The organism is Megasphaera sp. An286, from assembly GCF_002163455.1.
Classification (GTDB): domain Bacteria; phylum Bacillota; class Negativicutes; order Veillonellales; family Megasphaeraceae; genus Megasphaera; species Megasphaera stantonii.
Window position 1 is genome coordinate 1 of sequence record NZ_NFIY01000010.1, and the last position, 55,819, is coordinate 55,819.

Sequence of the window (55,819 nt, forward strand, 5' to 3'; positions counted from 1 at the left end):
TGATACGAGAGTTCGCTTGTTAAGTAAGACTCTACCACAGAAAGCTTTTCTTCGAAAGAGTATTCTTTCCGGGATCGAGATCGTTTTAACCCATTATCCCCCAATTTTTGTAGGCAGCAACCCACGTTTTTAACTGGCAACTGCTCGACAGGCCATGTTTTTGTGAAATGGAAGCGTAGCTTCCCTGATTGTCCAGGTATTCTGATACCAGTTGCTTCTTAAATTCGTAACTGTATTTTGCCATAAAAAAACTGACCTCCAATCGTTAGATTTTTTGGTCTAACATTTGGGGGTCAGTTCACTGCCGGAAATCGCGGTACCGTCTTTTTTTAGCATAGAATAAATCAGTTGTGTTCCGTTGCTAGGGCCTGCTTCAGGGCTTTGGCGAACTGGTCGGGACAGGACGTGGGCTTGCCGCCGCACTGGATGCCTTCGAGGCGCTGGATTACGTCAGACGCGTCCATGCCTTCGACGAGGCGGCTGATGCCCTGCAAGTTGCCGGGACAGCCGCCGATAAAGCGGACGTTTTTGACGACGCCGCCGTCCAGATCAAAAAAGATTTGCTGGGAGCATACTCCCGCAGGGGTATAGCTGTACATGACCGAGGCCTCCTTATTTCTTCACTAATGCCAGGATGCTTTCCTTGGGATGGACGCCGACGAGGCGGCCTATTTCCGCGCCGTCCTTAAAGGCGACGAGGGTCGGGATGAGTTCGATTTGAAACTGCGACGCCAGTTCCCGCTGTTCGTCTACGTTTACCTTGCCGACCTTGATTTGGGGCTGTTCTTCGGCGATTTCATCGACGACGGGCGAAAGCATTTGGCACGGCCCGCACCAGGCGGCCCAGAAATCGACGAGGACGACGCCCTGGGCCGAGAGGATTTCCTGCTGAAAATTCGCTGCTGTAATCGTAGTTACTGCCATATATATCACTCCTTGGGATAGATTTTTCAAAGACATCTATAGTATACCAAAAAAGGATGGATTTGACAAATATATATCTGTTCAGGCTGGTAAAAGTAAGTTATAATAAGGGCAGTTACACTTGATATTCAGATAAGGAGATACCTATGAGAACTGGAACGGGAGTTGTCGACACCGTATTTGACAACGGCATGGTCAAGCTGCGGACGAACCGCAATAATTTGTATACGCCGTGCAGCGGCATGATTTGCAAAAACAACGCCCTGATCGACGCGAAGAACCCTATTGGAGCGATTAAAGGGCAATATGTACGATTTAATATTCCTGACGGAAAGATGGGCGTCGGCGGAGCTATGTGCTTCGGTATGCCCCTTCTGATGGTCCTCATCTGGGGTGCTTTCGGCTACGTAAACGGCGAAACCCTCGGCTGGGCTAAGGAACTGTCGGCCTTCGCCGGCATGATTTTCGGCGGCGTCGTCGGCGCCGTGCTGCTCAAACGCTACGAGAAAAAGGTCCGTGAAGCCAACACGATGGCGGAAATTACGGAAATCATCGTAGAACAGACTATTGAAATGGACGATTGGCCGGGAAAATCACAGCAAAATAATTCATAATAGGACTGCCAGGCGTGGGACCGGCATTCGTGGGACCGGCATTCGGAGGGCCGGTTCATGGCTTGCGGCTGAAACCGCAGCTTGTGGATGCTTTCTTGTATATTACGAGGAGCATCCATTTTGCATTTCCTGGCTGCATCGGGCAAAGGCTGCTCTCGTGATCCATACGGGCGTGACCGTGCCTTTGTAGAAGGGGACGGGATCTCCTGCGACGGTTCCGCCCATCTTGCCGACGATGGCGACAGTCGTGTCGCGGGCTTCCATAAAAATAGAATCGATTCCCTGGGCGAAGAGTTCTGCAAAGGTAAAGGCCGCTAATTTCGTACCGATGTGCCTGCCCCGCAGGGCGTTTGTCACGAGGAACCGGCCCCAGTGAAGCTGTCCGCCTTCATGCCAGGCGGCGGCCGTGCCGACGATGACGCCGTCCAGCTCGGCGACCCAGCACTGGGGCTCCATGGCTAGAAAGGCTTCAACGGCGTCCAGAGGGATGAGCTGCTCGCCGTGAAAGACGGCGGTCTGCAGGGCCATGACGGCTTCCATATCCTCGGTCCGGGCTTTTCTGTATCGTAATGATTCCATCAGTATCCTCCTGCTCTATACGTGAAGGCCGGCCTGGTAGGCTGCTTCCATGACCGGCTGGGTGCGGACGGCTCCGGCTTCCATGACGTTGGACGCGTACAGGCGGCCTTTGATTTCATACTGCTCGAAGTGCTCGACAAATCCGTCCAGGTCGCCGAGGGAGCGGGCAATGATGTCTTCGCCCAGGCCGGCGGAGACGATGTAGTATACTTCCTTGCGGCCGAGATGCTGCCAAATGGGATAGGTGCGGTCGATACATGCCTTCATCTGAGCGCTGACGCCGTAAAAATAGACGGGCGTCGCCAGTACGACGACGTCGGCCTGCTGGAAGGCGCCGAGGATGTCTGCCATGTCGTCCTTCTGGATGCAGGCTCCGCCATTGCGCATGCAGGCGTCGCAGGCCCGGCAGAAGCCGATGCGTTTTTCCGCCAGGGGGATAAAGCGTACGCTGTGGCCCGCCGCCTCGGCTCCTTGCTGAAATTGGCGGCACAAGAGGTTCGTGTTTCCGTTTTTTCTGGGGCTGCCCGATAGGATTACGATGTGTTTCATCAGCTGTCATCTCCTTAACGCGTAGTTTCCTTTTACTATTTCATTATACTATATTATTTCCTGCAGCGTATAAGCGTATAACTAAAAACGGCATAGCCGCGAGGGGCTATGCCGTGGTGGCTCGATGTCCGTTTCTCTTAGAATGCCGGGAGAATCGTGCCTTGGAAGTGTTCGTTGATGAATTTTTTAATCGGTTCAGACTGGTAGATAGCCAGGACTTTTTTATACGTTTCGTTATTGGCTTCATCTTCGCGGACGACCATGATGTTAGCGTACGGCGAATCCTTGTCTTCTACGAGGAGGGAATCCTTCTGCGGGTTTAAGCCGGCCGGGATGGCGTAGTTCGTGTTGACGCAGGCCAAGTCCGTATCGTCGAGGGAACGGGGAATCTGGGCGGCGTCGAGCTCGATGAATTCGAGGTGCTTCGGATTGTTTACGACATCCGGTACGGAGGCGTCGACGGAGGTGCCGTTTTTAAGGGTGATGAGGCCGACTTGCTGCAGGAGCAGGAGGGCGCGGCCGCCGTTGGTCGGGTCGTTCGGAATGGTAACCTTAGCGCCGTCGGCGACTTCGCTGATGTTTTTATATTTGTGGGAATATACGGCCATGGGCAGGATAATGGTCTTGCCGATAGAGGTCAGCTTCATGCCCTGGTTTTTGACGACGTTGTCGAGGTAGGGCTGATGCTGCATGGAGTTCATATCCAAATCGCCTTCGGCCAAGGCTTTGTTGGGCTGTACAAAATCGTTGAATTCGACGACCTTGATGGTCAGGCCTTGTTTTTCTGCTTCTTTAGCTACTTGTTCCATGACTTCCGCATGGGGGCCGGCCGTTACGCCGATGGCGATTTCCTTTTTGTCGGCCGAGCCGCTGTCGGAGCTGCCGCAGCCGGCGGCAAATACGCAGGTCGCGGCGATGAGGGCCGCAGCAAGGAGTTTTTTGATAGAAGAGTTCATGAGTTGTTCATCCTTTCTGATACTGAATCAATCACATGGCAAGAGGCAGGATGGCCTGCCATAGGATGGGCCGGCGATGATACGGGTAAAAAGAAAAGCCGTCGACAGATGACGGCTTTGGTTACGTATGTGTTCATCTGTCGGATGTATCCGCTGGACTTGGCACCTATCCCATTTGGGGGTTGCCGCAGCGTCATAGGGCCATTCCCTCGGCTGCTCTTGATGAAATCAATATATGATTGTTGATAAAAATCATACCATCTCTTGTGCCGAATGTCAATGTTTTGGCAGCAGAATTTTTCCGACGACAAAAGACGGAGGCAGGATTCCTGCCTCCGCTTTTGGATGTGTGATGGTGTCTCGTTATATATGGTGGTTTAGTAGTTATCGTTTTTCAATTCAAAGAAAGCTTGCGGATGGGCACAGACCGGGCATACTTCCGGAGCTTCTTCGCCTTCGACGATAAATCCGCAGTTGCGGCATACCCATGTTTTCGTCGCCGGTTTCTTGAAGACCGTGCCGTTTTCGATGTTGGCCAAGAGGGCCAGGTAGCGTTCTTCATGGTGTTTTTCGATTTCCGCTACTTTTTCAAACAGGTAGGCGATGTGTTCGAAGCCTTCTTCTCTGGCTTCTTTTGCGAAGGTCGGATACATTTCCGTCCATTCGTAATGTTCGCCTGCGGCGGCATCTTTCAGCGCGTCGATGTCGTTCGGCATGCCGTCGTTGAGCAGTTTGAACCAGATTTTAGCGTGTTCTTTTTCGTTGTTGGCTGTTTCTTCAAAGAAGGCTTTGATCTGTTCGTAGCCGGCTTTTTTCGCTACGCTTGCATAATAGGTGTATTTATTTCTTGCTTGGGATTCGCCGGCAAATGCTGCCATTAAGTTTTTTTCAGTTTTGCTTCCTTTTAATTCCATATCGATACCTCCATAATTTCATACGTAAACTCGCAGCCTGTGCTGCCTCTTGTCAGGTCTCTTTCCTGACCTCTGAGTACATTATACTCTATTTGCAAAATAAAATCAATGGATAATAATTATTTTTTAATAAAATATGAAAAAAATTATTCTTTCACTGTGTCCGACTCAGAGCGCCGCGGCTCTTTGGCATCGTCAGTGTGTTTCGATTCCGTGTCCTTGCTGCTTTCGCGGGATACGGAACGCTTCGGCTCGGAAACGGCCTGTTCGGCATCTTCGGCCTTAGAGGAAAGCCTGCTTTCGGCTTCCTTTTTTATGGCGTCGATGTCGGCGTGGGACGAGGAGAACGTTTCGAGGGTGTCGTTCAGCGTGTCGGACAAGGTGCTCTGCGTATCTTTCGCCGTGTCGGTCAGGTCGCCGTACTTTTCCTTGAGATGGGTTTCCAGCTCGCTGACTTGGCCGGGATACATCGTTTTCAGCCGTTCGAAGAGCTCGGCCTTTGAGGCGTTTCCCCGCTTGACCGCTTCTTCGAAGACCTTGTATTCCTGATAATAGGCAAGCCAGCGCTGGAGGCGGGCGTAGTCGTTGCTCAGGAACGACTGGACGCTGAGAAAGGAAAAGACCAGCGTCAGGACGAGGCATATGACGACTTTTCCCATTATCCGTCCCTCCTTTGCGGGTTTCTGGCATTGCGGGCCGTGCGGTGGCAGGCCTGGCTGGCGTACGACGCGGTCAGGGCCGCGAACAGCAGGGCCAGGACGGCGAAGGCCATCGTCGAGACGGACAGCGTCGGCAGGGGCAGCAGATCCGAGAAGATATACGGCGGCAGGCTGTATACGGCGATGGAGGCGAGGAGCGCCAGGGCAAAGGCGAAGAACAATATAGTGCTGACGATATTGAATAAGGCCCCGAATATGTCTAGAAAGGGGCTGGCAATGGCCTTTGCTGCCTGGGGAATGGCGGCCTTGTCATTCCACTGCAGCTCGTCTTCATCGGCTGTCCGTTCCGCAGGCCGTTTCGCCTTAGGACGCTGGGGCCCTTCGGCGTAAGCATCGTAGTTTCGGGGCGGCTCGGGCTGCGGCATGGGGTAGTAGGCTTTCCGGATTTTGGGGCGGCGATGGGCCGGGTCTTTTTCCCAATCGTAGAATTGGGACGCCTTGGCAGGGGCAGCCTCGGGCGCCTCCTGCGCCGGCGCGTCGGCGGAGCCGGTCATGCTGAGATTGTCTTCCGGCACGATGGGTTTGCCGATATAGTAGCGGTATATGTTTTTAGGATGGCCCAGTTTGGCGCATACTTCTTCTTCCGTCAGGCCCTTTTTCGCGCCCAGGCGGAACTGTTCTTCGCAGTCTTCCAAGATCCCTTTCAAATCGGTCTTGTCGCTGCGGCGGAAGTAATACTTCAAGAGGTCCATGAATTCCGTCTTTCTCATGGTTTTTTACCTTTCCGTGCGGCGCTGCTTCAGGGCCGCTTCGTACTGCTGGTGGTATTTGGCGCCGTACTGCCAGGCGGCGATGGAAATGGCCATGACGGCGATGATGATAACGAAGCGCAGGGGCGTCGGTAAGTGGGATAAGAAGGAAATAGCCGCCAACGGCTCGGCTTCCAGGGCGATACAAACGGCGACCCAGATCAGCAGGGCCAGGGTCATGAGCGTGCAGACGCCGCCGAGGGTATAGAGAAGCAAATACGTATAGCGCAGTTTTTGTAAGTTCGGTGTCAAGTCGGTGCCTCCTTGCAGAAAATAAAAAAAAGATAGGGGCTCGATAGGCCGGCTATTATCCAATATACTACCACAGGGAGGGCGAAAAGGGAATAGAAGGGCTGCCGGGCCTCTTTTTCTCTATCCTTTTCGGGCGTTACCCTATATACTATATATACTATCGTTTTTTATCAGAAAAGGAGAATGTATATGGCAAATTTTATTCGGTATCATATCGGCGACGTCGTGCAGATGAAAAAGCCCCATCCCTGCGGCTCAAACGAATGGGAGGTCATGCGTATCGGCGTCGATTTCGTCATCCGCTGCTGCGGCTGCGGCCATCGGGTCATGATTCCCCGGCCGAAGTTTGAAAAGGCCGTGAAGAAAATTTTAAAACAAGCCGAAGAAGACGTGTAAAAAAAGTAAAATTTTTAAGAAAAGGTATTTTTATTTCGCCTCCAGTGTGTTACAATTTATGTCAGCCATTACTTTATCGATTTACCTTGATAAAGTAATAAAGCAAAATAGACAGACGTAAAAGGAGGTCATGCGATGAAACCGAATACGCTTGATGGGGTGAAAATGCTTCATCATGACGAAATGCGCAATTATGACCGAATTCAGGGAAAGATTATTTCCGTAATCATGAACCACGGCTGCAAGATCGTCGAGACGCCGAGCTTTGAAGATTACGACGTATATCAGCATTTTTTTCCGCACCTGCGCCGGCAGATGGTAAAGACCGTCGATACGGACGGACGGGTCCTCGTCCTGCGTCCCGACGTGACGCTGCCCCTCGTAGAGTCGGCGGCCCGGGAGTTTCCCCGGCCGAACCAGCTGCTGAAGTTCGGTTACGTGAGCACCGTCTTTCGGGAATATTTCGGCCGCAGCACCTACGGCAAGGATTTCCTGCAGGGCGGCATTGAAATCCTCGGCGATCCGAGCCCCGAGTGCGACGGCGAGGTCATCGTCATGGCCGCGGAAATCCTCAAGGCCGTCGGCGTCGAAAACATCCGCATCGACATCGGCACCGCAGCGTATACGCAGGCCTTGTTCGACGCCCTGCCCTTGCAGGAAGCGGAGAAGGACCGGCTGCGGGCCTATCTGGCCGACCGCAATCTCGTCGCCCTGCGCCGCTATCTGAGCGGCTTGTCCCTGCCGGGAAACGCCCGCTGCGCCCTGGAAGCGCTGCCGGTCCTGTTCGGACCGTACGCCCAGACCCTGGGCAAGGCGAAGGACTATTGCCTGAACAGCGGCATGCTCAACGCCCTGGCGCGGCTGGAAAAAATCTACGATTATATTTTATACGCCGGCTTTGCCGACAAGGTGCAGCTCGACTTTGGCTTTGCCAGCCGGCTGGGCTATTATACGGACATGGTGTTCAAGGTATATGTCGACGGCGCGCTGTACGACGTCATCGACGGCGGCCGCTACGATACGCTGTCGGCCCAGTTCGGCATCGACCGGCCGGCCTGCGGCTTCGGCATGAACATCAACTTATTGTACGAATTCATGAACGACGCCGGCCTGCTGGCGCAAACAGAGCCGTCGTTCCAGCTGGCCGTTTCCTACGCGGCGTCGGATCAGGTCATGGTCCGCGATTTGATGCGCTGGCGCAGCCAGGGATTCCGCGTGGCGGCCTATCCCGAATCGTCCTTTATCGACAGCCGCGATTACAGCATTCACGCCGTATACCGCGGCGGCTCGTATTACAAGGACGGCCGGGCCGTGACGGCGGCAGACCTGGAAGACGCGATGAGGGGGCTTTAAGATGGCAATTCACATTGCCCTGGCTAAGGGGCGCATACACAAGGCGGTCATGGCCTATTTGCAGGAAAGCGGCTATGCCTTTCCGACCTATACCGCCGACAGCCGTAAGCTGATTTTTGAAGACAGTACGGGAACGCTCAAGGTGACCCTCGTCAAATCGCCGGACGTAGCCGTCTACGTCGAACGGGGAGCGGCTGACGTGGGCATCGTCGGCGAAGACGTCCTGCTGGAAGAAGCGCCGGGAGCCGGCGTGTACGAAATCTTCGATTTGGGCATCGGCCGCTGCCGCATGGCCGTCGCGGCCATTGCCGGCAAGCCCGTGGATATGACGAAGCGCATTACCGTCGGCACGAAGTATCCCCGCATCGCCCGCCGCCATTTCGAGCAGAATCACCGCAGCGTCGATATTATCAAGCTGAACGGGTCCGTCGAGCTGGCGCCTATCGTGGGGCTGGCCGACGTCATCGTCGATATCGTCGAGACGGGAAATACGCTGAAAGCCAACGGCCTGGAGGTCGTCGAGTATTTCATGGATTTCAGCGCCCGCATGATCTGCAATCCCGTGTCGTTTAAGATGAAATACGAAGACATACGGCGTCTCGTCGACGTCGTCAAAGAGAAGGATTTGGAAGCATAAGCGAGGGGGCATGGACAGTGGAATGGATAGAAGTTCCTGAAGAAGGGCTGACGCTGCGGCAGGTCCGGGCGATTACGGCGCGGAACCAGTCGGAAAGCGAGGCCATTCGCCAGAGAGTAGAACATATTTTGCAGGCTGTGCAGGAACGGGGCGACGAAGCCCTGAAGGAATTTACGGCCATATTTGACGGGCCCTTTCTCGATTCGTTTCTCGTAACGGAAGAAGAAATCGACGCGGCCGTCGCGGCTGTTGGATCCGACTTCATGGCTGTGTTGGAAGAGGCGGCGGCCAATATCCGGACGTATCACGAACGGCAGGTCGAGACGACGTGGATGGATACGTTCCGCCCCGGCGTGCGCTTAGGGGCGAAGTTTACGCCGATACAGCGCGTCGGCGTGTACGTTCCCGGCGGCACGGCGGCCTATCCGTCGACGGTGCTCATGGATATCATCCCGGCTCACGTCGCCGGCGTGCCGTCTATTGCCGTCTTTACGCCGCCCAAGAAGGACGGCTCCGTCAATCCCTATATTTTGGCGGCGGCCCGCGTCGCCGGCGCGACGGAAATCTACAAAGCCGGCGGAGCCCAGGGCGTTGCCGCGGCAGCCTTTGGCACCGAATCCATCCCGCCGGTCTTTAAAATCGTCGGGCCGGGCAACGCCTACGTAGCCATGGCCAAGCGCCTCGTCTTCGGTACCGTCGGCATCGACATGATCGCCGGGCCGAGCGAGGTCGGCGTGCTGGCCGACGATACGGCCAATCCCGTCTGGGTGGCGGCGGACCTGCTGGCCCAGGCAGAACACGACGCGCGGGCGGCGGTTTTCCTCGTCACGCCGAGCCGAGCCTTGGCGGAAAAAGTAGAAGCAGAGGTCCGTCGGCAGCTCGACGAATTGCCGCGGCGGGATATTGCCGCGCCGTCGGTAGAACAGTACGGAAAGATTTTTGTGACGAAGGATATGAACCAGGCCGTCGAGGTCATGAACCTCATTGCGCCGGAGCATTTGGAGCTGGATACGGCCGACGCTGAAACTCTGGCTGGAGATATCGTCAACGCCGGCGCGATTTTCATCGGCCCCTATACGCCGGAGCCCATCGGCGACTACTTCGCCGGGCCGAACCATACCTTGCCGACGATGGGGACGGCGGCCTTTTCGTCGCCTCTGGGCGTGTACGATTTCGTCAAGCGCAGCAGCCTGCTGCAGTACGATAAGGAAGCCTTTGAAGCCGTCGCGGAAAAAGTCATGGCCTTTGCCAATGTCGAAGGCCTGCAAGCTCACGGGCTGGCTGTAAAGAGGAGGATGGACCATGAATAAAGAATGGCTACGCCGGACGATACGTTCCTTCGAGCCCTACGTCGTCCCGGAAATCAAGGAGCGCACCGTCATCAACGCCAACGAAAGTCCTTATAATATATTTGATTTTCCCGAAGTGAAGGCGGAATTTTTGGCCCGCCTGAGCCAAACGCCGTCGTATCACTATCCCGATCCTTTCGCCGAGGAGCTGCGGGCGGCCTTGGCCGAATACGTGTCGTGCCGGCCTGAGGAAGTCCTCGTCGGCTGCGGCGGCGATGAAATCATCAGCATCATTGCCAATACCTTTTTGAACGAAGGCGATACGGTCCTCGTCCACGGGCCGACCTTCGACATATACGGCATCGACGCCCAAATCGTCGGGGCCAAGGTCGTAGAGATTCCCGACTTGCCGGGCTTTTCGCGCGACAGGAAGTCCTTGCTGCAGGCTGTACAGGAGCTGCAGCCGAAGCTGACGGTACTCTGCAATCCCAATAACCCGACAGGCGAGCTCCTGCCTCTGTCGTTCTTGGAAGAGGTCTTACAGGCCTCGCCGAATCCTGTCGTCGTCGACGAAGCGTATATCGAATTTGCCGGCAGCGACAGCATCATTACCAAGCTGGCCGATTACGACAACCTCATCGTCATCCGCACCTTGTCCAAGGCCTTTGGGTTGGCCGGTGTCCGCGTCGGCTACGCCGTGGCGCAGAAGGATGTCATCGACGCCTTGTCGCTGGTCAAGCTGGTCTACAATGTAGGTAATTTAGCGCAGATTGCGGCGCTGGCGGCCATGAAATACCGCGATGTGATATTGGCCCATAACATCCCGCCGACCATTGCCGCCCGCGAGTATCTGGCGGCGGAGCTGAAGCAGATAGACGGCGTCACCGTATACGACAGCGTGACCAACTTCGTCCTCATCCGGGTGCCCGACGGGCCGGCCGTCGTCAATGCCTTGAAGAAGGCCGACATCTGCGTCCGCTTTTACAAGGCCGCGGCCCTGCAGAACTGCCTGCGCATTACCGTTACGACGAGGGACGTCGTACAAAGAGTTGTCGAAGTGATTCGAAAGGAGGTCGGCCATGCGTAGCGCCCAGATAGAACGGGAAACGGCGGAAACGCAGATTGCCCTTTCTCTCAATATAGACGGTACGGGAACCTTTGCCGGTACGACGGGCATCGGCTTTCTCGACCACATGATGAATTTGCTGGCCTGCCACGGTGGCATGGATATTACCCTCCACGTCCACGGCGATTTGGATGTAGACACCCATCACACCGTGGAGGATCTGGCTATTGTATTGGGCGGCGCGCTGGCTCAGGCCTTGGGCGACAAAAAGGGCATCCGCCGCTACGGCATGTTTTACTGCCCCATGGACGAAGCCCTGACCCGCGTCGTCGTCGACCTGAGCGGACGGCCCTATCTGGTATACGACGTGAAGCTGAATGTCGAGCGCATCGGCGCCTTCGAGACGGAAATGCTGAAGGAATTTCTCTACGCCTTATCCGTCCACGGCCGCATGAACCTGCACGTGACGAATCTCTACGGCGAAAACGCCCACCACATCGTCGAATCGGTTTTCAAGGCCCTCGGCCACGCCCTGCGCGAAGCCGTGTCGCTCAGCGGCGACGAGTCGGCCGTCTTGTCTACGAAGGGGGTGCTGTAGCGTGAAGGTAGCTGTTATTGATTACGAAGTTGGCAATTTGGCCAACGTGTACAACGCCTGGAAGCGCCTGGGCGTGGCCGTCGACATTACCCGCGACCCGGCGGTCATCCGGCAGGCCGATTTCATCGAGCTGCCCGGCGTCGGGGCCATTCGCGACGCCATGGCGAACCTGAAGAAATTCGAGCTCATTCCCGTACTGGAAGAACAGGTCCGGGCGGGCAAGTTTTTCATGGGCGTATGCCTGGGCATGCAGGCGTTGTTTGAAAAGGATTACGAAGGCGGCGAATACGACTGCCTCGGCTTTCTGCCCGGCGACATCGTGCCATTCCGCACGGCGCTGAAGGTGCCGCATATGGGCTGGAACGAGCTGGAATTCCGCGGCAGCCACTGGCTGCAGAAGGGGCTTCCGGCCCATCCCTACGTGTATTTTGTCCATTCCTATCATAAGTCGCCTGCCGATTCGCCTGACGTCATCGCTACGGCCGATTACGGACAGGCCGTGCCGGCTATCTGCGGCAGGGACAACGTCCTGGGATTTCAGTTCCATCCCGAAAAGAGCGGCCCCGTAGGGGCGCGGCTCCTGCAGAATGTCATTGCGTACGTACAAGAGAAAGGATGAGACTATGATCGTATTTCCGGCGATAGATATACAAGGCGGCAAGGTCGTCCGCCTGCGCCAGGGCGTGAAGGAAGACAGCACGACTTACTTTGACGACCCCGTAAAGACGGCCGTCAAGTGGCGCGATGAAGGGGCTATGTTCCTGCATGTCGTCGATTTGGACGGCGCTTTTTCCGGCAATCGCCGCAATGCCGACGTCATTGGCCGCATCTGCGACACCGTCGACATTCCCGTCCAGGTAGGCGGCGGCATCCGCAGCGAAGAAGCGATTGCAACGTATTTGGAAGAAGGGGTCAACCGGGTCATCATCGGCTCCAAGGCCGTAGAAGACGCCGCCTTTATTACGGACATGGCCAAGAAATACGGCTCGGCCCTGGCTGTTTCCATCGACGCCAAGGGCGACATGGTGGCGACGCGGGGCTGGGTAGACGGCAGCGATAAGGAAGTCCTGCCCTTTGCCCATTTCCTCTTGTCCATCGGCGTCAACACCATCGTGTACACCGACATCAGCCGCGACGGCATGCTGACGGGGCCGAACATGGAAATGCTGTCCCTGCTGCAGCAGCTGCCCTTCATCCGCCTCATCGCCTCAGGCGGCGTGAGCGGCATCGACGATTTGAAGCAGCTCCAGGCCATGAAGGTCTACGGGGCTATTACGGGGAAGGCCTTGTACGAGGGGAAAGTCACAATAGCTCAAATCCGGGCGTTAGGGGGAATGTAGGATGCTGGCCAAACGAATCGTACCGTGCCTGGACGTGCGCGACGGCCGCGTCGTCAAGGGCAAGCAGTTTAAAAATATACGCGACGTAGACGACCCGGTGAAATTAGGGAAATTTTACTCGGAGCAGGGTGCCGATGAGCTCGTTTTCTACGATATTACGGCGACCCATGAAAAGCGGAATATCTTCATCGACGTCGTCCGGGCCGTAGCTGAAGCTATCGACATTCCCTTTACGATCGGCGGCGGCATCGCCAGTATCGACGATTTCCATCAGGTACTGCGGGCCGGGGCCGACAAGGTGTCGGTCAATTCGGCGGCAGTGATGCGGCCCGACCTCATCCGCGAGGCGGCGCTGCGCTTCGGCAGCCAGTGCGTCGTCTTGTCCATCGACGCCAAGCGCGACGGCCGCGGCGGCTGGCAGGTCTACGTCGAAGGCGGCCGGAAAAATACGGGCATCGATGCCATTGCCTGGGCAAAGCAGGGCGTGGCCCTGGGAGCTGGGGAAATCTGCATGAATTCCATGGATGCCGACGGCGAAAAGGCCGGCTTTGATTTAGAGCTGAACCGCCGTCTGGCGACGGAGCTGCCCGTGCCGATTATCGCTTCCGGCGGAGCCGGCACGATGGAAGATTTCAAGCGCGTCTTTGACGTCGGCGTCGATGCCGCCTTGGCGGCGTCGGTCTTTCATTTCGGGCAGATTCCGATTCCCGAGCTGAAAAAATACCTGAGCGAACAGGGCGTCGCCATGAGAGGAGCAGAATAGTGGAAACAGTACGTTTGACGGATATAAAATTTGACGACAAGGGCCTCGTGCCGGCCGTTGTGCAGGAAGGGCGGAGCGGCAAGGTCCTCATGGTCGCTTATATGAACGCCGAATCGCTGCGAAAGACCGTCGAAAGCGGCGAAACGTGGTTTTACAGCCGCAGCCGGCAGGAGCTGTGGCATAAGGGCGAAACGTCGGGCCATTTCCAGAAGGTACGGGATATCTTTGTCGACTGCGACGCCGACACGCTTCTGGTCGTCGTAGACCAGATCGGCGCGGCCTGCCATACGGGCAGCAAGTCGTGCTTCTTCCGCCGCCTCGACGGCTGGGACGGGACGTATGCGGGCAGCCTGTCTATGCTGTCCGATTTGCGCGACGAAATTGAAGAAAAGAAGATTCATCCGACGGAAAAATCGTATACGGCCTATTTGCTCCAGACCGGCATGGATAAGATCTGCAAGAAAATCGGCGAAGAATCGGCGGAGGTCATCATTGCCGCCAAAAACGCCGACGCCGGCGACGGCGCCGACCTGCGCCTGGAAGTATGCAAGGAATCGGCCGATTTGCTCTATCACCTATCTGTATTGTGGGAAGCGGCCGGCGTCAGCGTCAACGACGTCATGGCCGTATTGGAAGAACGGTCCCACGTCAAGGGAAATAAGAAAACGGTCGGGCATTTAGATAAGACCTTTTAAGGAGTCATCATGAAAACTGTTATTTTTGACGTAGACGGCGTGCTTCTCAGCGAAAAACGCTATTTCGACGTGTCGGCCCTGACGGTATGGGAATGGTACTACAGCCCGTCGTTTATGAATCTGGGCCATGAAACGGTCAGGGCGGAGCTGACAGACGAAGAAATCGACGCCCTGCGAGCCCGCTTTTGGCTCGACGACGCCATCCTGATCTGGCTCAAGAAACACGGCGTCAACAGCAACTGGGACATGACCCACGCCCATATCGCGGCGACGTTGTGGATGCTGCTGGAGCAATACAAGGCCGACGGCCATTCGCTGGACGATATTGTCATAGAATCGATGGCCGACGTCTGCGCCCTGGGCCGGCGGCTGCAAGGGTACGCCGTTCCCGACGCCGCAGCGGTCATGGAGCGCCTTGCCGGAGCCGTGCCGGACGATGCCGGCAAGGATGACGTGTTCGCGTATTTGACGAAAGCCATCGAAGCCTCCTTGGGGATTGTCGCGCCATGGTCGGCTCTCGATTCCCCCTTATGGCAGCGGCACTTTGAAGCCTTTCAGGAATGGTATTTCGGCGACGAATTGTATGAACAGACCTACGGCAAAACGCCCTATGCGCCAGGGAAGGAGGGATTTCTGCGCCGTGAAGTCCCCTTGGGAACGGCCGAGGGCATACGGCGTATGTTTCAGGAGCTGAAGCGGCGCGGCTATGCCCTGGCCATTGCTACAGGCCGGTCGTACATGGAAATGGCCGTGCCCTTTGCGGCCTATCATTGGGACGAAGAATTCGATCCCCGTCACGTGGCGACCTATACGGACGTAGAGGAAGCGTCGAAGATGCTGGGCCTGTCCCTTGACAAGCCGAATCCCTTCGCCTATTATGCCGGGGCCTTCGGTACCTATCCTGAGCGGTATGCCGAGTATGTCAGCCGCCCTGATGAGTTCAAGGACGGCGAGTACTACATCGTCGGTGATTCCATGGCTGACATCTGGTGCGCCAAGGCCATGGGAGCCGTCATGATCGGAACGCTTACGGGACTGGACGGCCCGGCGGCGCGGGCTATGTTCGAAGCGGAGAAGGCCGATTACATTGTCGATTCTGTTGAAGATATATTGAATATATTAAAATAATACCCTATTTAAGAATAATAGAGTTGATCATTTTTCTAATGCATTTTCTATGTATTTATATCTGGCCATTGATAGTGAGGTGAGAGACGATGGTGAAAAGAATCGTTTTTCTTTGTTGCGCTTTTTTTCTAATGGTAAGTGGAATTTGTTTTGCTAGAACTTCTGTAACAATAAATAAAAATGAAGGATACTCTCCATATAACGGTTGGGTCATGGCTGATATGACTTTAGAAAACGGACTGGTTTCTAAAAATGCTGCATACTCTATGCGTGTATTTAAAGATTTTGGGTTAATTCCTGTAGCTTATTGTAGTTCGGGAGGTTCTCATTTAGGATCTTATGTGATTTTTTATGTAAATCCCTGTAACAATTGCTTAATTGTTGGAAAAGGAGGGATGGCTTCGCATGGAGATATTTATTCTTCTGATTTAAATCCATTTAAATATACGGGAAATTTTGTTTATGGAACAGATCTTGTAGAATATAAGGACCTGTATAGAAAGGTAATTGATACAGCAAAACAAGAATTTTATAAATATCAAAAACAAAATTCACGTTTAGAAGAAACTAAGTAAAAACAGGGACTGGCACGTGTTTATGTGTGCCAGTCCTTGCTTGCTGAGAGAGAGAAAATATATAAAGGAATGTGGTATCGGAATTATTGACGAGCTGCTTTGACGGAAGCGATGAACTTTTTAGCCGCTTCGGTGATTTCAGCCGGCGTTTTTCCGCCGCCTGTCAGCGCTCCGCCTGCGCCGACAGCTACGCAGCCAGCTTTGATCCATTCGCCGGCGTTTTCGGCGTTGACGCCGCCTGTCGGCATGAGAGGAGCCTGAGGAATGGGGCCGTGGATGGCTTTGATCGCTTTCATGCCCAAAATTTCGCCCGGGAAGATCTTGATGACGTCGGCGCCGGCTTCGAGAGCGGCGATGACGCCGTTGAGGGTCGTCGTGCCGGGCATGACTGCGATGCGGTAGCGGTTGCACAGCTTGACCGTTTCCAAATCGAAGGACGGCGAAACGATGAACTGCGCGCCGTTTAAGATGGCGATGCGGGCCGTGACGGCGTCGAGGACGGTGCCGGCGCCGATGACGACGTCGGGGTTATCGGCATATTTCTTGGACAACGCGGCGATGACTTCATGAGCCTGAGGCGTCGTGAAGGCCAATTCGATAATCGTGACGCCGCCGGCGATGCAAGCGTCGGACATAGCCATGGCTTCTTCCGCGTCTTTGCCGCGAATGACGGCGCAAACGCCGACTTCCTGAATTTTCTTTACTACGTCGATCTTATCCATCATGTGAGTTCCTCCTATACATTCTGCTTGATCTTTTCAATCATGTCTGCGTATTCTTCGTCGGTCAGGAAGACGCGCTGCGGGTTCATCTCGAAGGTCGTGTTCCATTCGAACTGGTCCTTGTACTTCGGCACGAGGTGGACGTGCAGGTGACAGCCCGTGTCGGCGTAGGAGCCGTAGTTGACCTTGTCAGGATGAAAGGCCGCGTGAATGGCCTTGGCGGCGCGGGCTACGTCGTCATAAAAGGCATGGCGTTCTTCGGCGCTCATGTCGGTCATTTCGCTGATGTGGCCCTTATAGGCGACGATGCAGCGGCCGGGATGGCTCTGTTCCTTGAATAAGATGAGCATGCTGACGGACAAGTCGCAGATGTAGATGCCGAACTTCGCCAGCGGCTCGCCTTTTACGCAATATCCGCAGTGGGTGTCGATCATAACCAATCTCCTCCTATGGATACAAAGAATACGGGAAGGCCGGCGAATGCGGCGTCGGCCCTTCCTGTATAAACTTGTATACTAGTATTATATCAGATAGTTCCCAATAATTTCAATCTATTTTCCAAGATTATTCGATGGTGCCGTGTTCCCATTTGCCGTTGTTCAGGTCTTCGGCAATCTGTTTGAATTTGTCGTCTGTCAAACCGTAGAAGAAGTACAGGATGATGGCGGCAATGCCGAGGGCGACGCCGGGGTACAAGGTCATGGCGGCCTTGATGCCCGTCAGGGTCATTTCGCTCTGTACGGCGTTGGCTACATAGCCCGTGAGGACCAGGATGCCCGAGCTTACGATGGCGGCGATGGCCTGGGCGATTTTGCGGGAGAAGTTGAAGGCCGCGTAGGTAATGCCTTCTTTACGGATGCCGTTGTGCCATTCGCTGTAGTCGATGACGTCGGAGACGAAGGCCCACGTAATGCCGTTCGGAATCGCAAGGGCGACATAGCCGATAGTGACGAGGATGATGAAGGAATAGAGGTTCGTCGGGATGACGAAGTTCAGAATGTCTGCCGCGCAGCCGATGAGCAGGCCGCCGATGGCTGTCTTTTTCTTGCCGAACATCTTTACCAGCTTCGGAATGAGCAGGATGCCGATGACCGAGCAGCCCATCATGATGCCGTTGACGACAGGCTGCAGGCCCATGTGGCCCAGGTTATACTGGCAGAAGAAGATCATCATCTGGTTGTTCGTATTCATGGCGGAAATCGTGAATAAGGTCATCAAGATAATGCACAATAACGGCTTGTTGGTAAATACGATTTTGATGTAGTCCGAGAATTTCGCTTTCTGTTCCTTCGCCGTATTTCTCTTGACGGGAACGTGTTCGTGACAGTTGAAGTAGCAGATGGCAAAGCCGAGGACACCGACGACAGCCATGACGATGGAAGCTACGAAGAAGCCGTGATGGGGCTGGTCAAAGAGCAGTACGATGGGGACGAAGGCGATGCCCGTAATGAGCTGGGCCCCGATGGAGCCGGCCTGACGGGTCGTAGCCATCTGGCTTCGTTCTTCGACGTCGCGGGTCATGACGCTGGCTAACGATGCGTAGGGGATATTCGTGAAAGAATAAACCAGGCCCCAGGCCATGTAAGCGCCGTAGGCGAAGAGGATTTTGCCGGCTGTGGAAATTTCCGGCATCGTAAAGGTAATGACCGTGAGGATAGCGAGGATGATGCTGGAAATCATCATGACCGGGCGGAATTTGCCGCGGGGGCCGATGTTTTTGCGGCTGTCGATAGCCGAACCGGCGATAGGATCCATGAAGGCGTCGAAGATCTTCGTGAAGGCGAAGATCCCGGCTACGGCGCCGGCGGGGATAGTGCAGACGTCGATCCAGTATTTCGTCAAATAGGCCTGGCCCAAGTCGAACATGAAGCCGTTCCCAAAATCGCCGAAGCCGTAACAGATTTTTTCACGCCACGACAGTTTGACGTGGCCCGTTTTGGCGGCGTCCGTTCCGACGGCCGCCGTTGCTTGTTCGCTCATAATAGTTCCTCCTTATAAGGTAACGCCGTTCTTAAAGATAGCCAATTCGTGCTTGTCCAGTTTTTCCGACTTGGCGTGGATCTTGCCTGAGGCGACGTCGAGGATGTACTGGAAAAAACGGTCTGCTATACTATCCTTTGCTTCGCCTTCCGCTATCGTTCCGGCGTTGAAGTCTATCCAATTCGTTTTAAATCCGGCCAATTTGCTGTTGCTGGAAATCTTAATGGTCGGTACGGGGCAGGCGAAGGGCGTGCCCCGGCCTGTCGTGAACAGGACCATGTGGGCTCCCGCCGCGGCAAGGGCGTTGGACGCGACTAAGTCGTTGCCCGGTGCCTGCAGAAGGTTCAGCCCTTTTTTGACGGCCCTGTCGCCATAGGACAAGACGTCTTCGACGATGGCCCGGCCGCCTTTCTGGACGCAGCCCAGGGATTTGTCTTCCAGCGTCGTAATGCCGCCTGCCTTGTTGCCTGGCGACGGGTTTTCGTTTACCTTTTCGCCGTAGCTCATGAAGTATTCTTTGAAATCGTTGATCAAGGAGACGGTCTTATCGAATACTTCCTCGTCGCGGGCCCGGTTCATGAGCAGCGTTTCGGCGCCGAACATTTCCGGCACTTCCGTCAGGATCGACGTGCCGCCGGCCGCGACGAGGCGGTTGGAAATTTCTCCGACCAGGGGATTGGCCGTAATGCCGGACAACCCGTCGGAGCCGCCGCATTTCAAGCCGATGGTCAGGAGCGACGCGTCGCAGGGCTGGCGGTAAAACTGGTCGGCATAGGCGCACAATTCCTTGACAATAGCGGTTCCGGCGGCGATTTCGTCTTCTACGTCCTGGCAGACGAGGAATTTGACCCGATCGGGGTCGTACTCGCCGATGACCTCTTTCATGAGGTCGACCTGGTTGTTTTCGCAGCCCAGGCTCAGGAGGAGGACGGCGCCGGCGTTGGGGTTGTGGACGAGGCCGCTCAGCACCTTCTGCGTATGGAGCTGGTCGTCGCCGAGCTGGGAGCAGCCGTGGGGATGGCTGTAGGCGTAAATGCCGTCGATGCGTTCCGTTTTAAACGGCTGGGACGCCTCCTCGACGGCCCGGGCGATGCCGTTGACGCAGCCTACTGTCGGGATAATCCACACTTCGTTGCGGATGCCTGCCGTGCCGTCAGGACGCTTGTAGCCGAGAAATTCGTAGGTCTTGTCCGTCGTCAGTTCCCGGCGGTCGGCTTTTTCCGGCTCGTAGGTGTAATGGAGCAGGTCGCCGAGCTTGCTCTGCACGTTGTGCGTGTGGACCCAGGCTCCGGCGGGAATGTCTTCCTTGGCCGTGCCGATGGGAAAACCGTATTTGACGACGTCCTGCCCCTTGGCGATGGGGACGACGGCGATTTTATGGCCGGCGGGAATGTCAGCTAAGACGGTGAAGGTCTTAGCTCCGACCGTAACGGTTTCGCCCTTGGCGACAGGGCTTACGGCAACGGCTACGTTGTCTTTTTCATGTATTTGGAATACTGCCATAGTCTGTCTCCTCATGCGTCCCGGCCCAGCTCTTCGATGTGGGCCTTCACTCCGACTTCGGCCATGCGGTCGATGTGGGCCGCTACGGCGTCGGCAAATCCGGCGATGGCCGTTAAGTCTTCGCCCCAGAAATCGCTGCGGCTCATGACGGCCTGTACGTATTCAGCCGTTGGCTTGGCGGCGTTTTCCTTGATGAAGGCCAGTTTAGCGGCGTCATCGTGGATTTCATAGGTGTTGCCGGCGGCGCGGGAGCCGATGAGGCAGCCGTCGCCTTCTTCCGTCGAGCGATAGAAGGCCAGCAGGGCCGCTAAGGAGTAGGTCAGCCATTTCGGCAGCTTGCCCGTGGCGGCGACGCTGTCCTTGAAGGTCGGCAGGACGCGGCCCTTCCATTTGGAAATGGAGTTGAGGGAAATGGCCAGCAGGGCGTGGTTGACGAAGGGGTTTTCAAACCGTTCGTATACGGCCTTGGCGAAGGCTTCTGCCTTTTCCCGCGGCAAGTCGACAGTCGGCACGATTTCCCCGAACACCGTCTGATCCAGGGAACGGCGGACGACGGGGTCGGCCATGCACTGGCCGACGTAATCGAGGCCCGACAGGTAGGCGCCGAGGACCATAGACGTATGAGCGCCGTTCAGGATGCGGACTTTCTGTTCTTTAAAGGCTTGGATATTATCGGTAAATTCGACGTGGAATTTGTCGGAGCCGATGGTAAATTTATCAGCTAAGGACGGGTCGCCGATGACCCAGAGGGAGAACGGCTCGGCCTGGTCGAGGAGGGCGTCTTCATAGCCCAGCTCTTCCTGAATGGCGTCGATATTGCCGGCAGGGTAGCCTGCGACGATGCGGTCGACGAGAGTGTCGACGAAGCGGCAGGCCGAAGCGAGCCAGGCGGTAAAGGCGTCGTCTAAGTTCCACAGGGCGGCGTATTGGAGGACGCAGCTTTTGAGGAGCTGGCCGTTGTCGTCGTTTAATTCTGTCGGCACCATGACCAGGCCCTTCTGCATGTCGCCTTGGTAATAGGTATACCGTTCGTAGAGGAACTTCGTCAGCTTGGCCGGGAAGGTCGACGGCGGGCAGTCGGAGAACTGGTCGGCTTCGTTGTATGCGATGCCGGCGTCGGTCGTATTGGAAATGACGAATTCCAGGGCGTCTTCATGAGCCAGGGCCATGAAGGCGTCGTATTCGTCGCGGGCGCTGATGACCGAATCGATAGAGGTTATGACGCGGTTTTCCTTATATACCTGGCCGTCCTGCTGGCCGCGCAGGCAGACGGTGTAGATGTTGTTCTGTTTGGCAAAGCGGTCCGTCTTGCCCGAGCGGGGCAGGATGACGGCGATGTTGCCGTTAAAGTTGTTTTCTTCGTTGGCGATGTCGACGGCGTAGTCGGCAAAGGCCCGGAGGAACACGCCTTCGCCGAACTGCAGTATCTTAACCGGGCGGGACGGGCGCGTATAGAGTTCGCTTACATTTTTCATAGGTCTGTCCTTCTCCTGTGCTGAAATTTACATCTTAAAGCCGAAGTAGGCCGCTACGTTGTTGTAGCAAATATCTTCGACGAGCTGGCGGAGAGCGTCTTCGTCGTTAGGATATTCGCCGTTTTCTACGAGATTGCCGATCCAGTTGCAGAGGATGCGGCGATAGTATTCGTGGCGGGCGTAGGACAGGAAGGAACGGGAGTCGGTCAGCATGCCGAGGATGTTGCCGAAGACGGACAGGTTGGCGATGCTGGTCATCTGGTCGATCATGCCCTGTTTCGTATCGTTGAACCACCAGGCTGCGCCCTGCTGGATTTTGCCGCGGGCTTCCGGTCCCTGGAAGCAGCCGATAATCGTGCCGATCATGGCGTTGTCCGACGGCGTGCCCGAGTAGAGGATCGTTTTCGGCAGGATGCCCAGTTCATGCAGATGGTCGAGGAAGGCTGCCAGGCCCTTGCCGCAGTTGCCGGCGGCGATGCTGTCGAAGCCCGTGTCGGGGCCGAGCTTTTTGTACATTTCCGTGTTCAGGTCGCGGAGCGTCGCGAAGTGGAGCTGCATAACCCAGCCGCGTTTGTAGTATTCGCCGGCTAAATAGGTGAGGACAGCCGTTTTGTAGGCTTCCGTTTCTTCAACTGTTACGGCTTCGCCGCTGAATGCCTTGGTCATGATGGCATCGACTTCGTCTTCGCTGGCCGGGCGGCAGAATACGTATTCGAGAGCGTGGTCCGTAGCGCGGCAGCCCATGTCTTCGAAGAAGGCGATGCGCTTGTCCATGGCCGTGCGGATGTCGGCGAAGGTCTTGATTTCCACGCCGGCAGCTTCGCCGAGGCGGGCCATGTATTCAGCGTAGCCGGCCTTATCGATGTTCAGCAGTTTGTCCGGGCGCATAGCCGGGTATACCTTGGCGCTGCAGGTCTGTTCTTCTTTCAGCTTCTGATGCCATTTCAAGTCGTCAGCCGGGTCGTCGGTCGTGCAGATGACCTTGACGTTGGACTGTTTGATGAGGCCCTGGACACCCATGTCGGCGTCTTTCAGCTTGGCATTGCACTTTTTGAAGACTTCTTCGGCGTTCTTTTCATTGAGCGGTTCGGTAATGCCGAAGTAGCGCTGCAGCTCTAAATGGCTCCAATGATAGAGGGGATTGCCAATGGCTCTTGGAAGCGCTTTCGCGTATTCGACGAATTTTTCCAAATCCGTCGATTCCTTGCCGGTAATCTTTTCTTCCGGCGTGCCGTTGGAGCGGATGAGACGCCATTTGTAATGGTCGCCGCCGAGCCATACCTCCGTAATGCTGTTAAAATGGCGGTCTTCTGCGATTTCCTGAGGGGAAATGTGGCAGTGGTAATCGATGATCGGCATCGTTTCAGCGTAGTTGTGGAACAGGCGGCGAGCCGTTTCCGTTTCTAATAAAAAGTCTTTGTCCATGAATTGTTTCATAATGTAATGCGTCTCCTTTCATGTTTTCGACGGTATCTCCGCTTACTTTATTGTAAGCACTTACATTTGTTACTGTAAATGTACTACGGAAGAACATGGTTGTCAACGCAATATGCCGCAATTGTATAGGAATAGAAAAAATAAGGCGTTTTCATGCGTTTATCTCATTGGAAATTATGTGAAAAAAACTATCAAAGTCTGAAAAATAGATTCCTCTTCGCTATATATCCTGGAAAAACAGGGGATTTTTTCTCTGGACAGCGTAAAAAATAGCTCTCGCATAAAGCGCTTACAATGAATAAGTTATTCCATTTCCATTTTTATGCTATAATATGATAAAGCGCCGCGGCAGAGGCTGCGGCAGCGAGATTTTACGAGCAATACAAGAGGAATGATACGTTCATGAATATAACGATTTACGATATTGCCCAGAAGTGCGGCGTGTCTATCGCTACGGTATCGCGGGTGCTCAACGGCAGCAGCCGCGTCAGCGAAAAGACCCGGGCCCGCATTCTGGAAGTCATGAAGGACATGGGGTACAAGCCCAATCCCTTTGCCCGCGGCTTGGGCCTTGATTCCATGAAAATCGTCGGCGTAATTTGTACGGATGTAGCCGATATTTTTTATGCCCGCGCCGTGTCGCTGCTGGAAGAGGGCCTGCGCCGCCACAACCTGGACGTCATGCTGTCCAATACGGGCGAGGACCGGGGCCGCAACAGCAAGTACATCACGGATATGACGGCCAAGCACGTCGACGCCATCATCACGATCGGCACGCCCTTTTCGTCGGAAAAGGATATACGGCAGCTGCAGCAGGTCGCGGAATCTGTCCCGGTCATTACGATCAACTGCGACTATCATCTGCCGAACATGTACAGCGTCGTCTGCAATGAAAAGGAAGGCATGCGCAAGCTCGTCCATTCGCTGGCGGAAAAGGGATGCCGCAAGCCGGCGTATTTATACGATTTCCTGACCTACAGCGGCCGCCATAAGCTCGACGGATTTTATCAGGGCTGCCGGGAATTGAAACTGGACGTGTCGGACGAGCGGATCTGCCAGATCGAGCGGACTCTCGAGGCGGCGGAAGCCAGCGTCGACCGCCTCGTCGCATCGCAGTGCGAATTCGACGCCATTCTGACGTCGGAAGACGTGCTGGCCGTCGGCGCCCAGCGGGCTATGCTGCGCAGCGGCATGAACGTGCCCGTCGTCGGCTGGAACAATTCGATTCTGGCCCAGTGCGCTACGCCGACCTTGTCGAGCGTAGACAATAAGCTGGCCAGTCTCTGCGCCGCCGCCGTCAATTTGGTGATTACCTTGACGGAAAACGGCGGAGACGCCGTGCCGGTGCGGACGGAATTCAGCGCCGATCTGGTAGAACGAGAAAGCTTCCGCCTGTAAGGGATAGGGGCGGAGAAACGAGGACAGGATATATGAAAATTCAGGATATACGCGTTGGGAAGGTGAGCATTCCCTTGAAGACGCCCTTTAAAACGGCCCTGCGGCGCGTCGATACGGCAGAGGATTTGATCGTGCAGGTGCGGGCTGACGATGGTTCCGTCGGCTACGGCAATGCGCCGGCGACGGTCGTCATTACCGGCGACAGCCACGAGTCCGTCGCGGCGGCGATCCTTCATACGATCGGGCCGAAGCTCGTCGGCCGGGATATCGACGACAGGGAAGAGATATTGCAGGCTATCCAGTCGGCTATGGTCCACAATACGTCGGCTAAGGCCGCTCTGGATATAGCCGTCCACGACTTGTTCGGCCAGCGGTACGGCATGCCGCTGCACCGCTTTTTCGGCGGGGCGAGATGCCGCGTCGTGTCGGATTTGACGGTCAGCGTCAACGAGCCCGCCGTGATGGCCGCCGACGCGCGCCGTGCCGTCGCCGCCGGGTATCGCCATATCAAGGTCAAAGTCGGCCTCGACGGAGCCGAAGATTTCCGGCGCGTCCAAGCTGTGCGGCAGGCTGTCGGGCCGGATATTTCCATCCGCCTCGACGCCAATCAGGGCTGGAAGCCGAAGGAAGCCGTGCGGCTCATCCGCCGTATGGAGGATGCGGGACTGGACATCGAATTGGTCGAGCAGCCCGTGGCGGCCTGGGATTTCGAAGGGCTGAAGCAGGTGACGGATCATGTCGATACGGACGTCATGGCCGACGAGAGCGCTTTCAGCCTCCGCGACGTCTTCCGCTTGTTGTCCATACGGGCCTGCGACCTCATCAACGTCAAGCTCATGAAAGCCGGCGGCCTGGGCCCGGCGGCAAAGATAGCGGCCCTGGCCGAAAGCGCCGGCGTCGGCTGCATGATGGGCTGCATGCTTGAGAGTAAGGTCGGCATTACGGCGGCGGCAGCCTTGTCGGCCGGCCGGACCGTATTCGTCAAAAACGACCTGGACGCCGCCGATTTGATGGCCAGCGACCCCGTAGAAGGCGGCATATCCTATGAGGCGAATGAGCTCGTCCTGCCGGAACGGCCGGGCCTGGGCATTACAGGCGTCAAAGGGTGGAAAGAACTGTAATTTCAGTTGACACTGCCTTTTGCCATATCCTATAATAATACGAGTATTACAGGCTGATTTCGCGTGGAATCAGCCTCTTTATATACGCAGATAAAGGAGGAACTCATGCGTTTACGGAGAAAACCGTGGATTGACGAGGCCATTTTGGATTACGCTTCGTTCGTCCACTTGGAACATTGTGAAGAACATAAAGGAAAATGGCGGGAGCTGTTCGAAGATCCGGACAAGCCCCTGTGGGTAGAGCTCGGCACGGGCAAGGGGAATTTCATTTCCCAAATGGCCCAGCTCCATCCGGAAGCAAATTTCATCGGCATTGAAATCCAGGTCGGCGTCCTGTATTACGCCGGCAAGAAATGCGCCGCCGCCGAGGTGAACAACGTCCACCTGCTGCGGTTCGACGTGGCCCGTTTGGAAGAAATCTTCGCGCCCGGCGAGGTATCCCGCTTTTTTATCAATTTCTGCGACCCCTGGCCGAAGAAGCGCCACGCCAAGCGCCGCCTGACGTACCGCGATTTTCTCGACCGCTACGCCCGTCTGCTGGCGGAGGGCGGCCGCATCGATTTTAAATCTGACAACGCGGGCTTGTTCGACTTTACGCTGGAAGAATTTAAGGAACGGCAGTGGCAGCTGTCGGAAGTGACGTACGACCTTCATCACAGCGATATCGTCAACGAAGCGATGACCGAATACGAAGCAAAATTCAGCGCGAAAGGACAGCCTATTTTTCATTGCGCGGCTATGCCGCCGGCCGGAGGAATAGGTCATGACGAAGGAAACTAAAGAACTGCGGCGGACCTACTGGGCCCTGCTGACGGCCTTTGCCCTGCTGGTCGCTATGGGCATGGCCAACGTATTCAGCGCGACCTTCGTGTCCGACGGCGTTCACGGCCGGTTTTTCAATCACCTGATGCGCCAGGCCATTTTTTTCGCCGTCGGGCTGGGGCCGGCGCTTTTCCTGTATAAAAAAGATTACCGCATATGGCGGAACTATACGAAGTGGATTATTATCGGAGCCGTCGTCCTCCTGCTGATCGTCTTTCCCATCGGCATCGTCGTCAACGGCGCGCGCCGCTGGATCGGCGTCGCCGGATTTACCTTTCAGCCGTCGGAGGTGGCGAAGCTGGCCGGTATTTTGTATGCGGCGTCCCATCTGGCCGACTTCTTGGAAAAGCGCAGGCCTATTGAATTTTTATACCGCCTGTCTCATGCTAAAGACGTTGTATTCTGGCGGCGGCTGCGGTTTGTGCCCCATATCGCCTTATGGGGGCCGCTGCTCATGTTCCTATTGGTCATGGAACAGCCCGACGCCGGCACGGCCTTCGTCATCCTGGCGATTCCGGCGGTCATGGTTTTTGCCGGCGGCGCGCGCTTGTCCCATATCAAATGGCACTGCGCCGTACTGGGCGGCGGCGCGCTGCTGTACCTGTTGTCGGCGCCGTACCGCATGAACCGCATCATCGCCTGGCTCGACCCTTGGGAATATGAAAAGACTCTGGGCTACCAGACGGTGCAGAGCCTCATCGCCATTGGCTCCGGCGGCATCCTGGGACAAGGCATCGGCGACGGCGTCAGCAAATTCAGCTATCTGCCCGAAGCCCATACGGACTTTGCCTTTGCCATACTGGCCCAGGAATGGGGTCTGCGCGGGTCTATTTTTATCCTGCTCCTGTTCTGTACGGTCGTCTACTTCGGGGCCATGACGGCCTGGAACTGCCGGGATAAATTCGGCATGTTTACGGCCTTGGGCATTACGCTGTATTTCGGCGGCCAGGGCTTTATCAACATCGGCATGGTCTGCGGCGTCCTGCCCGTCGTCGGCGTGCCCCTGCCCTTTATCAGCTACGGCGGCACGTCCCTGGTAGTCAACATGGCGGCGGCGGCCCTGCTGCTCAACATTTGCCGGCAAAATTACAAACAGGCCATGGAGCGGGCCGCGGCGGAACCGCAGCCTGTTCTGCGGTCCATGAAGGAAGAAACGCGCAGCCGCTTTCCCCTGCGCTGATTGCATTAGGAGGAATATATGGAACAACGAAGGATTATTCACGTAGAGGAACGGCTGCCCCTGCTGCCGACGATTCCTCTCAGCTTGCAGCATTTGTTTGCCATGTTCGGCTCGACGGTGCTCGTGCCGTTCCTGCTGCACGTAGATCCGGCGACGGCCCTGTTTATGAACGGCATCGGCACGCTTATTTACCTGACCATCTGCAAATGGCGGCTGCCGGCGTACCTGGGCTCGAGCTTTGCCTTTATTTCGCCGGTCCTGGCCGTCTGTGCCGTGCCGGGCATGTCCTACGGCGACGCCCAAGGGGGCTTCATCGTCTTCGGCCTGTCCTTTATCGTCATTGCGGCTCTCGTCGACAAAATCGGCACGAAGTGGATTGACGTCCTCTTTCCGCCGGCGGCGATGGGCTCTATCGTAGCCATCATCGGCCTGGAGCTGGCGCCCCTGGCTATGACCATGTCGGGCTATATAGGCGAAGCCCAGGGCATGTCCAACGAAACGGCTATGATTATCTCGACCTTTACGCTTATCGTTACGATTCTCACCAGCGTACTGGGCCGCGGATTTTTAGGCATCATTCCCATCCTGGTCGGCGTCGTCGCCGGCTATATCCTGTCGTATTTCATGGGCGTCGTCGACTTGAGCCACGTACAGGAAACGCCGTGGTTTGCCTTCCCGACGTTCTACAAGCCGGAGTTTAACCTCAGCGCTATCATGATGATTATGCCGGCATTGTTCGTCGTACTGGCCGAACACCTGGGACACCTTTTCGTGACCAGCGACATCGTCGGCCGCGACCTCATCAAAGACCCGGGCCTGCACCGCTCCCTCTTTGCCGACGGCGTGTCCAACGTCCTGTCGGGCCTTCTCGGCTCGACGCCGAATACGACGTACGGTGAAAACATGGGTGTCATGGCCATTACAGGCGTATATAGCACCTGGGTTATCGGCGGCGCCGCCGTCTTCGCCATCATTTTTTCCTTTATCGGCAAGATAGCCGCCCTCATCCACGCCATTCCGACGCCGGTCATGGGCGGCGTGTGCATTCTCCTGTTCGGCTTCATCGCCGCGTCAGGCCTGCGCATGCTCGTCGAAAAGAAGGTTGACTACACCCGGTCGAAGAACCTCATCCTCACGGCTGTGACGATGATTTCCGGTCTCAGCGGCGCAACCATCGTCTTCGGTCCCGTCCAGCTCAAGGGCATGGGCCTTGCGACGGTCGTCGCCATGGTGCTGAGCCTCGTCTTCCTGCTCTTTGAACGGCTTCATTGGGCCAATAAAAATTAAAAAATATGCAAAAGACCTGCTGCATGGGCGGCAGGTCTTTTGTTATGGAAGACGGCGGGCTGCCGTTGTACGATATAAGGTAAACGTTAACGGACATGCCAAAAATGATTCCTTTCTGACGATGCAAAGGGGACTCGAAAGAGTCCTCTTTTTTTTTCGTCTTCTATACAATGGGGAGGAAGCTGTGAAAAACGGGCTTGATAAATCGCGGCGGTCATAGTATTATCGGATTACGAAAATGATTCCTAATCCATTGTGCAATCGCAAAGGAGGGAGCGCTATGCCGCTTGCCGATGTATTATATAAAAAGGATTTAACTCGCGACGATTTAATTTACCTGCTCAGCCTGACCGACGCCGACGAGATGCAGGCCTTGTACGACCGTGCCTATGAGGTCAAGGCGGCCAACGTTGGCCGCGTCGTCTATTATCGCGGTCTCATTGAATTTTCCAACCGCTGCATCAAGAACTGTCTGTACTGCGGCATCCGTCGGGACAACGACGAGGTGGAGCGGTTTGACACCGACCGGGACGATATCCTGGCGATGGCGAAATGGGCTTACGACAACCAGTACGGTTCCCTGACGCTTCAGTCGGGCGAACGGCAGGATGAGGCGTTTATCGGCTACATCGAAGGGCTGGTGCGGGATATCAAGGCCCTGAGCCATGGCGAGCTGGGCATTACCCTCTGCGTCGGCGAGCAGGACGAGGAGGCTTACCGCCGCTGGTTTGAAGCCGGCGCGCACCGCTATTTGCTGCGCATTGAGACGAGCAATCCCGAACTATACGCCAAGCTTCATCCGCAGGACGGCCATCATCAATGGCAAGTCCGCAAGAACTGCCTCGACGCGCTGCGGTCCATTGGCTATCAGGTCGGCACCGGCGACATGAGCGGCCTGCCCGGCCAGACCATAGAAGATTTGGCCGACGACATCTTGTTCTACCGCGACATGGATATCGACATGATCGGCATGGGGCCTTACGTCGTCCATCACAATACGCCTCTTGGCAAGGCCGTCGTGGCGCAGGGGCTTGATTCGGCCGAGGGGAAACGCCGCCGTTTGGAGCTGGGCCTCAAGATGATCGCCGTGACGCGCCTGTTTTTGCCGGACGTCAACATCGCCTCGACGACGGCCCTGCAGGCCCTGCATCCCATGGGCCGCGAACTGGGCCTTAAAGCCGGGGCCAACGTCCTCATGCCCATCGTGACGGTGCCGAAGTTCCGTTCCCAGTATTTGCTGTACGACAACAAGCCCTGCGTAGAAGACACGCCGGGCCAATGCAAGGACTGCCTGGCCGCCCGCGTCGCGTCTGTCGGTGATACCGTAGGACTCGGCCAGTGGGGCGATTCGCCGCATTTTTTCCATAAGCAAAAGACGTAGGCATGCTAATTTTGCATACAGTTGCCAAAGCGCCTTTTCGTAGGTCATAATAGAAGTATACCTTACGACGAAAGGCGGGATTTCTATGCAGTTGACAGAAGAACAGCGAGATATACAGATGATGGTGCGCAACTATGCGCAGGAAAAGATCGCGCCCCTGGCGAAGGATATCGACGAGACGGGGCGGTTCCCGGCCGAGACGATTCAGGGATTGTCCGACATGGGCATTATGGGGCTGAACATTCCCGAAGAATACGGCGGAGCCGGCATGGATGAAATCTGCAAGGTCGTCGCTATTGAAGAAGTGGCGAAATGCTGCGCCAGTACGGCGGAGATCTTGGCCGTTCACCTGCTGGTCAACGATATCATCGTCAAGCGCGGCACGGAAGAACAGAAGCGGGAGGTTTTGCCGGCAGCAGCCGAAGGGCGGTTAGGAGCTTTTGCCTTGACCGAAGCCGGGGCCGGTACAGATGCCGGCGGGCTGACGACTAAGGCAGCCTATGCAGACGGACGCTATGTATTAAACGGTACGAAGTGCTTTATCAGCAATATGGGGCCTCATGAAGGGCATCACGTCGTAGTCATCGCCGTGACGGACAAGGAAAAGGGGACTCGCGGCGGCATGACGGCCTTTTTGATGAAGCGGGACACGCCGGGATTTTCATTGGGCAAGACGGAAGATAAGATGGGGATCCGCGGCGCCGCTGTGTCGGAGCTGATTTTTACGGACTGTGCTGTGCCGGAATCGTGCGTGCTGGGTCGTGTCGGCGACGGCTTTAAAGTCGCTATGAGCGGCCTTGACGGCGGCCGCATCGGCATTGCCGCCCAATCCCTGGGCGTGGCCGAAGCGGCCATGGCCGGCGCTGTTAAATACGCAAAGGAACGGGTTCAATTCGGCAAGCCCATTGCGGCCAAGCAGGGCCTGCAGTGGTATCTGGCCGACATGGCGACGCGTCTGGAAGCGGCTCGTCTCCTCGTATACAACGCCGCGTCGGAACGGATAGCCGGCGGCGATATCAGCCAGGCGGCGGCGATGGCGAAATATTATGCCTCTGAAGCGGCCTGCTACATCTGCGATTTGTCCTTGCAGATACACGGCGGCTACGGCTACATGAAGGACTACGACATCGAACGCCTGTACCGCGACGCCCGCATCCTGCGCATTTACGAAGGGACGAGCGAAGTGCAGAAAATGGTCATTGCCAGACACGTGCTGCAGTAAGGCGCGAATTTGATACTATATACCCTCTTTGCTGGATGTCACGGCAAAGAGGGTATTTTGTCATGTTGCTGGTATGACAAAATAGCCGCCTTCGGTGAAAGAGAAGGCGGCCTTTGTAGATTGAACGCAAGTATACCTTGCCAACGGGCTGGCAGTCATAGTATTATCAAACTAATTCCATTTCGGGAACATAGCATAGATATGTATATACAAGGGGGATTCAGATGAACAGAGCAGATGCGGCAGAACAAATCGTCGCCGATTTAAGAGAACTGGCGGTGCTTACGTCAGACGAAGGCGGTGCCCAGCGCCTGTCGTGGACGCCGGTGTGGCAGCAGGCGACGGAATGGTTTCGCTGTCATATGGAAGCGGCCGGAGCCGAAGTGTCAATGGATGCCGTCGGCAATATATGGGCGAAGTTTGCCGGTGAAAGTGAAGCGTCCGTCGTCGTAGGGAGCCATATTGACTCCGTACCGGACGGCGGCTGGCTGGACGGGGCCCTGGGTGTAGCGGCCGGCATGGGCTACGGCGCGTATTGCCTAGATGGAAAGAAGCCGAAGAAGACTTTGTATGTCGTCGGCTGGGTCGATGAGGAAGGTATGGCCTTCGGCAAGAGCTGCTTTGGGTCTGCCGTCGCCAGCGGTTCTATGACGGCCCAGTCGGCGGCGTCTCTGATAACGAAAGACGGGGAATCCTTCGCCGACGTGCTGCGAACGTGCGGATTGGACGGCGAGCGGATAGACGAGGCGAGGGCGGCCTTTGCAGCGCGGCAGGTCCAGGCCTATTTGGAACTGCACATCGAACAGGCGCCGCTGCTGGCGCAGAACAAGACGAGCGCTGCTTGCGTGTACGGCGTGTGCGGCTGCCACCGCGAGTACATTACGTTTACGGGACAGCAGAGCCATTGCGGTTCGCCTGTAGCGTTGCGGCGCGACGCCTTTTTAGCGGCTGCCGAAGCAACCGTTGATTTTAATAAAATAGCGTTGAAATACGGCGCGTACTGCACAGTCGGGCAAGTAGACGTCGCCCCCAATGTCGTGACCATTTCTCCCGGCCGCTGCCGCATTTCCCTGGATATCCGCTGCATCGACAAAGAAACGTTCCAGACGATGATAGACGAAGCCCGCGCCGCCTATGAAGGGCGGGCCAGGGAACACGGCGTAGCTGCAGCGCATGACGTCCTTTGGCACAAGGAGCCCGTATTGTTTGACGAAACGCTGAAAGAGCTGTGCCGTCGTGCCGTCCAGGAGGAAACGGGAAGGGACGCCGTCATGTATTCCGCTCCGCTCCACGACGCCGTAGAAATGGTCAAGGCCGCGCCGTCCATCATGATGTTCGTCATGTCGGACCCGGGGATTTCCCACTGCAAGGAAGAAGACACGCCGGAACCGGCTTTAAAAGAAGGCATCCGGGCCTTCCTGCGGCTCATCGAAGCCGTATTGGACAGGTGAAATTTTCTTGACGGAAATTATAGATGTTTGCTATAATAATTCCGTTATGGAAAGGTGTCCGAGTGGTTTAAGGAGCTAGTCTTGAAAACTAGTGATGCGGCAACGCACCGTGGGTTCGAATCCCACCCTTTCCGCCAAGCAAACAACAGGGCTCGCCGGTCTTCGGCGGGCCCTTTTAGTTCACTAGTTTGGGCCGTTTTTTGGACGAGGGGTTTAAAAAAGGGGTTTATTTCATGAAAGACAGGCGCAGGAAGGCGTATTTGCAGCTTCCCTATGGCATAAAATCTGTCTGTGAGCGATTTCGTCCTGTCATAGCTGCGCCGTATGCGTCATCCTTGTGATACATTGAGCAGGGCGAAGGCGGACCAAATGGCCGTAATGATGATGTACAGGATAATCTGCGTTTTCGTGTAGTTGCGGCGCTGGCGATACAAGAGATACAAGCCGAGGGGCCAGCAGATGATGAGGGCGGCCCACAACATCCATTTTTTGTCATACCATTTCGTTTCCATACGTATATCCTCCTAATTTTTTGTTTTATAGGCAATAAAGCCGGCTTTGCGCAGTCCGAGGCTGCGTGTTTCGTCTGAAAGAAGGGCTCAGTGCGGCCGTCGGGAATCTATTTTGCCTGAAGAGTTTAGGTACAGCATAGAATACTTTTTTATCGCTGTCAATAACGGGGCGCGCTTATTCGTGCTCTTGAAAGCAGCGGCGGCGAGGCTGCGGCAACGCTGGCAGAGGGGCGTAAAGCGGTGAATTTTCGGCAGGGAATTGACAGGCTTTTTTCGTAAAAATATAATAGGAATGGAATTGCTGGAAAGCTGCAGGCGGCGTGTCTGCGGCGAAACATATATCGTATGGAGAGAAGTAAGGAGGTTCGTTATGTCGAGATTCCATGAGGAAGAAATTACCTGTCCCCAGTGCGGCAAAACCAGCCGGTTTAAGGTATGGGACAGCGTGAATACACAGACCGATGAAGAGATGAAGGCCGCCGTGCGGTCCTTGGAAGCGTTTACCATGCATTGTCCTCATTGCGGGTACGAGCACGTCGTCAGCTACAATTTTTTGTATCATGATATGGATGAAGCCGTCATGATCTATCATGCTGCCGACAAACAGGGAGAGGAAACGGCGCAGCAGGCTTTCAAGCAGGCTATGACGGTGCTGCACGACGCGGCGCATTACGTCTGCCGCATCGTCCATTCCTTCGACGAAATGCTGGAAAAGCTCCGCATCGTCGACGCCGGCCTGGACGACCGCATTATCGCATTGCTGAAGCTGCTGGCAGAACGCCAGGTGGAAGCCCAGTATCCCGAGTTTCATACGACGGGCTGCTATTTCATCCGGGACGAAGAGGGGAAGTTTATTATCCACCTCATTGACGATGGTACGAACGAAGCGCTGAACGTCGATTACGAAGCCAGCTTTGCCGAATTGTACGAAACGCTGCGGAATGAATTCAGCAAGGAATTGGAAGAACAGGCGAAGGACGTGCCGGTTATCGACAAAGCCTGGGCCGTTTCATTTTTAGACGCCGTTATGAAATAAAGCGCTGTCAAGGGCGCAGCCATAGAAAAGCTCGCGGGCCATGTTCCCGCGGGCTTTTGCTGTAGCTGGCCCAGGCAGCTATGGGGGAGAGAAATGAAGGGGGAATGGCCCTATTTACTTGCGAAGTGGTAAATATGTGTTATATAATTAAGGATATATGTAGGTTTTTAATTAGCTGATTGTTTTTACCAAAGAAAAGGGGCTGTGATATGTATCACATAAGTGTTTTGACGGGACGTCAGGACGAAGATGATTTTGGAGAGCGGTTGCGGGATATTGCCCGCGTCGAATACTGCCCGGAAGCCGACGAAGACGTCATGGCTGACCGGCTGGAAGACGCCGACGTGATTATCTGCAAATCGGAACGGATTTCCGGCTCGCTTTTGGACCGGCTCGACGACTTGAAGCTCATCGTCATTTTATCGACGCGGTATGACAACGTCGATTTGGATGGGGCTGCCCGAAACGGAGTTCTTGTCGTCAATAACATGTCGTACTGCGTCGACGATATTGCCGACCATACGTGCGCTATGATATTGGCGCTGATTCGGCAGCTGCCGGAATACTTGACGGACATCAACGTCAACAGCCGCTGGGAATACGGCTCCGTGGCCTGGCCTATCCACCGCGTGAGCAGCAACCTCATCGGCCTCGTCGGCTTCGGCCATATCGGACGGGCCGTCGCGTCGCGCATGCAGGCCTTCGGCTGCAGCATTCAGGCGTACGACCCGTTTGTCAGTGAAGACATCATGAACGCGCATCATGTCCGTCCTGTCGATATGGACCAGCTGCTGGAGACGAGCGACGTCGTATCGCTCCATATGCCGCTGAATGAAACGACGCGGTATATTTTCCAGGATGAACAGTTCGAGCAGATGAAGCAGGGCGCTATGTTCGTCAACTGCTGCCGCGGCGGCCTGGCCGACGAAGCGGCGCTGTACCATGCCGTCGACGATGGGCATATCCGCAGCGCGGCGCTGGACGTCTTGTCTATGGAGCATCCCAGTCCGATGCTGCTCAAAATGATCGCCCGGCCGGAATTCCTGCTGACGCCTAACGTCAGCTTCCATTCGGTCGAAGCCGATAAGCAGGTCCGCGACGACGCCGAGACATATATCCGCCGGTTCTTCGAAGGGCGGCGGGACGAACTGCCAATCGTCGTAAAAGATACATATTAACATCGTGCATACAAGCGGCGTATCGGCGCAAGGGCGCCGGCGCGCCGCAGGATAAACCGACATACGAAGGGGGCTTTATGTCTTGCGCATTTGGAAATTCGCCGCAATGGCATGTCTTTGCTGCGCCCTGTTAGGGGGCTGCGGCTCGTCTTCCGACACGAAGACGGCTGCCGAGTCCGCCGCGCCGGCAGCGCAGCAGGAACAAGTGGAAATGGCCGTTCCCGAAAAAGGGATTCCGGTCCTCATGTATCATATGATAGGCGACGTGCCTGATAACGACGCCGTCCTGCTGGAATCGCACTTCCGCGAGCAGATGCAGTTTTTAAAGGACAACGGGTTCCATCCCATTACGCTGCAGCAGCTCCATGAATACATGACGGAAGGGAAGGCCGTCCCTGTAAAACCTGTCGTGCTGACCTTTGACGACGGGTATCCCGACACGTATTCCATCGTCATGCCCATCATGAAGGAATTCGGATTTCCCTGCACCGTATTCATCCCGACGTATGACGCCGACCAGGGTACGCGCCTGACGTGGCAGCAGATCCAGGAAATGAAAGACGCAGGCATTACTATCGCTTCGCACAGCTACCGTCATGAACGCCTGACCGAGCTTTCGGCGGCGGCCGTCGAAGAAGACGTGCAAAAGAGCCAGGAAGAGCTGAAGCAGCGCCTGGGTATCGACAACGAATTTTTCTGCTATCCCTATGGCCGGGTCAATGAGGCCGTCGAAGACGTCATGAAAAAGCATGGCATCAAGCTGGCCGTCACCATGAATCCGGGATGGGCCAAGCGCGGCGACAATCCCTATGCCGTCAACCGCATCTGGATTGGCAATGCCGTCGATATAGGAAACTTTGAGCAGCGCGTTACGACAGAGCAGTACGAAGAACGATAACGCCGGGTCTATCTTTACATTTCTGAGGTAACTATGAAGAAACATTTCAAAGATATTTGCAAATTTTTAATAGTATTGCTGGTCTTTTTCGGCGTAACGTCGCCTGTCGTCGTACTGTTCGGCCCCTTTGACAACGTCAAGCGGACCGTCGTCGGCGCGATTTTAAAGAGCCGCCATCCCCAGTACATTACGTGGCTTTTTTCTCAGGAAGAAATCGATAAAATACTGGGCGGCATCAGCACGGCGCCGAAGCAGGAGCTGTTTAAATTTACGGCCCGCACCGATTCGTCCCTGAATTTAAAGCAGATTGAATCGAGCCGCTTCAAAGGCTTTTTGCTGGAAATCCCCGACCCGAAGCGCATCGAAGTAGCGACGGCGGAAAATATGGATGAAAAAGGCGACACGACGAGCGGCATCGCCAAGCGGCATGACGCCGTGGCGGCCATCAACGCCGGCGGCTTTTACGATGCCAACGGTACCGGCACGGGCCGCAGCCCGTATGGCTTTATCATTCATGACGGCCGGTTCCTTCTGGGGCAGAATTCCCTCGACGTGGAAGTGAACGAATTCGTCGGATTCAATAAAGAAGGAAATCTCATCGCCGGTACGTACAGCAAGGGCGAAATCATCGAAATGGGCGCGAAAGAAGGCATATCCTTCGGCCCGGCCCTCATCGTCAACGGCGAAAAGATGATTACCGACGGCGACGGCGGCTGGGGCGTCGGTCCCCGCACGGCTATCGGTCAGCGCAAGGACGGCACGGTGCTGTTTTTGGTCATCGACGGCCGCCAGCCCGGGTATTCTGTCGGCGCGACGCTGCGGGACCTGCAGAATATCCTCTATGAAGAAGGCGCAGTTATCGCGGCCAATCTGGACGGAGGTTCCAGCTCAACGCTGTACCTCAACGGCAATGTAGTGAACAAACCGGCGGACTTGCTGGGCGAACGCATGATTCCGACGGCATTTATCGTCAAATAGGAGGTATGTATGAACACGAAACGAGTTCTCTTGGCCTTCGTTGTCGGCATTGCCGTCCAGGCAGGCGTGTATTTGTATTTAGACAAGGTGCTCTTTGCGCCGGCCTCGGATTTCCAGATTGCCGGCACGAATCAGCAGGAAGCCTTGGGCTTCGGCGTAGAGCCGAACGGCCAGTCCTATTATTCCTTTGACAAGCGGTTTATGGCGACCATTGTCGACGACCAGGTGTCGATTTACGAAGCCGGCAAGAAGGGCGAGCCGCAGCGCATCAACCTGCACGGCAAGAAGGTGTCCTTCTTCGAATGGCTGCCGGACCGCAATCTGGCTATTTTCGCCACCTACGGCTACGATAACGAGACGGGCAATTATGAAGTCCACATCGCCCAGTACGACCCGGTATATCCCGAACGGGAGCTGGACACGCCTATCGAAGACGCGCCGGAAGACAGCAAGATCGTCGACGTAGCCTACTCGACGGCGACGAACGTCGTATACATGAAGCTGGAAGTGGCTCCCGAACGGTACCGCATTTACCGTACCGACGCCAACTACGATACGCGGCGCATCCACGTCCAGGCTGAAAACATCGGCCGCATCGCCGTATTCTACGACGAAGACATCTTCTTCTATGACAACCTGCGCACCGGCGTCGTCTACATGTTTGAAGGAGCGACGAGCAGCTGGCGGGAAATCTCGCCGGTCGGCAAGTACCGTCTCGTCGGCATCGACGGCCAGGATATTTACGTCGCCGAGCTGAACCGCGACGACAAGGTTGTCGCGGCATACCGCGGCCGCCTGCGCCAAGGCTTCACGAAGATAGCGACATATAAAACGCCGGAAGACTTTTCCAAGCTGACCCTCAACAGCATGCTGGAAGCGTCGGATAAGATGGAAAGCTCCGGCGATACAAATAAGTAAGGTGATACGATGGCAAAGCATAAAATCCCCAAGAACCGGTCTCTCGAAGACATGTTCAAGGGCGTAAAAGAAGAAATAACCTTTGAAACGGCTGATTGGGACGACGAACCGGCGGCAAAGCCCCGCGTCGTTCAGAAGCCGGCGAAAAAGCAGACGGCGTCGGATTTCCGCAAGCAGTTCTTCACGGAAGACTTGCAGGAAAAGGTTGGCTCCCTGCTGCTGGAAATCAAGATGGCCTACTATAAAGACGGCGTCGGAGATATTTCCCTGGAAGTCGTCAAGGACGGTCGCAACGTCGTCATCAAGACGGGGCCGAAGACAAGTAAGAAGACTCGCTGAGTCAGTATTGGGGGACGCTGGGCGTTCCCCTTTTTTCATGAAGCCGCCCAGCAGGAGGGACTATGGTTACGAGAGAGGACATGATGCGCCGCTATCCAAACTGCGGCGTCATCGAAGAAGAATTTGAAAACTCCAAATGGTTTTCCGTATTCATGCAGCTCGTCTTCACCTTGGTCGGCATGTATTTTTTCTGGCTCATGCTCGGCGAAGCGACGCTGGCGGCGCGCCTGGATAACATCGCCGTCCTGCTGTTCTGCCTGTGGCGCATCCACCGCCAGCGCGACGTCGTCTGCTTCATCACCGACAAGGGCCTCATCGTGCGCCGTCAGTTCATGTCCTTCCGGGAATTCTGCGACGAGCAGATTCACGAAGAGCGCAGCTTCGTCTTCCTCCCTTACAAGGATATTTTTCTCATCTCCGACAACTGGCAGGAAATCGAGCTGGGCAAGGCCGAAGAAGGGGGTATCGCCGTGCTGCCGGTCCACATGCAGTTCTTGTCCAGGAAAAACAAGCAGCGCATCATCGACCGCATTAAGGAATGGCAGGAGACGCACGACGAATCATAGGGCCCAAGAAGAGAAAGACGAGCGTAAAAAAGAGATTTGAAGAGGATAAGAGCAAAATAAAGGGGATTCATGAAAAAATTCCATCATTTTGAATAGCGAAAACTCTTTATTATTTTAACGAAATAAAGTAAAATAAGGACTGTATTTAGAACTGTGTAAGATATGAAGGGGAGATTCAAGATGATGTGGAAACGGTTGGCAGTCGTAGGGGCGGCTGCACTTGTAGCAATGAATATAGTCGGCTGCGGCAGCGAGGGGTCTAAGGATAGCGCCGCAGCGGAACGAAATAAAATCGTCATCGGGCTGGACGACAACTTCCCGCCCTTCGGCTTTCACGACGAAAAAGGCGAGCTCGTAGGCTTCGACATCGACATGGCGAAGGAAGCGGCGAAGCGCCTGGGCATGGAAGTCGAATTCAAGTCCGTCGACTGGGACAGCAAGGAAACGGAGCTGACGAGCAAGCGCATCGACGCTATCTGGAACGGCTTGTCCATCACGCCGGAACGGGAAAAGAACATTCTCTTCTCCCGGCCCTATCAGAATGGCCCGCAGATCCTGTTAGTCCGCGGCGATTCGCCTATTCAGGGCAAGGCCGACCTGGCCGGCAAGATCGTCGGCACCCAGCAGAGCAGCACGGGCCTCGAAGCGATCAACGCTGAGCCGGAGCTGCGCGATTCCTTTAAGGAACTGAAGCAGTATTCGGACAACGTCACGTCCTTCATGGATTTGGAAGTCGGCCGCATCGACGCCGTAGTCGTAGCCTTGACGACGGCAGCATACTTCAAGCAGCAGAACAACGCCGATTTCCGCATTATCGACGTGGGCTATCCCAGCATTCCCTGCGGCGTCGGCATGCGCAAGGACGATACGGAGCTGAAGGCAAAGCTGGACAAGGTATTGGAAGACATGCACAACGATGGCACGTCTAAGAAGATTTCGGAAAAATGGTTTGGCATGGACGTATCCATGTAGGAGGTATGGAAAATGGACGTAAAGAAATTAGCGGCAATAGGAATGCTGACCGCAGCGGCGGCGACGATGCTGGCCGGCTGCGGCGGTGAAGAAAAAGCGGCAGATAAGCTGCCCGATAAAATCGTCATCGGTCTCGACGACAATTTCCCGCCTATGGGCTTCCGCGACGACAGCGGCAACATCGTGGGCTTTGACATCGATTTGGCTACGGAAGCGGGCAAGCGCATGGGCATTCCCGTCGAATTCAAGCCTATCGACTGGGACAGCAAGGAAGCGGCCTTGAAGAGCAAGCAGGTTGACATGCTCTGGAACGGTTTGACCATTACGGAAGACCGGGCTAAGCAGATCGCCTTCTCCAAGCCGTATCTGGACAACGCCCAGATCCTCGTCGTCCGGGCCGATTCGCCCATTGCCGACCGGGCGGGCCTGTCGGGCAAGATCATCGGTACCCAGGAAGGCAGCAGCTCGATTGACGCCTTGGAAAAACAGCCGGAATTTAAAAACTCTCTTCAGGAAGTCAAACGGTACGGCGATTTCGTCGCCGCCTTCATGGATTTGGAACTGGAACGCATCGACGGCATCCTCGTGGACAGCGTCGTAGGCCGCTACTACATGAGCAAGAAGCCGGGACAGTTCAAGGTCATCGACAACAAGATGGGCGACGAACAGTACGGCATCGGCCTGCGCCAGGAAGACAAGATGCTTCAGGATAAGCTCAACGAAACCTTGAAGCAGATGAGCGCCGACGGCACCATGACCAAGATTTCCCAGAAATGGTTCGGCGAAGACATTACGATCAAAGTAGAATAATCACGAAGAGCCCAGCAGGTGATAGCATGCAGAGGGCGAGGGGCGGCAGCTCCGCGTTTTCTGCGCCTATCACCTTATGTGCGTCTTTACGGCCCTTATAAGCGAGGAGACACTATGGATTACTTATTGAATATTGTCCCGGCCATTGCCGGCGGGTTGGAAATCACCCTGCAGATTTTTGTTATTACCATCGTACTGAGCCTGCCCCTTGGCATCCTCATGTCTATTGCCCGCATTTCGCGCATTATGCCACTGCGGAAATTCATGGGCGCCTATATTTACGTCATGCGCGGCACGCCGCTCATGCTCCAGATCTTATTCATTTATTATGGCCTGCCCTTTATTATCGAAGGCCTGCGCCTGCCCGATTTCCCGGCGGCTATCATCGCCTTCGTATTCAACTACGCGGCGTACTTTGCGGAAATTTTCCGCGGCGGCATCCAGTCTATCGACAAGGGCCAATACGAAGGGGCTAAGGTTCTCGGCATGACCTACGTCCAGACCATGCGGCGCATCATCCTGCCCCAGGTCGTCAAACGCGTCCTGCCGCCGGTGGCTAACGAAACGATCAACCTCCTGAAGGATACGTCCCTGGTCTACATCCTGGCCATGAACGACATCTTGCGCATTACGCGCTCCATCGTACAGCGCGACTTCGACACGACGGCCTTCGTCGTCGCCGCCGTGTTCTACCTGTTCTTTACCTTTATTCTGACAAAGGTATTCACCTATCTGGAAAAACGCTACGCCGTATACGACGAATAAAGGAGGAAACGACACGATGAGTTTTATTGAAATGGATCATATACGCAAGCAATTTGGCAATCTGGAAGTCTTAAAGGACGTGACCCTCCACGTCGACGAAGGGGAAGTCGTCTCGATCATCGGCCCGTCGGGCAGCGGCAAGAGCACCTTCCTGCGCTGCCTGTGCCAGCTCGAAACCATCGACGGCGGCACGATTACCGTCGACGGCGACGTCATGGTCAGCCAGCCCGAAGGCAGCCGCCGCTCCGTCTACGCCCCGCCGGCCCAGGTGCGGGCCATCTGCCGCCGTATGGGCATGTGCTTCCAGCACTTCAATCTCTTTCCCCATATGACCGTCCTCGACAACATCCTCGAAGCGCCGCGCATCGTCAAGGGCATGAAGACTGAAGACATCATGCCCACGGCGGAAGAGCTGCTGAAAAAGGTCGGCCTGTGGGAGAAACGGGACGAATACCCGTCGCGCCTGTCCGGCGGCCAGCAGCAGCGCGTAGCCATCGCCCGCGCCTTGGCTATGAATCCGGACATCATGCTGTTCGATGAACCGACGTCGGCCCTCGACCCCGAACTGACAGGCGAAGTCCTGCGGACCATTAAACAGCTTGCCGACGAAGAAATGACCATGATCATCGTCACCCACGAAATGGCCTTCGCCAAAGAAGTCGCCGACCGGGTCATCTTCATGGCCGACGGCCTCATCCAGGAAGAAGGCACGCCACAGCAAGTCTTCGAAAACCCGCAAAACGAACGAACCCAAAGCTTCCTGAAATCCATGCTGCGGTTCTGATAAAAACGAAACAAACCGGCAAGTGCGAACGAGCATTTGCCGGTTTGTGCGGTATATGCGGTGCGGTTTCCATTAGGCTGACGACACTATATGTCGGTGGGGAAAAATTTTTACTTGATATGGTGCATTTTTTGTTGCGTACCCCCCGGAAGTCGTAGTAAAATCATGGTATATAGTGATAAAAGATATAGAATGGAGGTGAACTGAGTATGAAACCTGTCCGGCTCAGTGCGCAGGAAAACCGTAATTTATGTTGTGAAACCTACCCTAAGACTTTCATAACTAAATCACTTACTGGGGGGGTATGAATTTTATAAAGCAATAGCTTTAAATTTGCAGGAATGCTATGTCCTGCTTCATAGAGAAATATATATCAGACAGTGCGGCGTCGTACTGTCTTTTTGTCATGCCTTTTTTCAGACAATGCGATGGAATGCTTTGGACAGAGTATGAGTTTAGAAGTTGCATTATGTGATTTTGGGAAAAGGACGAGATACATATGAAAAAGAAATCGTTGGTAATCAATATTTTACTTGCTCTTTCGGCAACAGCTTTTATGCCCATGGGGGCTTGGGCAGCGGAATCTACTGCGAATTGGCAGGAAGATCCTAATGATGCTACAAAACTTAATATTGAAACTAATAAAGTTGTGCGTCAAGATGATACGTTTGATGGAAAATCATTAAGTGATTATCAGACGGTTGTCATTAACTATACGCCAACAGGAAGTGCAGGAGAAAATCGTGCTTTGGGTGTATATAGTGCACGTTATGATGTTCCGGATACAAAATTTATTATTTATGTAAATGAAAGCGCTGATAAAAACAATAATGATGCGTTGCATCTTACTAATCATTTTGCAGGACTTACTGTGGGAGGTCTTGAGGCATATGTAAAGACAACAAGTTCCGATGTGTTCAATATTAGTAGGGACTGCACTACGGATGCACGTGTAACTGTTTTAGGTGATTTAAAGGCTGTAGTAGAAGATGGTAATGGGATACGAGCTAACGCGTCAGTCATTAATAAGGATGCAACTGCTAGTATTATTGTAGGTAATGTTACGGATATTACAATTAATGCAGATGCAATAAGCTTATGGGAGGCGTTAATGAAAAAGCCAGGCGTATTAAATCCAGCGGCAGTTTGGGCTGGTTCGGATGCGGATATGCGTATATCTGGACAAAAGGCATTGGGGAAAGGACAAGTTACACTAAATGGAGAAACGCGTCTTACCTTGAATGGGGAGGCTAACTGGGGGTTGATGGCCGGGAAAAATGGACGAATTGATGTCAATGATAATTTATTTATAAAATCTGTTGGAGAACGTTCTCATGGCGTTGCCGCAACGGAAACTAATATTTCTTATACTCTTGATCCTTCAGATAATACACATGGCAGTAGCATCATGTTGAATGGCGATACTAATATTATTGATATGGGAGAAAAGACAGGAAGCTATGCTATTTATGCAGAAAAGAAGGATAAGAGTGGAAATGGTAATAGTGTTAAGTCGGGCGATGCCTTTGGTTCTTTATGGGTACGCGGCAATATAGAATCGACCCAAGGTGGAGAAATTGCTTTAACTACAAGAAAATCTATTGATGAAGAAATACTTTCTGATGATTTGGCAGGGAAAAACATTTCTACGTATATTAATGGTTCTCTTATGGCTGTAAAAGAAGGAACCATTTCTTTAAAAACAGAAGGAGCGAATGGTGGAAGTAATGTAATTTATGCTTCTGAAAAATTAGAGGGAACTGACTTATCTAGTAATGCTAAAAAGGTAGTTTCAGCTCTTTATACAAATGGAGGATCAATTGAAATTTCTGGTCTTGAGAACACGATTGCTTCTTCTTATGAAAATATAGAGAATGGAAACGGTGAACGCACTATTTGGGCTGAAAATGGAGGGACAGTTACTATTTTAGGAAAAAGTTCTATTGGTGCAAGTAATGCATTAGTAGAAAATGGAAATACCGGAAATAGCGCTGGACTTGCCGTAGTAGCAGGTACGGAAAGTTGGGGAAGTGGAACTCCCGATTTTGAAATGGATGACACGTTACGCAGCCATGTTAATATCAATTACGCTGGAGAAAGTGCTATTACTGGCGACGTCGTAGCAGGATATGGCGGTAATGTTACGATTAATGCTGATAATACAGCAAGTACTATGAGTACGTTGTCTGCAGGAAACGGTAATTCTCCTGCCTTCATGCATTTTACGGGCAACGCTTTGGCTGGCAACGGCGGCAAACTGACGATGCAATTCGGCGATGGCAGTCAATGGACTGGCCGTGCCGACGACTATCAAGATGCTACCTTAAAATCGGGCAATACGTTCTACGCACCACAATTTAGCAATGAAATTCAAAAAGCCGGAACAGTAGATATTTCTCTGGGAAACCATTCCAGTTGGAATGTGACAGGGCAAAGTTGGGTGACGAGTCTTTCCGGTAATGACAGCATTATTTATATGGACGGCGACGGTACAGGCGGTCATGCGCTGCATGTTGGTACGCTGGAAGGTACGAATACCTTTGTCATGAATGTGCGTCCTGATGCAAGCGGCGACATGTTGTATGTCAAAGACGGAAGTAACGCCGATACGCAGAACCTCATGATTAACAATAGAGACGAAGTATTAGCGAATATGAACGTAGGCGATAAAGTCCGCTTTGCTACTGTAGAAAATGCTGGCCACGGTTTTAAGGAAGGTGAGATTTCCGGCAATACGGCGCAGACTTTTGGACGAAGTGCCCGTATCAGTGACGCCGGCGTATTCAATGTAGATTTTGGCATTGAGTATCATGCATACGATGCAAATGTAACAGGCGATGTAGCCGGCGAAGACGCTAAGACGGCCAACGATGCATATAATGACGGTTCAGATTTTGGTACGGTTAAGCCGGGCAGCGAGTATGTAGAAGAAAATTATGGACAGGGAGAACATGCGCAAAATGCCTATCTTGTCCGTAATAACGTAACTAAAGAAAATGTTTCTGACGCCGGCAAGACCGTCGTAGCTATGTCGCGAATTAACTACTCCAACGCTATCTATATGGACCGTCTGAACAAGCGCATGGGGGAAGCTCGCTACATCGACGGCGACGAAGGGCTTTGGGTTCGTATGCGTCATGACCGCATCGGCAAGTCCGACGCCTTCCGCAGCATGAATACCATGATGGAACTGGGCTATGATACGCGTGTCAAGGACCGCGAAGACGGCGAACACCGTCAGGGCGTGGCGATCGACTACATGCGCGGCACGGCGGACTACAAGAACGTAGCCGGTGAAGGCGACGTACGCCGCGGCGGCATCTGGTTCTACGACACGTGGCTGGGCAATAAGGGCCATTATACGGACTACGTCTTGAAGTTTGGCAGACTGTCCAACGATTTCGAGCTGTACACGAGAACCCTCGGTGAAAAAGTTACCGGCGACTACAGCAACTTCGTCTACTCGGCTAGCGCTGAATATGGCCGCAAGAAAGACCTGGGCAATAACTGGTACATCGAACCCCAGGCTCAGATCCAGTACGCTCACGTCACCGATGCTGACTACACGACGAGCCAGGATACGCACGTCCAGCTCGACGCCATCGACAGTTTGATTGGCCGCGTCGGCTTCCGCCTCGGTAAGGACGTCGGCGAAAAGAGCACCTTCTACATCAAGGCCGACGTGCTCCATGAATTCCTCGGCGATCAGGACATTGAAGCCCGCGACGCCACAGGCCTCCTCAGCACGACCTATGAAAACGAAGGCACGTGGTATGACATCGGCCTCGGCTTCTCCCACCAGTTCAGCAAGGGCACCTATATGTACCTGGACATGGAAAAATCCATCGGCAACGACAATGAAGACACGTACCAGTTCAACTTTGGCATGAACTGGAAGGTCTAAGGAGCAGTGGAACGGGAAGCGAAATGCCCGGTCTGCGGCAAGGTCTTTACGGCGCACCGCGCGACGGAGCGGTACTGCAGTGCGTCCTGCCGGCGCTACGCCTACCGCCATCGGGACGAAGCGCCGCCGTCTCAGCGAGCCGGAGGAAAGGTGCTGCGCTCCTTCCGCTGCATCCGCTGCGGCAAGTGGGTCGTCGTGACGCAAGGGGCGGATAAGCGGAGAAAATTCTGCTCGCCCCATTGCGAGCGGCTGTACTGGAAGCATTCCAAAAACGTGGAGTCCCAGCCCGTACAGCACGCCTTCCGCTGCCGGAACTGCGGCGTCCTCGTGGAAATACGGGACGCTAAGGACAGGCGGACGGCTTTCTGCAGCGCCGATTGCCGCAAGCAATGGTTTTCCTTGCATAGAAACAGATAATATACGACGAGAGCCGGAACATCTATGCGATGCCCGGCTCTTGTTATTTATGATATGAAATATACTTGACGCTGAGTGCGTCATCCAGTACAATAAAGGTGAAGAAATAAGGTGCTGCGCCGACAAACGGTTAGCCCCTCTAATTAACGAACAAAGATAGCCGCCAAGTAGAAGTGGAGCTCTAGTGGGCGGCTATTTTTGTTTATGCGATATAAGATAGAACAATACTATCAGTAAGACTATGGATGAATCATATGTTTGCTGAATCAGCATACGCCTTGACGGCTCGGAAGGGGTATGCTATGATGAACATGAAAACAAGGTGCTGCACCGACAAACGGTTAGCCCCTATATGTTAAGCAACAAAGATAGTCGCAACAGTTGGGCGCTGGCGGCTATTTTTGTTTGTGCGAAATGAGATAGAACAATACTATCAGTAACACTAAGGTAGCATTGATAGAATCCATACGCATCACCCCGCTTCCGGGGCCTGATTACCGCCTGCCGTTTGGTGTACGCAGCACCTCTTGGGATAGTGTACACGATGGACTGCGGTGTGTCAATGGACAAATAGACCGTATGTTTGCTAATTTGATATACCATACGCATGAATAAAAGGAGCCTCTGTCAGAGAGACTCCTTTTTTGCTGTGTACAAATATTATTCGTTCGGCGTCAGGGCCTTGCCCGGTTTGACGAAGATCCAGGCGACGATGGCTACGATGCCGAAGAGAGACGTGGCGATGAAGGCGTCGTTCCAGCCGTAGTTGGTGACGAAGTAGGCTGTGACGATGGGGGCGAGGACGCCGCCGATGTTGCCCCAGAGGTTCATCCAGCCCGATACGGAGCCGGTGTATTTGCCGCCCAGGGAGATAACCGTGGCCCAGCTGGCGCTCATGGAGAAGCCTAATGCGCCGAGAGAGACGGTCATCCAGAAGATGTTCATTTCGGCACTCGGCGTATGTGCGGCGACGTACAGGCCGATAGAGGTGACGGCGACGCCGGCCATAGCCGTGAAGGTACGCATGGTGTACTGCCGTTCGCTGTTTTTGCCGTTGGCCATTTTATCGGAAATATAACCGGCGACGAAGACCATGGCCATGAGGGCGATCCACGGGAAGGAAGCCCAGATGCCCATAGCTTTCAGGGACAGGTTGTGCACTTCCGTCAGGTACAGGGGCAGCCAGGCCAGGAAGACGTACATGATGTAGTCGACGACCATGAACTGAATGCCGACGGCCCAGAACTGGGACGAGCGGAGGAATTTGCTCCACGGGGCGACGCTTTTCTTTTCACTGGCAGCGGCGCGGCCTTCGGTGATATGAGCGTATTCGGCTTCGTTGACGTAGGGGCTGTGAGCCGGGTTATCGTGGGCGTATTTGTGCCATACCCAGGCCAGGACGATGCCGACGAGGCCGAAGATGATGAATACGGCATGCCAGCCCATGGCGGCCATGAGGGCGACCGTAATGGCCGGGCCGACGACGGGGCCGAAGAAGGTGCCCATGAGGATGGACGAGCTGGCCTTGCCCTTTTCACGGGTATTGAACCAGCTGAAGGTCGCTGCTCCCAAGGCCGGGAAGACCGGGCCTTCGCCCATGCCGAAGAGCAGGCGGACGGCGGCGAAGCTGACCTTGCCTTTGGCAAAGGCTGTCAGAGCCGTGAAGATAGACCACCAGAGAATGGCCAGGGCGCCGGTGCGGCGCAGGCCCAGCTTTTCGGCGAGCATGCCGCCGGGAACCTGCATGAGTGCGTAGCCTGCGAAGAAACACGTCTGAATGAAGCCCATATCAATTTTTGTAAAACCGAATTCTTGCATGATGACAGGTGTCGCTACGGATAAATTGACGCGGTCCATGTAAGCTACAAAGCTGATTAAAAAGATAAGAAAGGCGATTTTCCAGCGGAAATTCGTCCTTGCCGGCGCAGCTGCCGCGGCGGTTTGTTGTCTTTCCATTGCATTTTCCATACGATACTCCCCCTTGATAGATCATTTCCTCAAACTGCCATGTATACGAAAAGCCCCTGCCGTCTCGACGATGGAGACGGCAGGGGCGAAGGCTCGCGGTACCACCCTGCTTTATCACTTAGGGCCCGAAGGCTGTCCTTAACGCTGACATACGGCTGCGCCTCCCGTGCAGGACGCTCGGCGCGGCAGCTCGCAGGCGATGTCGAAGCAGGTCTGTTTCTGGTCCGGCTCTCACCGCTGCCGGATTCTCTGTAGGAAAGGGAAACCTGTTCTTTACCTGGTCATGGCCTGTATAGGCTCCGCATATATGCGGGGCGTTTTGAGGTGTTGAACTTATTATCCATGGATACAGGCCGTTTGTCAAGAGGATTTTTTAGGGAATTACCAGGTTAAACGTTATAATATTTGAGTTAAACGTTAAAATTTTTAAGCTTTATTCGTAGCGCAGGGCTTCGATGGGGTCGAGGCGAGCTGCTTTGCGGGCCGGGTAAATGCCGAAGAACAGGCCGATGCCGACGGAAAAGCCAAAGGAAATGACGATAGGAGCGGCTGTGATGACCGTCGTAAACAGGCCGAGCTCGGCGATGCCCATAGCCAGGCCGACGCCGCAGGCAACGCCTAAGAGGCCGCCGATGACGCCGATGACGACTGACTCGATGAGAAACTGCATCATGATGTTGCGGAAGGTCGCTCCGAGGGCCTTGCGGATGCCGATTTCCCGCGTCCGTTCCGTGACGGATACCATCATGATATTCATGATACCGATGCCGCCGACGATGAGGGAAATGGCGGCGATGCTGCCGAGGAACAAGGTAAGCATCGTCGTCGTGTCGTTCATTGTTTCCATGAGGCTGGTCAGGTTGCGGACGGTGAAGTCGTCTTCCTTATCGCCGACGATGTGATGGCGCTGGCGGAGGAGAGATTCGACCTGGCCCTGTACGTATTCGATGCGGTCGGCGCTCGACACTTGGATGTTGATAGAGCGGATGTACGTAATGCCCATGAGGCGTTCCTGAGCCGTCGTCAGGGGGATGATGACGATGTCGTCCTGGTCGCTGCCCATAGACGACTGGCCCTTGCTTTCGAGGACGCCGACGACCTTATAGGGCTGGCCGTTGATGCGGATGTTCTTGCCGACGGGGTTCTGGGCGTCGAAGAGGTTGGCAGCGACGGTTGTGCCGATGACGGCGATGCGGTTGCGCGAGTTGACGTCAGCCTGAGTGATGAAGGAGCCCGTCGATACGGACAGGTCGCGAATCTGCAGGTATTCCGGCGTGACGCCGTAGACCGACGAGTTCCAGTTCTGGTTGCCGTTGACGATTTGATACGAGCTGTTGACTGTCGGCGATACGTAGTCGATGTTCTTTATCTTTTTCTTAATGGCTTCGGCGTCTTCCAGCTTCAGACGCTGGCTGGAGCCGGCTGCCGAACGGACGCCGCCCTGGTTCGTCGAGCCCGGCGTGACGATGAGCATGTTGCTGCCCAGGCTGGCGATGGAGTCGGTGACGTTCTGGCGGACGCCCATGCCGATGGAAATCATGGCGATGACGGCGCCGACGCCGATGATGATGCCCAGCATGGTGAGGATAGAGCGGAGCTTGTTGGACAGAAGGGCCGTAATGGCGATCTGCACGCTTTCTTTAAACAACATCCATGACGACCCCCTTTCCTTCGTCCCGCGTAATCAGGCCGTCGCACATGAGGAGCTGGCGGCTGGCGCAGGCGGCGATTTCCGGCTCGTGGGTGACGAGGATGACCGTCTTATGGTCTTCGTGGAGGGATTCGAAAATCGCCATGATTTCCTTTGTCGACTTCGTGTCGAGGTTCCCCGTCGGTTCGTCGGCCATGATGATGCTCGGCTCGTTGACCAGTGCCCTGGCAATGGCTACGCGCTGGCGCTGGCCGCCGGACAGCTCGTTGGGCTTGTGGTGGGCCCACGTAGCCAGTCCTACGGCTTCGAGCTTTTTCATAGCCCGCTGGGTCCGTTCCTTATGGCCGACGCCGGCGTAGACTAAGGGCAGGGCGACGTTTTCCAGCGCTGTAATGCGCGACAGGAGGTTAAAGTTCTGGAAGACGAAGCCGATGCGCTGGTTCCGCGTGACGGCCAGCTCGTCGTCGCTCAGGTGGGCAACTTCCTTGCCGCTGAGCTTGTACGACCCTTCCGTGGGCCTGTCGAGGCAGCCGAGGATATTCATGAGCGTCGATTTCCCTGAGCCGGACGGGCCCATAAGGGCGGCGAATTCGCCTTCCTTGATGGTTAGGGTAATGCCGGCCAGAGCAGCGAAATCCTCTCCGCCGATATGATATATTTTTTTAATATCTTTTAATTCGATTACGTTTTCCATAGGTTTCTCCCTTGCGAGGATGCTACATGCGAGGCGGCGGTCCTTGACGCTGGTTTTTATTCTGGGAGCTCGTCGCCTTGGCGGCCGTGTAGGTAATGGAAATCTTGTCGCCTACGTCGAGGCCCGACAGGATTTCTACGAATTCATCGCTGTAAATGCCTGTCGTAACCGGTACCTGTTCGGTATGGCCGGCGCTGTTGACGCGCAGGACGTAGGAGCCCTTGTCGTTGGTCTTGAGGGCTGCAATGGGGACGACCATGGCGTTTTCCTTTTCCGACGTATTGATGTCTACGCGGGCCGTCATGCCGATGCGCAGCTCGTCGTTCGGGTCGTCTACGTCAAGGGTGACGTAGTAATAAATGACGCTGCCCGACGAAGACGAGGACGATGTGGTGCTGGATGTGCCCGTCGTGTTCCACGTATTGCTCGTGTCGGTCTGGGAAATCTTCGATACGCGGGCTGTAAAGGTCTTATCCATATAGGTATCGACGGTGAAGGTTGCCGTCTGGCCTACCTGGATCTGGCCGATATCCGTTTCGTCGATTTTGGCTAAAATCTGCTTCTGCGACGTGTCGGCAATGTACATGATGACCGTCGGGTTGTTGTTGCCCTGTACGGCCATGGTGCCGACGCTCTTCGGTTCGCCGACGACGATGCCGTCCATCGGGGCGGTGATGACCGTTTCAGCTACGTCTGATTCGGCTTCATTGAGCTGGCTGACAGCCGTATCGTAGTTGAATTCGGCGTTGTCCAAGGCCTGCTTCGTATCGGCTCCGACTGCGTACAGCTCCTTGGCACGGTTATATTCTCGCAGCGTATTGGTAACGCGGAACTGGGCCTGGTCGCGCTGGGCCTGATAGTCCTTTCCGTCGAGGATAGCGACAGTTTGGCCGGCTGTGACATGGTCATTTTCTTTGACCAGTATCTGACTGATACGGGCCGTGATCTTCGGCGATACTTCAACGGAATTAACCGGCTTGATCGTACCTGTCGCCGAGACTGTAGACTTCAAGTTCATGCGGACGACTTTTGCCGTTTCTACTGCCGCGGCCTGAGCTTCGGCCTGCTTGGTCTGATAGTATTGGTAGCCGCCGAACGCGCAGGCTGCGATGACGACGGCGGCGACAGCCATTTTTACCTTCTTGTTGATATTCATAGTAAATCTCCCCTGCGAATTCATTTTCTTGCTTATACAAAGTATATCATGACAGTAAAGAAAATAAGAGGCAAAATGACGATTTTAGTCGAAACTGTAACAATTCGCCTAAAATTGTAGGGAAATTGCTATAAAAAAAGGGGAATTTGCCAAGAGACGGCGGCTGCAAAGGAGGCGCTGCTTTTAGATTTGCATTGACAATGTATATCAATATAAACCTGTTATTCTAAGACGTAAAAAACGAAGCAATGCGCCTGTTGGATAAGAAACACACCGCCCTGAGATAGGACGGCGTCGGTTGCTGGAAATCATGGTTCCGGCAAGGGCGAGTAGTGGGCGTGGACGATTTTCCAGCCGTTGTCTTCACGAATTAAGACCTGCGGTTCCCGTCCCTCATATGGACGGCAGAGCCGTCTTCGCGGGCTGTGGCATAAAAATCCCATTCGAATTCAAGGACGGCCGTGTCGCCGTACTGGGCGCAGCACAGGGGCTTAGGGATTAACTCGCGTTTAGAAAAACGAGCGTCCATCGTGTCCAAGTAAAAATGCTGCGCGACCTCGGAAAAGGAATGGTCGCAGCCTGACGGGTGAATAAAGAATATGGCTCCGTCCTGATTCCAAAGGGATTTGTACAAGTCGATATGGCAGGTATTCACAGAACGGGCATAGGTTTGGACGAATGTTTCCATATCTTGCATAAACGCAGAGTCTTACATGACGATTCCTCCTGACAGCCAGCATTGTCGTTACGGGAATATAGTACTAGATGAAGCGGCTGTTGGCAATGAATCGGAGATAGTAGTCTGAATGGACAAATGGCTCGTGATTATAGATAAAAGATGCTGATACATATTCCGAAAAAGAATTAATAATTAGCAAAAATAATTCCGGAAAAGCATTGACTAAGAGCCCGATTTGATTTATAGTATGGTCAGCAGGCGAGATGAAATGGTGATGCCTGCAGGGAGGGATGCTATGATGAAGCGATTTTCTTTTGACCAGATGATCAATGTCATGGTACCGCTGCCGTTCAGCGGAGAAGCAAACGGCGAAGGCATTTACTGCCGCGGCGAAGATTTAGCCGCTTCTATCGGAGCGCAGCCTGTGCGCGACGGAGAACCGGTTCGCCAGATGGAAAGCCGTCAGTTTGATTTGACCGGCGTCTTTTGCCAGTACTGCTTTAACTAATTATGCTGCTTGTCCATACCATTTTTATCACATAAATCTTTCTATACTCTCTTTCGCGCCCTCGCCTCGTGCGGGGGCGTCTCCTTTTACGGAACCCCCGGCGGCTGCCGGCCTTATGCCTGCTGTCCGCCGGGGTTCTTTCTTAGTCGTCTATGTCGATGCGTTCGCTTTTGAAGATAACCGGCCGCGTGTTGTCGCTGCATCAGGTAATTCTTATCTTCTCGTCATAACCTGCCGCGTATGATAGAGCCGCCCTGCAAGGCTGCGCAGGCGCAGCGGCTGACGCAGTCCCACGCTTCGGGACAGAAGTTGCCGTCCATCATGTGTCAGAAATCGTCGCGCTCGCCGTTTTGTTCTAACACAAAGGTGTCGCCGCCCTTAAAGCAGGGGCAGGGCGCGGAGTTTCGGTACAGGCTATGGCGGCAAGGAACACGAAGGGGCAGTATCTCCGTATTGACAAACGGGCCAGAGTATACTATACTGCATTTTAGTTGAAATTTCAATCAAAAAAAACAAAAAGGAGGCTTGCCGATGGAATCGCTGGAGTGCGACTTGCTGCGCCATATTGGGACGCTGAGCCGGTGCATCCATTCGATTATGGATGAGAAATTCAAAGCCTACGGATTTCAGCGGGGACAATTTATTTTCTTTACCCGCATCTGCGAAACGCCGGGCCTGACGCTGACCGACCTGACGCTGCAGTGCGCCGTCGACAAGGCGACGACGACCAAGGCTGTCGATAAGCTGGCCGCCGCCGGCTATGTGGAAAAACGGCGCGACAGCCGGGATGGCCGGGCATGGAACGTATACCCTGCGGAAAAGGGACTGGCTATATACGATGCGTTTATTGCCGAAGAAAACCGGCAGGCCGCGGCCTGTCTGGCCGGACTGAGCGATGAAGACAAGGCGGCGGCTCTGCGGCTGGCCGCCGTCATGAGCCGGAACGCCGCCGACGAGTGGAACCGGATGAAACGATAAGAAGGAAGACGGATGGAATGATTACATTTCGCATGGCAACGACAGAAGATATACAGGGGGGCATGGCCTTAATAGATCAGGCTAAGGCCTTTTTGAAGAACAAGGGCGTCGACCAGTGGCAGGACGGCTATCCGGAAGAACAGGATATTGCCGGCGATATTGCTGCGGAAAAGGGCTATGTCCTGACCGACGGCGACGATATGATCGCCTATTGCTGCATTGATTTCGGCGGCGAACCAGCTTATGAGGGCTTAAAAGGTCAATGGCTGGCCGACGGGCCGTACGTCGTCATTCACCGTATGGCCGTCAGCGACGCCTATAAAGGGAAAGGATTGGCAAAGCGTCTTTTTGCTGAAGCCGAAGCGATGGCAGCGGCCAAGGGCGTATATTCCGTCCGCGTGGATACAGATGAAGACAACGCGATTATGCGGGGCATTATTGCTGCGATGGGATTTACATACTGTGGGACGATTTGGTTTGCGAACAGCACGAAGATTGCTTTTCAAAAGGTGTTGCCGACGACAATATAGGAAATATGCAAACGGGCTGCCTAGGGGCAGCCCGTTTATACTATTACAGGGATTTTCCTAATTCTCTTGCTTCTTGGAGTTGTGCCGGCTTGTCGATGATGTCACCGGCAGCCATATTGCCGCCAGCGTAGACGATGCCGAGATTATTCCAGCCTAAATGATGGAGCAGGCCTTCATAAGCTGCTTTGACGGGAGCAAAATTATCTTCTGTATCGCCTTCGGCTGCCATAAGGAGAATGCAATCCTTTATAGGATTGGCATAGTTCGGATTTAATTCGGCGACGGCAAACAGGCGGTCAAAAGCACATTTTAGCTGGCCGCTGAATCCCCAGTAATACATGGGTGAAGCGAGGACAAGGATGTCGGCTGCGATATATGCAGGATAAATCTTGGACATGTCATCTTGCTGTACACAGGGATTGGCTGTGTCTGTACCGCCTCGGCAGCAGCCTAGACAGCCGTGGATATTCATGGTTTGCAAATCAAAACAGACGACGTCACAG

59 protein-coding genes, 1 tRNA gene and 1 riboswitch (1 of these 61 cut by a window edge) are annotated in these 55,819 nt (G+C 54.7%); of the genes, 38 read left to right on the plus strand and 22 right to left on the minus strand.

From position 1 onward, the window contains the following. Window positions 1–344 precede the first annotated feature (344 nt). Together B5F80_RS05900 and trxA are read right to left on the minus strand one after the other, a co-directional pair. Window positions 345–599 carry a TIGR03905 family TSCPD domain-containing protein gene (locus B5F80_RS05900; protein ID WP_087477898.1) on the minus strand — a complete coding sequence of 85 codons (255 nt, stop codon included), beginning with the start codon at window positions 597–599 and terminating at the stop codon, window positions 345–347. A 13-nt stretch (window positions 600–612) separates the two neighbouring features. Continuing rightward, entirely contained in the window at window positions 613–924 is a 312-nt protein-coding gene (gene trxA, locus B5F80_RS05905) for a thioredoxin (protein WP_087477899.1), read from the minus strand. Between the two features lie 146 nt (window positions 925–1,070). Here trxA and B5F80_RS05910 point away from each other — a divergent pair, with 146 nt between their 5' ends. After that, window positions 1,071–1,538, plus strand: a complete 468-nt coding sequence (locus tag B5F80_RS05910) for a SoxR reducing system RseC family protein (protein ID WP_087477900.1) — start codon at window positions 1,071–1,073, stop codon at window positions 1,536–1,538. Between the two features lie 102 nt (window positions 1,539–1,640). Here B5F80_RS05910 and B5F80_RS05915 read toward each other — a convergent pair whose 3' ends face one another. The 7 genes from B5F80_RS05915 to B5F80_RS05945 all read right to left on the minus strand — a co-directional run bounded on the left by B5F80_RS05915 (window position 1,641) and on the right by B5F80_RS05945 (window position 6,256). Further along, a complete protein-coding gene (locus B5F80_RS05915; protein WP_087477901.1) occupies window positions 1,641–2,117 on the minus strand; it encodes a GNAT family N-acetyltransferase in 477 nt (158 codons plus the stop codon). Window positions 2,118–2,132: 15 nt separating this feature from the next. Next, window positions 2,133–2,666: a flavodoxin family protein gene (locus tag B5F80_RS05920; protein ID WP_087477902.1), complete on the minus strand. Its 534-nt coding sequence runs from the start codon at window positions 2,664–2,666 to the stop codon at window positions 2,133–2,135. 137 nt (window positions 2,667–2,803) lie between these two features. Continuing rightward, window positions 2,804–3,622 (minus strand): MetQ/NlpA family ABC transporter substrate-binding protein, encoded by an 819-nt coding sequence (locus B5F80_RS05925; protein WP_087477903.1) that lies wholly within the window; start codon window positions 3,620–3,622, stop codon window positions 2,804–2,806. Window positions 3,623–3,752: 130 nt separating this feature from the next. Beyond that, a riboswitch (SAM riboswitch) is annotated at window positions 3,753–3,851 on the minus strand. Between the two features lie 148 nt (window positions 3,852–3,999). Further along, complete coding sequence (gene rbr, locus B5F80_RS05930) at window positions 4,000–4,536, minus strand: rubrerythrin (RefSeq protein ID WP_087477904.1); 537 nt, start codon at window positions 4,534–4,536, stop codon at window positions 4,000–4,002. Between the two features lie 146 nt (window positions 4,537–4,682). Continuing rightward, window positions 4,683–5,195: a hypothetical protein gene (locus B5F80_RS05935; protein ID WP_087477905.1), complete on the minus strand. Its 513-nt coding sequence runs from the start codon at window positions 5,193–5,195 to the stop codon at window positions 4,683–4,685. Further along, window positions 5,195–5,965: a DUF1700 domain-containing protein gene (locus B5F80_RS05940; protein ID WP_087477906.1), complete on the minus strand. Its 771-nt coding sequence runs from the start codon at window positions 5,963–5,965 to the stop codon at window positions 5,195–5,197. The genes B5F80_RS05935 and B5F80_RS05940 overlap by 1 nt, the downstream gene beginning before the upstream one ends. A 6-nt stretch (window positions 5,966–5,971) precedes the next feature. Further along, on the minus strand, window positions 5,972–6,256 hold the full coding sequence (locus tag B5F80_RS05945; RefSeq protein WP_087477907.1) for a hypothetical protein: 285 nt from the start codon (window positions 6,254–6,256) through the stop codon (window positions 5,972–5,974). A gap of 189 nt (window positions 6,257–6,445) precedes the next feature. On the opposite strand from B5F80_RS05945, the gene B5F80_RS05950 reads away from it, so the two are divergent. The 12 genes from B5F80_RS05950 to B5F80_RS11190 all read left to right on the plus strand — a co-directional run bounded on the left by B5F80_RS05950 (window position 6,446) and on the right by B5F80_RS11190 (window position 16,096). Next, window positions 6,446–6,652: a DUF951 domain-containing protein gene (locus B5F80_RS05950; protein WP_087477908.1), complete on the plus strand. Its 207-nt coding sequence runs from the start codon at window positions 6,446–6,448 to the stop codon at window positions 6,650–6,652. Between the two features lie 135 nt (window positions 6,653–6,787). After that, window positions 6,788–8,005 carry an ATP phosphoribosyltransferase regulatory subunit gene (locus B5F80_RS05955; protein ID WP_087477909.1) on the plus strand — a complete coding sequence of 406 codons (1,218 nt, stop codon included), beginning with the start codon at window positions 6,788–6,790 and terminating at the stop codon, window positions 8,003–8,005. Between the two features lies 1 nt (window position 8,006). Then, a complete protein-coding gene (gene hisG / locus B5F80_RS05960; RefSeq protein ID WP_087477910.1) occupies window positions 8,007–8,642 on the plus strand; it encodes an ATP phosphoribosyltransferase in 636 nt (211 codons plus the stop codon). A gap of 17 nt (window positions 8,643–8,659) precedes the next feature. Next, window positions 8,660–9,952 (plus strand): histidinol dehydrogenase, encoded by a 1,293-nt coding sequence (gene hisD / locus B5F80_RS05965; RefSeq protein WP_087477911.1) that lies wholly within the window; start codon window positions 8,660–8,662, stop codon window positions 9,950–9,952. Then, on the plus strand, window positions 9,945–11,018 hold the full coding sequence (hisC, locus tag B5F80_RS05970) for a histidinol-phosphate transaminase (RefSeq protein ID WP_087477912.1): 1,074 nt from the start codon (window positions 9,945–9,947) through the stop codon (window positions 11,016–11,018). The genes hisD and hisC overlap by 8 nt, the downstream gene beginning before the upstream one ends. Beyond that, a complete protein-coding gene (gene hisB, locus B5F80_RS05975) occupies window positions 11,011–11,595 on the plus strand; it encodes an imidazoleglycerol-phosphate dehydratase HisB (protein WP_087477913.1) in 585 nt (194 codons plus the stop codon). The genes hisC and hisB overlap by 8 nt, the downstream gene beginning before the upstream one ends. 1 nt (window position 11,596) lies before the next feature. Next, window positions 11,597–12,214: an imidazole glycerol phosphate synthase subunit HisH gene (hisH, locus tag B5F80_RS05980; protein ID WP_087477914.1), complete on the plus strand. Its 618-nt coding sequence runs from the start codon at window positions 11,597–11,599 to the stop codon at window positions 12,212–12,214. Between the two features lie 4 nt (window positions 12,215–12,218). Beyond that, window positions 12,219–12,935, plus strand: coding sequence for a 1-(5-phosphoribosyl)-5-[(5-phosphoribosylamino)methylideneamino]imidazole-4-carboxamide isomerase (hisA, locus tag B5F80_RS05985; protein ID WP_087477915.1), 717 nt, complete (start codon window positions 12,219–12,221; stop codon window positions 12,933–12,935). A gap of 1 nt (window position 12,936) precedes the next feature. After that, window positions 12,937–13,698, plus strand: a complete 762-nt coding sequence (gene hisF, locus B5F80_RS05990; RefSeq protein ID WP_087477916.1) for an imidazole glycerol phosphate synthase subunit HisF — start codon at window positions 12,937–12,939, stop codon at window positions 13,696–13,698. Further along, window positions 13,698–14,393, plus strand: coding sequence for a bifunctional phosphoribosyl-AMP cyclohydrolase/phosphoribosyl-ATP diphosphatase HisIE (gene hisIE / locus B5F80_RS05995; RefSeq protein ID WP_087477917.1), 696 nt, complete (start codon window positions 13,698–13,700; stop codon window positions 14,391–14,393). The genes hisF and hisIE overlap by 1 nt, the downstream gene beginning before the upstream one ends. Window positions 14,394–14,402: 9 nt before the next feature. Beyond that, window positions 14,403–15,521, plus strand: a complete 1,119-nt coding sequence (locus B5F80_RS06000) for an HAD family hydrolase (RefSeq protein ID WP_204246352.1) — start codon at window positions 14,403–14,405, stop codon at window positions 15,519–15,521. Window positions 15,522–15,610: 89 nt separating this feature from the next. After that, entirely contained in the window at window positions 15,611–16,096 is a 486-nt protein-coding gene (locus tag B5F80_RS11190) for a hypothetical protein (RefSeq protein WP_143747165.1), read from the plus strand. A gap of 83 nt (window positions 16,097–16,179) precedes the next feature. On the opposite strand, the gene B5F80_RS06005 is transcribed toward B5F80_RS11190, so the two are convergent. The 6 genes from B5F80_RS06005 to uxaC form a co-directional block, all read right to left on the minus strand. Beyond that, on the minus strand, window positions 16,180–16,821 hold the full coding sequence (locus tag B5F80_RS06005) for a bifunctional 2-keto-4-hydroxyglutarate aldolase/2-keto-3-deoxy-6-phosphogluconate aldolase (protein ID WP_239386315.1): 642 nt from the start codon (window positions 16,819–16,821) through the stop codon (window positions 16,180–16,182). 11 nt (window positions 16,822–16,832) lie between these two features. Continuing rightward, complete coding sequence (locus B5F80_RS06010) at window positions 16,833–17,252, minus strand: HIT domain-containing protein (protein ID WP_087477918.1); 420 nt, start codon at window positions 17,250–17,252, stop codon at window positions 16,833–16,835. Between the two features lie 130 nt (window positions 17,253–17,382). Then, complete coding sequence (locus B5F80_RS06015) at window positions 17,383–18,798, minus strand: glycoside-pentoside-hexuronide (GPH):cation symporter (protein WP_087477919.1); 1,416 nt, start codon at window positions 18,796–18,798, stop codon at window positions 17,383–17,385. A 12-nt stretch (window positions 18,799–18,810) separates the two neighbouring features. After that, complete coding sequence (locus B5F80_RS06020; protein WP_087477920.1) at window positions 18,811–20,301, minus strand: altronate dehydratase family protein; 1,491 nt, start codon at window positions 20,299–20,301, stop codon at window positions 18,811–18,813. 11 nt (window positions 20,302–20,312) lie between these two features. After that, window positions 20,313–21,776, minus strand: coding sequence for a tagaturonate reductase (locus B5F80_RS06025; protein WP_087477921.1), 1,464 nt, complete (start codon window positions 21,774–21,776; stop codon window positions 20,313–20,315). Between the two features lie 27 nt (window positions 21,777–21,803). Next, complete coding sequence (uxaC, locus tag B5F80_RS06030) at window positions 21,804–23,213, minus strand: glucuronate isomerase (protein ID WP_087477922.1); 1,410 nt, start codon at window positions 23,211–23,213, stop codon at window positions 21,804–21,806. A 402-nt stretch (window positions 23,214–23,615) separates the two neighbouring features. On the opposite strand from uxaC, the gene B5F80_RS06035 reads away from it, so the two are divergent. From B5F80_RS06035 to B5F80_RS06075, 9 genes are all read left to right on the plus strand, one after another. Then, on the plus strand, window positions 23,616–24,611 hold the full coding sequence (locus B5F80_RS06035; RefSeq protein WP_087477923.1) for a LacI family DNA-binding transcriptional regulator: 996 nt from the start codon (window positions 23,616–23,618) through the stop codon (window positions 24,609–24,611). Window positions 24,612–24,643: 32 nt separating this feature from the next. Then, window positions 24,644–25,732 (plus strand): dipeptide epimerase, encoded by a 1,089-nt coding sequence (locus B5F80_RS06040; protein WP_087477924.1) that lies wholly within the window; start codon window positions 24,644–24,646, stop codon window positions 25,730–25,732. Window positions 25,733–25,837: 105 nt separating this feature from the next. Then, window positions 25,838–26,512 carry a tRNA (guanosine(46)-N7)-methyltransferase TrmB gene (trmB, locus tag B5F80_RS06045; protein WP_087477925.1) on the plus strand — a complete coding sequence of 225 codons (675 nt, stop codon included), beginning with the start codon at window positions 25,838–25,840 and terminating at the stop codon, window positions 26,510–26,512. Beyond that, complete coding sequence (locus B5F80_RS06050; RefSeq protein ID WP_087477926.1) at window positions 26,496–27,734, plus strand: putative peptidoglycan glycosyltransferase FtsW; 1,239 nt, start codon at window positions 26,496–26,498, stop codon at window positions 27,732–27,734. The genes trmB and B5F80_RS06050 overlap by 17 nt, the downstream gene beginning before the upstream one ends. Window positions 27,735–27,752: 18 nt before the next feature. Further along, window positions 27,753–29,021, plus strand: coding sequence for a uracil permease (gene uraA, locus B5F80_RS06055; protein ID WP_087477927.1), 1,269 nt, complete (start codon window positions 27,753–27,755; stop codon window positions 29,019–29,021). Window positions 29,022–29,301: 280 nt separating this feature from the next. Further along, window positions 29,302–30,402: a [FeFe] hydrogenase H-cluster radical SAM maturase HydE gene (hydE, locus tag B5F80_RS06060; RefSeq protein WP_087477928.1), complete on the plus strand. Its 1,101-nt coding sequence runs from the start codon at window positions 29,302–29,304 to the stop codon at window positions 30,400–30,402. An 85-nt stretch (window positions 30,403–30,487) separates the two neighbouring features. Continuing rightward, window positions 30,488–31,624 carry an acyl-CoA dehydrogenase family protein gene (locus tag B5F80_RS06065; protein WP_239386316.1) on the plus strand — a complete coding sequence of 379 codons (1,137 nt, stop codon included), beginning with the start codon at window positions 30,488–30,490 and terminating at the stop codon, window positions 31,622–31,624. Between the two features lie 224 nt (window positions 31,625–31,848). Beyond that, window positions 31,849–33,075, plus strand: coding sequence for a Zn-dependent hydrolase (locus B5F80_RS06070; protein ID WP_087477930.1), 1,227 nt, complete (start codon window positions 31,849–31,851; stop codon window positions 33,073–33,075). Window positions 33,076–33,123: 48 nt separating this feature from the next. Then, window positions 33,124–33,212, plus strand: a tRNA-Ser gene (locus B5F80_RS06075). Between the two features lie 192 nt (window positions 33,213–33,404). Here the strand turns inward: B5F80_RS06075 and B5F80_RS06080 are convergent. Then, complete coding sequence (locus B5F80_RS06080; RefSeq protein WP_087477931.1) at window positions 33,405–33,587, minus strand: hypothetical protein; 183 nt, start codon at window positions 33,585–33,587, stop codon at window positions 33,405–33,407. 370 nt (window positions 33,588–33,957) lie between these two features. On the opposite strand from B5F80_RS06080, the gene B5F80_RS06085 reads away from it, so the two are divergent. From B5F80_RS06085 to B5F80_RS06145, 13 genes are all read left to right on the plus strand, one after another. Continuing rightward, complete coding sequence (locus tag B5F80_RS06085) at window positions 33,958–34,623, plus strand: CpXC domain-containing protein (RefSeq protein ID WP_158099959.1); 666 nt, start codon at window positions 33,958–33,960, stop codon at window positions 34,621–34,623. Between the two features lie 209 nt (window positions 34,624–34,832). Further along, window positions 34,833–35,801 (plus strand): C-terminal binding protein, encoded by a 969-nt coding sequence (locus B5F80_RS06090; RefSeq protein ID WP_087477933.1) that lies wholly within the window; start codon window positions 34,833–34,835, stop codon window positions 35,799–35,801. Window positions 35,802–35,883: 82 nt separating this feature from the next. Further along, window positions 35,884–36,699, plus strand: a complete 816-nt coding sequence (locus tag B5F80_RS06095; protein ID WP_087477934.1) for a polysaccharide deacetylase family protein — start codon at window positions 35,884–35,886, stop codon at window positions 36,697–36,699. A 33-nt stretch (window positions 36,700–36,732) separates the two neighbouring features. Beyond that, the gene (locus tag B5F80_RS06100; protein WP_087477935.1) at window positions 36,733–37,677 is read left to right on the plus strand and encodes a phosphodiester glycosidase family protein; all 945 of its coding nucleotides are present in this window, start codon (window positions 36,733–36,735) and stop codon (window positions 37,675–37,677) included. Window positions 37,678–37,686: 9 nt separating this feature from the next. Next, window positions 37,687–38,595 (plus strand): hypothetical protein, encoded by a 909-nt coding sequence (locus B5F80_RS06105; protein WP_087477936.1) that lies wholly within the window; start codon window positions 37,687–37,689, stop codon window positions 38,593–38,595. Between the two features lie 9 nt (window positions 38,596–38,604). Next, a complete protein-coding gene (locus B5F80_RS06110) occupies window positions 38,605–38,934 on the plus strand; it encodes a hypothetical protein (protein ID WP_087477937.1) in 330 nt (109 codons plus the stop codon). Window positions 38,935–38,996: 62 nt separating this feature from the next. Beyond that, window positions 38,997–39,500 carry a hypothetical protein gene (locus B5F80_RS06115; RefSeq protein WP_087477938.1) on the plus strand — a complete coding sequence of 168 codons (504 nt, stop codon included), beginning with the start codon at window positions 38,997–38,999 and terminating at the stop codon, window positions 39,498–39,500. A 180-nt stretch (window positions 39,501–39,680) separates the two neighbouring features. Then, complete coding sequence (locus B5F80_RS06120; RefSeq protein WP_087477939.1) at window positions 39,681–40,472, plus strand: amino acid ABC transporter substrate-binding protein; 792 nt, start codon at window positions 39,681–39,683, stop codon at window positions 40,470–40,472. Between the two features lie 12 nt (window positions 40,473–40,484). After that, complete coding sequence (locus B5F80_RS06125) at window positions 40,485–41,282, plus strand: amino acid ABC transporter substrate-binding protein (RefSeq protein WP_087477940.1); 798 nt, start codon at window positions 40,485–40,487, stop codon at window positions 41,280–41,282. A 114-nt stretch (window positions 41,283–41,396) separates the two neighbouring features. Further along, on the plus strand, window positions 41,397–42,047 hold the full coding sequence (locus tag B5F80_RS06130) for an amino acid ABC transporter permease (protein ID WP_087477941.1): 651 nt from the start codon (window positions 41,397–41,399) through the stop codon (window positions 42,045–42,047). 16 nt (window positions 42,048–42,063) lie between these two features. Next, window positions 42,064–42,831, plus strand: a complete 768-nt coding sequence (locus B5F80_RS06135; RefSeq protein ID WP_087477942.1) for an amino acid ABC transporter ATP-binding protein — start codon at window positions 42,064–42,066, stop codon at window positions 42,829–42,831. A 499-nt stretch (window positions 42,832–43,330) separates the two neighbouring features. After that, a complete protein-coding gene (locus B5F80_RS06140; protein WP_087477943.1) occupies window positions 43,331–46,735 on the plus strand; it encodes an autotransporter outer membrane beta-barrel domain-containing protein in 3,405 nt (1,134 codons plus the stop codon). Between the two features lie 6 nt (window positions 46,736–46,741). Further along, window positions 46,742–47,152: a hypothetical protein gene (locus B5F80_RS06145; RefSeq protein WP_087477944.1), complete on the plus strand. Its 411-nt coding sequence runs from the start codon at window positions 46,742–46,744 to the stop codon at window positions 47,150–47,152. Window positions 47,153–47,812: 660 nt separating this feature from the next. Here the strand turns inward: B5F80_RS06145 and B5F80_RS06155 are convergent. From B5F80_RS06155 to B5F80_RS06175, 5 genes are all read right to left on the minus strand, one after another. Then, a complete protein-coding gene (locus tag B5F80_RS06155) occupies window positions 47,813–49,120 on the minus strand; it encodes an MFS transporter (protein WP_087477946.1) in 1,308 nt (435 codons plus the stop codon). 433 nt (window positions 49,121–49,553) lie between these two features. Next, window positions 49,554–50,771 (minus strand): ABC transporter permease, encoded by a 1,218-nt coding sequence (locus B5F80_RS06160; protein ID WP_087477947.1) that lies wholly within the window; start codon window positions 50,769–50,771, stop codon window positions 49,554–49,556. Further along, window positions 50,761–51,465 (minus strand): ABC transporter ATP-binding protein, encoded by a 705-nt coding sequence (locus B5F80_RS06165; RefSeq protein WP_087477948.1) that lies wholly within the window; start codon window positions 51,463–51,465, stop codon window positions 50,761–50,763. The genes B5F80_RS06160 and B5F80_RS06165 overlap by 11 nt, the downstream gene beginning before the upstream one ends. A 22-nt stretch (window positions 51,466–51,487) precedes the next feature. Beyond that, window positions 51,488–52,621 carry an efflux RND transporter periplasmic adaptor subunit gene (locus B5F80_RS06170; protein ID WP_087477949.1) on the minus strand — a complete coding sequence of 378 codons (1,134 nt, stop codon included), beginning with the start codon at window positions 52,619–52,621 and terminating at the stop codon, window positions 51,488–51,490. A gap of 370 nt (window positions 52,622–52,991) precedes the next feature. Beyond that, window positions 52,992–53,318: a DUF4440 domain-containing protein gene (locus B5F80_RS06175; RefSeq protein ID WP_087477950.1), complete on the minus strand. Its 327-nt coding sequence runs from the start codon at window positions 53,316–53,318 to the stop codon at window positions 52,992–52,994. 277 nt (window positions 53,319–53,595) lie between these two features. Between B5F80_RS06175 and B5F80_RS06180 the strand changes: the two genes are divergently transcribed. The 3 genes from B5F80_RS06180 (at window position 53,596) to B5F80_RS06190 (ending at window position 55,316) form a co-directional block, all read left to right on the plus strand. Then, window positions 53,596–53,808 (plus strand): hypothetical protein, encoded by a 213-nt coding sequence (locus B5F80_RS06180; protein ID WP_087477951.1) that lies wholly within the window; start codon window positions 53,596–53,598, stop codon window positions 53,806–53,808. Window positions 53,809–54,339: 531 nt separating this feature from the next. Next, the gene (locus B5F80_RS06185) at window positions 54,340–54,786 is read left to right on the plus strand and encodes a MarR family transcriptional regulator (protein WP_087477952.1); all 447 of its coding nucleotides are present in this window, start codon (window positions 54,340–54,342) and stop codon (window positions 54,784–54,786) included. A 17-nt stretch (window positions 54,787–54,803) separates the two neighbouring features. Beyond that, window positions 54,804–55,316 (plus strand): GNAT family N-acetyltransferase, encoded by a 513-nt coding sequence (locus B5F80_RS06190; RefSeq protein WP_087477953.1) that lies wholly within the window; start codon window positions 54,804–54,806, stop codon window positions 55,314–55,316. A gap of 43 nt (window positions 55,317–55,359) precedes the next feature. Here the strand turns inward: B5F80_RS06190 and B5F80_RS06195 are convergent, their stop codons facing one another. Next, window positions 55,360–55,819 carry the 3' portion of a flavodoxin family protein gene (locus tag B5F80_RS06195; RefSeq protein ID WP_087477954.1) on the minus strand. The gene runs 98 nt beyond the window's last position, so 460 of the gene's 558 nt are visible here — the last part of the coding sequence; its start codon lies beyond the right edge, outside the window — the gene reads right to left on this strand; it ends in the stop codon at window positions 55,360–55,362.

Coding starts and splice junctions, on each gene's coding strand:
- B5F80_RS05900 (WP_087477898.1), bottom strand. CDS start 599: ATGTACAGCTATACCCCTGCGGGAGTATGCTCCCAGCAAATCTTTTTT.
- trxA (WP_087477899.1), bottom strand. CDS start 924: ATGGCAGTAACTACGATTACAGCAGCGAATTTTCAGCAGGAAATCCTC.
- B5F80_RS05910 (WP_087477900.1), top strand. CDS start 1,071: ATGAGAACTGGAACGGGAGTTGTCGACACCGTATTTGACAACGGCATG.
- B5F80_RS05915 (WP_087477901.1), bottom strand. CDS start 2,117: ATGGAATCATTACGATACAGAAAAGCCCGGACCGAGGATATGGAAGCC.
- B5F80_RS05920 (WP_087477902.1), bottom strand. CDS start 2,666: ATGAAACACATCGTAATCCTATCGGGCAGCCCCAGAAAAAACGGAAAC.
- B5F80_RS05925 (WP_087477903.1), bottom strand. CDS start 3,622: ATGAACTCTTCTATCAAAAAACTCCTTGCTGCGGCCCTCATCGCCGCG.
- rbr (WP_087477904.1), bottom strand. CDS start 4,536: ATGGAATTAAAAGGAAGCAAAACTGAAAAAAACTTAATGGCAGCATTT.
- B5F80_RS05935 (WP_087477905.1), bottom strand. CDS start 5,195: ATGGGAAAAGTCGTCATATGCCTCGTCCTGACGCTGGTCTTTTCCTTT.
- B5F80_RS05940 (WP_087477906.1), bottom strand. CDS start 5,965: ATGAGAAAGACGGAATTCATGGACCTCTTGAAGTATTACTTCCGCCGC.
- B5F80_RS05950 (WP_087477908.1), top strand. CDS start 6,446: ATGGCAAATTTTATTCGGTATCATATCGGCGACGTCGTGCAGATGAAA.
- B5F80_RS05955 (WP_087477909.1), top strand. CDS start 6,788: ATGAAACCGAATACGCTTGATGGGGTGAAAATGCTTCATCATGACGAA.
- hisG (WP_087477910.1), top strand. CDS start 8,007: ATGGCAATTCACATTGCCCTGGCTAAGGGGCGCATACACAAGGCGGTC.
- hisC (WP_087477912.1), top strand. CDS start 9,945: ATGAATAAAGAATGGCTACGCCGGACGATACGTTCCTTCGAGCCCTAC.
- hisB (WP_087477913.1), top strand. CDS start 11,011: ATGCGTAGCGCCCAGATAGAACGGGAAACGGCGGAAACGCAGATTGCC.
- hisA (WP_087477915.1), top strand. CDS start 12,219: ATGATCGTATTTCCGGCGATAGATATACAAGGCGGCAAGGTCGTCCGC.
- hisF (WP_087477916.1), top strand. CDS start 12,937: ATGCTGGCCAAACGAATCGTACCGTGCCTGGACGTGCGCGACGGCCGC.
- B5F80_RS06000 (WP_204246352.1), top strand. CDS start 14,403: ATGAAAACTGTTATTTTTGACGTAGACGGCGTGCTTCTCAGCGAAAAA.
- B5F80_RS11190 (WP_143747165.1), top strand. CDS start 15,611: ATGGTGAAAAGAATCGTTTTTCTTTGTTGCGCTTTTTTTCTAATGGTA.
- B5F80_RS06005 (WP_239386315.1), bottom strand. CDS start 16,821: ATGATGGATAAGATCGACGTAGTAAAGAAAATTCAGGAAGTCGGCGTT.
- B5F80_RS06010 (WP_087477918.1), bottom strand. CDS start 17,252: ATGATCGACACCCACTGCGGATATTGCGTAAAAGGCGAGCCGCTGGCG.
- B5F80_RS06015 (WP_087477919.1), bottom strand. CDS start 18,798: ATGAGCGAACAAGCAACGGCGGCCGTCGGAACGGACGCCGCCAAAACG.
- B5F80_RS06020 (WP_087477920.1), bottom strand. CDS start 20,301: ATGGCAGTATTCCAAATACATGAAAAAGACAACGTAGCCGTTGCCGTA.
- B5F80_RS06025 (WP_087477921.1), bottom strand. CDS start 21,776: ATGAAAAATGTAAGCGAACTCTATACGCGCCCGTCCCGCCCGGTTAAG.
- uxaC (WP_087477922.1), bottom strand. CDS start 23,213: ATGAAACAATTCATGGACAAAGACTTTTTATTAGAAACGGAAACGGCT.
- B5F80_RS06035 (WP_087477923.1), top strand. CDS start 23,616: ATGAATATAACGATTTACGATATTGCCCAGAAGTGCGGCGTGTCTATC.
- B5F80_RS06040 (WP_087477924.1), top strand. CDS start 24,644: ATGAAAATTCAGGATATACGCGTTGGGAAGGTGAGCATTCCCTTGAAG.
- trmB (WP_087477925.1), top strand. CDS start 25,838: ATGCGTTTACGGAGAAAACCGTGGATTGACGAGGCCATTTTGGATTAC.
- B5F80_RS06050 (WP_087477926.1), top strand. CDS start 26,496: ATGACGAAGGAAACTAAAGAACTGCGGCGGACCTACTGGGCCCTGCTG.
- uraA (WP_087477927.1), top strand. CDS start 27,753: ATGGAACAACGAAGGATTATTCACGTAGAGGAACGGCTGCCCCTGCTG.
- hydE (WP_087477928.1), top strand. CDS start 29,302: ATGCCGCTTGCCGATGTATTATATAAAAAGGATTTAACTCGCGACGAT.
- B5F80_RS06065 (WP_239386316.1), top strand. CDS start 30,488: ATGCAGTTGACAGAAGAACAGCGAGATATACAGATGATGGTGCGCAAC.
- B5F80_RS06070 (WP_087477930.1), top strand. CDS start 31,849: ATGAACAGAGCAGATGCGGCAGAACAAATCGTCGCCGATTTAAGAGAA.
- B5F80_RS06080 (WP_087477931.1), bottom strand. CDS start 33,587: ATGGAAACGAAATGGTATGACAAAAAATGGATGTTGTGGGCCGCCCTC.
- B5F80_RS06085 (WP_158099959.1), top strand. CDS start 33,958: ATGTCGAGATTCCATGAGGAAGAAATTACCTGTCCCCAGTGCGGCAAA.
- B5F80_RS06090 (WP_087477933.1), top strand. CDS start 34,833: ATGTATCACATAAGTGTTTTGACGGGACGTCAGGACGAAGATGATTTT.
- B5F80_RS06100 (WP_087477935.1), top strand. CDS start 36,733: ATGAAGAAACATTTCAAAGATATTTGCAAATTTTTAATAGTATTGCTG.
- B5F80_RS06105 (WP_087477936.1), top strand. CDS start 37,687: ATGAACACGAAACGAGTTCTCTTGGCCTTCGTTGTCGGCATTGCCGTC.
- B5F80_RS06110 (WP_087477937.1), top strand. CDS start 38,605: ATGGCAAAGCATAAAATCCCCAAGAACCGGTCTCTCGAAGACATGTTC.
- B5F80_RS06115 (WP_087477938.1), top strand. CDS start 38,997: ATGGTTACGAGAGAGGACATGATGCGCCGCTATCCAAACTGCGGCGTC.
- B5F80_RS06120 (WP_087477939.1), top strand. CDS start 39,681: ATGATGTGGAAACGGTTGGCAGTCGTAGGGGCGGCTGCACTTGTAGCA.
- B5F80_RS06125 (WP_087477940.1), top strand. CDS start 40,485: ATGGACGTAAAGAAATTAGCGGCAATAGGAATGCTGACCGCAGCGGCG.
- B5F80_RS06130 (WP_087477941.1), top strand. CDS start 41,397: ATGGATTACTTATTGAATATTGTCCCGGCCATTGCCGGCGGGTTGGAA.
- B5F80_RS06135 (WP_087477942.1), top strand. CDS start 42,064: ATGAGTTTTATTGAAATGGATCATATACGCAAGCAATTTGGCAATCTG.
- B5F80_RS06140 (WP_087477943.1), top strand. CDS start 43,331: ATGAAAAAGAAATCGTTGGTAATCAATATTTTACTTGCTCTTTCGGCA.
- B5F80_RS06155 (WP_087477946.1), bottom strand. CDS start 49,120: ATGGAAAATGCAATGGAAAGACAACAAACCGCCGCGGCAGCTGCGCCG.
- B5F80_RS06160 (WP_087477947.1), bottom strand. CDS start 50,771: ATGTTGTTTAAAGAAAGCGTGCAGATCGCCATTACGGCCCTTCTGTCC.
- B5F80_RS06165 (WP_087477948.1), bottom strand. CDS start 51,465: ATGGAAAACGTAATCGAATTAAAAGATATTAAAAAAATATATCATATC.
- B5F80_RS06170 (WP_087477949.1), bottom strand. CDS start 52,621: ATGAATATCAACAAGAAGGTAAAAATGGCTGTCGCCGCCGTCGTCATC.
- B5F80_RS06175 (WP_087477950.1), bottom strand. CDS start 53,318: ATGCAAGATATGGAAACATTCGTCCAAACCTATGCCCGTTCTGTGAAT.
- B5F80_RS06180 (WP_087477951.1), top strand. CDS start 53,596: ATGATGAAGCGATTTTCTTTTGACCAGATGATCAATGTCATGGTACCG.
- B5F80_RS06185 (WP_087477952.1), top strand. CDS start 54,340: ATGGAATCGCTGGAGTGCGACTTGCTGCGCCATATTGGGACGCTGAGC.
- B5F80_RS06190 (WP_087477953.1), top strand. CDS start 54,804: ATGATTACATTTCGCATGGCAACGACAGAAGATATACAGGGGGGCATG.